The sequence below is a fragment of the Aeromonas sp. s12 genome, assembly GCF_040907925.1.
GTDB lineage: Bacteria > Pseudomonadota > Gammaproteobacteria > Enterobacterales > Aeromonadaceae > Aeromonas > Aeromonas veronii.
The window spans coordinates 1-56,580 of sequence record NZ_JBFOCT010000027.1 but is presented as its reverse complement, the minus strand read 5'-3'; the positions used below and the strand labels follow the sequence as shown (position 1 = coordinate 56,580).

Sequence of the window (56,580 nt, the reverse complement as noted above, 5' to 3'; positions counted from 1 at the left end):
AAAATATAAGCTTTGATTATTTTACTGATTTGGAAAATGTCAGGGACTACATTTCACTCATAAGTGATGATGGATGGGAGGTTCTGAGGTTGACCCCATCTCAATATAAGCGAGAACATCATGAATCATATTCTCACATAGAAAGCAAAACATCACACAAAGTAATTGGTCAAGAGTTTGATAATGTTGCGGTTGTTATAGATAAGCATTTTTATTACCATAAAACAGGTCGACTCCTATACAATTCAAACACCTACTACGACACCGTGAAAATGTTATTCCAGAATATAACCAGAACTCGAAAAAAACTAAAGCTAATTATCATAGATAACAAACAAGTATTGAATAGATGTTTATCCATTCTAAATTAAAATATACAGCCCATAGGTTCGATTAGCGAAGCGTAATCGGACATTCGCGAAAACAATATTTCTTGATAGTACCAGTTGTCTTTGAGACCGACTTTTATACGGTCTCTTTATCCACCTGTAGCTTTGCTGGCGTAAAACATCCAAAGGAGATTTATGAAGCCAGACTTAACCGGTACACGGATTGTACTGCGTACCATTGGCCCGCACGATACTGCCGATCTGTTCGAGATTTATGGCAATCCTCTGACCATGGAGTTTGCCTCTGATCCCTGCTTTACCTCTCCCACCATGATGGCGCAGATGATGGCAAGCGTGGTGCGGCTGGAGCAAACGGGTGAGTCGCTGGAGTGGGCGATTGTCGAACGGGAGGGCAACAAGGTGATCGGCACCTGCGGCCTGCACAGTTTCAGCGAGGCGGGTCGCTGCTGCGAGGTGGGTTGCCTGCTCAATGCGGCCTATTGGCGCAGAGGGTTTATGTCGGAGGCGCTGGGATTGCTGCTCGCCCATGCCAGCACATTGGGGGTCACCTGCCTCACCGCAGATATCGATGCAGATAACGTCCGCTCTATCGCCCTATTTGAAAAGCTGGGCTTCAAGGCCCATGCAGGGCGCTATCAGCGCATGCTCCCCATTATCTGACCCGAAACCAGAGGCATAACCCCCTCGCCTCTCAGGGCGTTGTGGCAAGGCTCAGGCATAAAAAAACCGGAACCCAGGGGTTCCGGTTTTTTTTATTCCAGCCGAGGCTGGCAAACCAGCAAATTAAGCCTGGTTTTTAACTTCTTTCAGACCGCGGAAAGGAGCTTTGGCACCCAGAGCTTCTTCGATACGGATCAGCTGGTTGTACTTGGCAACACGGTCAGAACGGCTCATGGAACCGGTCTTGATCTGGCCAGCAGCGGTACCAACAGCCAGGTCGGCGATGGTCGCGTCTTCGGTCTCACCGGAGCGGTGGGAGATGACGGCAGTGTAGCCAGCGTCTTTGGCCATCTTGATGGCAGCCAGAGTTTCGGTCAGGGAACCGATCTGGTTGAACTTGATCAGGATGGAGTTGGCGATGCCGTTGTCGATACCGCGCTTCAGGATCTTGGTGTTGGTTACGAACAGGTCGTCACCCACGATCTGGATTTTCTTGCCCAGTTCAGCAGTCTGGTAGGCGAAACCTTCCCAGTCAGATTCGTCCAGGCCATCTTCGATGGAGACGATCGGGAACTTGGTGGTCAGGTCAGCCAGGAAGTCGGAGAAACCGTTGGAGGTGAAGACACGACCTTCGCCTTTCAGGTTGTACTCTTTCTTCTCTGCGTCGTAGAACTCGGAAGCAGCGCAGTCCATAGCCAGGGTGATGTCGGTGCCCAGTTTGTAACCGGCAGCGGCAACGGCTTCAGCGATCACTTCCAGCGCTTCGGCGTTGGATTTCAGGTTCGGAGCGAAACCACCTTCGTCACCAACTGCAGTGTTGTAGCCCTTGGACTTCAGCACTTTGGCCAGGTTGTGGAACACTTCTGCGCCCATGCGAACGGCTTCTTTCAGGGTCTTGGCGCCAACCGGCTGGATCATGAACTCCTGGATGTCGACGTTGTTGTCGGCGTGCTCACCACCGTTGATGATGTTCATCATCGGCAGCGGCATGGAGTAAACACCCGGGGTGCCGTTCAGCTCGGCGATGTGGGCGTACAGCGGCATGCCTTTGGCAGCAGCGGCAGCTTTGGCGTTAGCCAGGGAAACAGCCAGGATGGCGTTGGCGCCGAACTTGGATTTGTTCTCGGTACCGTCGAGGTCGATCATGATCTGGTCAACGGTGGCCTGGTCCTTGGCATCTTTACCCAGCAGAGCTTGAGCGATCGGGCCGTTTACGGCTTCGATGGCTTTCAGCACGCCTTTACCCAGGAAACGGCTCTTGTCGCCGTCACGCAGTTCCAGCGCTTCGCGGGAACCGGTGGACGCGCCAGACGGAGCGGCTGCCATACCAACAAAACCACCTTCCAGGTGAACTTCGGCCTCAACGGTCGGGTTACCACGGGAGTCGATGATTTCACGACCGATCACTTTAACGATCTTGGACATGTGTATTTCCTCAGGTTTCGTAAAAAAACAACAAAAATATGCCAAAAAAAGCGGCTGTGGCACAGTGCCCCAACCGCATTTATTTTCAATTACTTCAAATTACGCTTCTGATACTCGCCTGCCGCCTTCACAAAACCGGCGAACAGAGCGTGGCCATCACGAGGAGTAGAGGTGAACTCCGGGTGGAACTGCGCAGCCACGAACCAGGGGTGATCCGGGATCTCGATGATTTCCACCAACTTCTTGTCGGCGGAGAGACCGGTCACTTTCAGACCTGCCGCTTCAATCTGCGGCAGCAGCTTGTTGTTTACTTCGTAACGGTGACGGTGACGCTCGTAAATGGTCGGGCTGCCGTACATCTGACGCACTTTGGAATCTTCGACCAGGTGGCAGAGCTGGGAACCCAGACGCATGGTACCGCCCAAATCGGACTTCTCGGTACGGGTCTCGACGTTGCCCTCTTCATCCACCCACTCGGTGATGAGGCCGACGACCGGGTATGCGCAATCTTTCTTGAATTCGGAGGAGTGAGCCCCTTCCATGCCCGCCACGTTGCGAGCGAATTCGATCATGGCAACCTGCATGCCGAGGCAGATACCCAGGTAGGGGATCTTGTTCTCGCGGGCATACTGGGCAGCCAGAATTTTGCCTTCCACACCGCGCTCACCGAAGCCACCCGGCACCAGGATCGCGTCCAGACCTTCCAGCAGCTCGGCGCCACGGGTCTCGATATCCTGAGAGTCGATGTACTTGATGTTGACGGAGTGACGGGTCTTGAGACCACCGTGCTTGAGCGCCTCGTTGACGGACTTGTAGGCGTCCGGCAGGGAGACGTACTTGCCGACCATACCGATGGTTACTTCACCAGTCGGGTTGGCCTCTTCATAGATAACCTGTTCCCACTCGGACAAATCAGCTTCTTTGCACTCCAGACCGAAACGCTCGGTGAAGTAGGAGTCCAGATTCTGGGATTTCAGCAGTGCCGGGATCTTGTAGATGGAGTCGACGTCTTTCATGGAGATGACGGCGCGCTCCGGCACGTTGCAGAACAGGGCAATTTTGGCACGCTCGTTGGCCGGAATGGCACGGTCGGAGCGGCAGATCAGCACATCCGGCTGGATACCGATGGAGAGCAGCTCTTTAACGGAGTGCTGGGTCGGCTTGGTCTTCACTTCACCGGCCGCAGCCAGGTAAGGAACCAGCGTCAGGTGCATGAACATGGCGTTGTTGCGGCCCACTTCGGCAGCCAGCTGACGAATGGCTTCGAGGAACGGCAGGGACTCGATGTCACCCACGGTACCGCCCACTTCGACGATGGCAACCTGATGGCCTTCGGCACCGGCAATCACCCGCTCTTTGATGGCGTTGGTGATGTGCGGGATAACCTGAATGGTGGCGCCCAGATAGTCACCACGACGCTCTTTACGCAGTACGTCGGCGTAAATACGGCCGGTGGTAAAGTTGTTGCGACGGGTCATCTTGGTGCGGATGAAACGCTCGTAGTGGCCCAAATCCAGATCGGTTTCGGCCCCGTCCTCGGTTACGAACACTTCACCATGCTGGGTCGGGCTCATGGTGCCCGGATCCACGTTGATGTACGGGTCCAGTTTCATGATGGTCACATCCAGACCACGGGCTTCCAGAATGGCTGCCAGAGAAGCTGCGGCAATGCCTTTGCCGAGGGATGAAACAACGCCACCAGTAACAAAAATATATTTGGTCGTCATGCTGAACCTGAAAGAAGTTTAGGGAATTTTAAGGGGTGCTTCGGGGATGAAGCAGGACGGGGAAACAGTATACCAAAAACCCCTCTCCCAAACAATGAGCAAAAATCTATCAGGCTCACCGCCCCCCCATCTTGCGCCAAATCAACTTTGCTCGGTTTCCTTCGCCTTATCCCAGGCGGCATCGAGCTTTTCGAGGGTGCAATCGGTCATTTTCAAGCCTTCTGCGGCGATTATCTGCTCAACCTGACGAAAGCGACGTTCGAACTTGGCGTTGGCACCGCGCAGCACCTGCTCCGGATCCTTGCCCAGATGACGCACCAGATTGACGGTGGCAAACAACAGGTCGCCGAGCTCGTCGCTCACCCGCGCCTCGTCCACATCGGCCATCAATGCCTCTTCCATCACCTCGTCGATCTCCTCGTGGATCTTGTCCACCACAGGCCCCAGCGTCTTCCAGTCAAAACCGACGGTGGCGCAGCGTTTCTGAATTTTGGCGGCGCGAGTCAGGGCAGGCAGCGCCTGCGGGATATCGTCCAGCACGCTTTCTTTGTCGAGGGCCGCCCGCTCTTTGGCCTTTTCCGCCTCCCAGTTCGCTTTTACCGCCTGCTCGTTGGAGAGATCTGCATCGGAAAAAACGTGGGGGTGACGACGAATGAGCTTTTCACTCACCGTATCCACGATATCGGCAAAGTCGAACAAGCCCCGCTCTTTACCCAGCTGGGCGTAGAACACCACCTGAAACAGCAAATCCCCCAGCTCCCCTTTCAGCCCCTGCCAATCTTCGGTCTCGATGGCATCGGCCACCTCGTAGGCCTCTTCCAGGGTGTGCGGCACTATGCTCTGGAAGTCCTGTTTCAGATCCCAGGGGCAGCCGTTTTGCGGGTCACGCAAACGAGCCATGATGTCGAGCAGTTGGGGCAGATCGTAACGTTGGGACATGGGATATTCGCTTTCAATTCGTTCAAAAAGGGTCGTAAATGCTGACCGGCCACTGGGGCCGGTCGGTTCGATATCAAAGCCGCTTGGCGCTGATCACGTCGTTAAGCTGACTGAGCTTGGCCAACGCCCGGTTGAAGGCGTTGATGTTGTAAATCTCCAGCTCCATGTCGATCTCGGCGGTCTGCTCGCGCACGTTGGAGCGCGAACGCACCCCCATCACATTGATCTTCTCGTTGGCCAGCACGGTAGTGATATCGCGCAGCAGGCCGGAGCGATCGTTGGAGATGATCCGGATGGTGAGGCCATAGCCGCCGGAGTAGTTCTCCCCCCACACCGCATCGATCAGCCGCTCGGGGTTGCGACGTGACAACTCCTTGAGCTGCTCGCAATCTTCCCGGTGGATCGAAACGCCACGCCCCATGGTGATAAAGCCCTGAATGGAGTCCCCCGGAATAGGCTGGCAGCAGCGGGCGATATGGGTCATCAGGTTGCCGACCCCTTCCACCACTATGTGGTCTTTGGGCTTGTGGCGCATCGGCGCATTGGCCTTCTGCTCCAGCTTCTCCAGCAGGCGGCGATCTTCCTCTTCCGCCGTCGGCTTGTTGTAGCAGGTGTCGAGATAGTTGAGCACCTGGTTGATGCGGATGTCGCCGCTGCCGATACCGGCCAGCAGATCGTCGGTGCTCTCCAGATTGAAGCGGCGCAGCATGTTGCCCTTGTCGATCTTGGACATGCTGAGGTTGTGGCGATCCAGCTCCTTCTCGAACAGCTCGCGACCGGCCACGATATTCTTGTCCCGATCCAGTTTTCTGAACCAGGTCGCCACCTTGGCCCGCGCCCGGCTGGAGCGCAGGAAGCCGGCGTTGGGGTTCATCCAGTCGCGGCTCGGGTTCGGCTCTTTCTGGGTGATCACCTCCACCTGATCGCCGGTCTGCAGCGCATAGGTAAACGGCACGATGCGGCCGTCAATCTTGGCGCCGATGCAGCGGTGGCCGATCATGCTGTGGACGTGATAGGCAAAATCGAGCGGGGTGGCGCCTGCCGGCAGGTCGATGACATCCCCTTTCGGGGTGAAGACGTAGACCCTGTCCTCGAACACCTGACTGCGCAGATCTTCCAACAGGGAGCCGCTCTCGGAGAGATCTTCCTGCCAGGCGAGCAGCTTGCGCAGCCACTCGATCTTGTCTTCGAAGGTGTTGGCCTTGCCGCCTGCCTGTGCCCCTTCCTTGTAGCGCCAGTGCGCCGCGACGCCGAGTTCGGCATCCTGATGCATCTGGTCGGTACGGATCTGGATCTCTACGGTCTTGCCCTCAGGCCCCACCACTACGGTGTGGATCGACTGATAGCCGTTGGGTTTGGGGTTGGCGACATAGTCGTCAAACTCGCGGGGAATGTGGTGGAACTGGGTATGCACGATACCGAGCGCCGCATAGCAATCCTGCAGCCGCTTGGTCACTACCCGCACCGCGCGCACGTCGAACAACTCGTTAAATTCGAGGTGCTTCTTCTGCATCTTGCGCCAGATGCTGTAGATATGTTTCGGCCGACCGTACACCTCGGCGTCAACTCCCGCCTCTTTCAACCCATTACGCAGGGATTGCACAAACTCGCGGATATAGCGCTCGCGGTCGAGCCGCTTCTCGTCGAGCTGCTTGGCGATCTGTTTGTAGGTATCCGGGTGCAGGTAACGGAAGGCGAGATCTTCCAGCTCCCACTTGAGCTGGCCGATGCCCAGACGGTTGGCGAGCGGCGCATAGATGTTGGTGATCTCCTGGGCCATCAGCACCCGGGTCTCTTCATCTGCCGTCTTCGCTTCCCGCAGGCAGGCGATCCGCTCCGCCAGCTTGATCACCACGGCGCGCACATCCTCAACCATGGCGAGCAACATGCGACGCACGTTGTCGACCTGCTCCGGCGAGGTTTCGCTGCGATGGAGGGTTTGCAGGGAGCGGATGGCCTCCATCTCCAGCACCCCTTCCACCAGCTTGGCGATCTTGGAGCCAAAGTCCTCGTCCATCCGCTCCTGGCTGATGAGACCGGCTTCGACGAAGGGGTAGATGATGGCCGCTTTGAGAGTGCCGATATCCATGCTGAGCATCTGCAGGATGCCCACCATTTCGATGCCGCGCACCAGCAGCTTGCTGGTCAGCGCCTCGTCACCGAGCGTCAGACAATACTGGTAGACGGTTCGCAGCTGATCCTTTTCACTGTCACTCAAGGAGAGCGAGCTGACCCACTCTTCCAGGGTGAAGTTGTCTTTCAAATGAATATCGCGAACCGCAACCATGGTATCAATCCTTTAAATTATCGGGCCGAAAGCTGTCACTTTCCCCCTCATGAGATTGCCTCAAATGGGGATATCCAGCGCACTTTTCAAGGCATATTGTCCAGAAAGACAATAGAGCGCGCCAACAGGCCCTGCCGAACGACAAGGGTCTAGATTACCCCAATCACACCAGCTCAAACAGCCGCAGACATGCCAGATTACATATCCGCATCGCCGAACTGATGAGTCATTTACTCCCGTTCAAACAGCGCCATGGACTCCAGATGACCGGTGTGAGGGAACATGTCGAGCATGCCGAGGCGCACCAGACGGTAACCCCCTTTCACCAGCACCTGACTGTCCCGCGCCAGGGTGACCGGGTTACAGGAGACGTAGACCACCCGCTTGGGTGAAAGTTTCACGACGTGTCCCATCACTTCCAGCGCGCCGGGGCGAGCCGGATCCAGCAGCACCAGATCAAACCCTTCCCGCGCCCAGGACATGCCGACGATGTCATCGCTCAGGTCGGCCTTGTAGAAACGGGCATTGGTGATTCCGTTGCGACGGGCATTCTCTTCGGCCCGCTGCACCATGGCCAGTTCACCTTCCACACCCACCACTTCGCGAGCCTGACGGGCCAGCGGCAGGGTGAAGTTGCCGATACCGCAGAAGAGATCGAGCACCTTGTCATCCTTGCTCGCCCCGAGCCATGTCAGTGCCTGCTCGACCATATTCTGGTTGATGGGGCCGTTGACCTGAATGAAATCACCGGGAGCAAATGCAAGAGACAGGCCATCCAGCGAGTAGGATGGGGAAAATTGTTGCTGCAGCGCTTCGATGCGATCATCGGCCGCCTGCAGATAGAGGTCGATCCCCTGCGCTTTTGCAAACTCCACCAGCAGGGCGCGATCCGCCTCATTGGGGCGGCCGGTGTGGCGCAGCAGCATCATGATCCCCTGCTCGGCCTGGATAAGCTCCGCATGGCCCAGCTCGCGCTGGCTCTTGAGGCGATTGAGGCACTCACGCAGCGGGGCAATCAGCGCAGAGAGCGGCTCGGCCAGGACCGGGCAACCATCGATCTCCACCAGATCGTTGCTGTTGCGGCGGCGGAAACCGACCCGGGTGCAGCGACCGTTCTTGTCAAATTTGATGGCCAGACGACAGACCCGGCGATAGGCGCGATCTTCACCGGTCAGTACCGGCTCCTGCGCAGGCGCCTTGATGTTGCCCAACCGCTCGAACAGGCTGACCAGTCCGGCCGCCTTGGCGGCTTGCTGATCGGCAACCGACATGTGCTGGGCACTGCAACCGCCGCACTCGCGATAGTGGCTGCAGAAGGGGGCGATACGGTTGGCCGCCGGGGTCACCACCTGCTGCAAGGCGGCGTGACCATACTGCTTTTTCTCTTCGGTGATGCGTGCCTTGACGGTCTCGCCGGGCAGAGCCCCTTCGACGAAGATCGCCTTGCCCTGATGGCGACCGATACCGACGCAGTGGTGATCGAGGGTGTCTATCGTAAATTCAATGCGTTGGAGCTGGGTGGACTTCTTTTGGGGCTTGAAAAACTGGGCCATAAAACTTGGTGCCTATAGGTGGCTATGTCATGATTGTGGAATCTGCTGCCGGGTATTGTCCCACAAGAATAATAGTATGACCAAATACGGCCACAGAGCCCGTGTATTGCCATCAACCCTATCGCCAACCCTGTTCACTGGTGGCCTGTTCGTATGACCAAATATGGCCTGAGAGCACGCGTTCTCGCCTTCACCATCCTGCCGACCCTGATCATCGGTGGCCTGATGGCCGGTTACTTCACCTTCCACCGCTACCAGCAGCTGGAAAACAACCTCATTGATCAGGGGATCAACATTATCGAACCGCTGGCGATCGCCAGTGAATACGGGATGACCCAGCACAGTCGCGAATCCCTCAAGCGGCTAATTGGCCTGACCCATCGCAAGAACTCCCCCTTCATCAAGTCCATCGCGGTTTTCACCCAGGACAACCAGCTGTTCGTCACCTCGAACTACCACCGGGATTTCACCCGGCTCAGGCTGCCCGATGGCGAGCCAATTCCGGATCTGACCAGCGTGACGTTTCAGGGGGATGACATCATTTTGCGCACCCCGATCCAGGCTGAAACCAGTCTGGATGGCTTCCCGCTGCCCAGCGATGTGGAGCCCCCGATGATCGGCTACATCTCGATGCAGATGGCGACCGATCGGGCCATGCTGCTGCAGTACCGCGACACCTTCTTTGCGGTGATCATGGTGCTCATCGGGGTCGCCTTCAGTACCCTGTTTGGCTTCCGTCTGGTCAAGAGCGTGACCCAGCCCATCACCAACATGGTGCAGGCGGTGCACAAGATCAGGGAGGGGCGGCTCGATACCCGGGTCAGCGGCCAGCTCACCGGCGAGCTGGATATGCTGAAAAACGGCATCAACGCCATGGCCAAGGCGCTCTCCGAATATCACGAAGAGATGCAGCAGAATATCGATCAGGCCACCTCTGACCTGCGCGAAACTCTGGAGCAGATCGAGATCCAGAACGTCGAACTCGACATGGCCAAGAAACGGGCGCAGGAGGCGGCGCGGGTCAAGTCGGAGTTTCTGGCCAACATGTCCCACGAATTGCGTACCCCACTCAACGGGGTCATCGGCTTTACCCGCCAGCTGCTGAAAACCAGCCTGACCCCGAGCCAAACCGACTACATGCAGACCATCGAGAAGTCGGCGCGCAACCTGCTTGGCATCATCAACGACATCCTCGACTTCTCAAAGCTGGAAGCGGGCAAACTGCAGCTGGAGCATATCCCGTTCAGCCTGCGCGACACCCTCAACGAGACCATGCACCTGCTCGGCCCCAGCGCCCACGACAAGCAGCTGGAGCTCTCCCTGCGGGTAGATGCCGATGTGCCGGACTACCTCACCGGCGACCCCATGCGTCTGCAACAGGTGCTGACCAACCTCACCGGCAACGCCATCAAGTTCACCGAGCAAGGCAACGTGGATGTCCATATCGAGCAGACCGGCAGTGGCAACCACAAGGTGAGGCTCAACGTCCAGATCCGCGATACCGGCATCGGCATCTCCCAAGAGCAGCAACATCAGCTGTTCCAGGCCTTCAATCAGGCCGACTCATCCATCTCCCGCCGTTATGGCGGCACGGGCCTGGGCCTCGTTATCACCCAGAAGCTGGTGCAGCAGATGGGCGGCCAGATCCGCTTTGAATCGGAGCTCGGCAAGGGCTCCATCTTCTCCTTCAGTCTGGATGTGGAGGTCTCGCCCCTGCCCCAGACCGATCAATTGCCGCTGGATCGGATCCGTGGCAAGCGGCTCTGGCTGCTGGAACCGGATCCCTTCGCGCAAGCCTCCCTGCTCGCCCTGTTGGCGGAGTGGCACCTCGACGTGCACCCACTGACCAGCGATGATCCCTGGCCTGAGATGAGCGAGCAGGAGATGGTGATCATCGGCAGCAGCACCCTGCATACGCCGCAGCAGGTGCTCGGCCGTCTCGACAGACTGAACGGCCAGCAGCAGAACACCATAGTGCTGCTCAGCAGCCACGAGCCAGCGCTCTATGAAGCGATGCTGGCCCATGGCGCCCAGCACTGTCTCTCCAAACCGGTCAACCACCGCAAGCTGCTGCACGCCCTGCTCTCGCCGGAATCGAGCCGCCAGAAACTGCCCGCCCAGCCTGCTCCGCGCCAGTTGCAGCCAATCAAGGTGCTGGCGGTGGATGACAACGCCGCCAACCTCAAGCTGATCGCCGCCATGCTCAAGGAGATGGTGAGTCAGGTGGTGGTGTGCAAAAACGGCAAGGAAGCGGTCAAGCAGGCCCAGAGCCAGCCGTTCGACATCATCTTCATGGATATCCAGATGCCGATCATGGATGGCATCAGTGCCACCCAGGCTATCCGCAACCAGTCCCTCAACACCACCACCCCGATCGTGGCGGTGACCGCCCACGCCATCCCCGGAGAACGGGAGCGGCTGATCCGGCAGGGGATGGACGACTATCTGGCCAAGCCCATCGACGAGAGCATGCTGGCCCAGCTCATCACCGACTTTGCCCATCGCCGCCACCAGAATAATGGTGCCCAACAGATCGACTGGGCACTGGCGGTGCGGCAGGCGGCGGGGAAAGAGCATCTCGCCAGAGAGATGCTGACCATGCTGCTGGCCAGTTTCGACGAAGTGGAACCAGTGCTGGATAGCGCGCTGGCTGGCGAAATTGAAGATAGCGAGGTGCTGGCCCAGCTCCATCGCCTCAACGGCGGCTGTGCCTATTCCGGGGTGCCGGGACTGCAACGGCTGCTCTCCCAGCTGGAGCAACAGCTGCGTGACGGTATGCCGGTAAGCGAGCTGGAACCCGAGCTGCTGGAGCTGCAAGATGCGCTGGAACTGGTGCGCCAGGAGGCGCCCCGCTATCTCGGCAAGGCTTGATGAGCTTGACCTGAACTGTAGCGGCCCCGCTTTTTCTGACGCGAGGGCCGCCAGATGGTAAAGTTGCGCCGTTTACACAGGAGTCAGCATGACCAACAACGATATTCTGCGCCGTCTGCGCTACGCCCTCACCATCAGCAACGACCAGATGGTCGAGATGTTTGCCAAGGGCAACCTGACGGTCACTCACGCCCAGTTGCACAGCTGGTTGATGAAAGAGGCGGCGGAAGGTGAAGAGCAAGAGGCAGGCTATGTCGCCTGTCCCGACTCGGCTCTGAGCCAGTTCCTCGACGGTTTCATCATCGCCCGCCGCGGCGTGCGCGAAGATGCACCGGCCCAGGTGATCCCGAACCGGATCAACAACAACATGATCTTGCGCAAGCTGCGCATCGGTCTCAACTTCAAGGAAGAGGATATGCTCGGCACCCTCAAGCTCGCCGACTTCAACCTCTCCAAGTCCGAGCTCAGTGCCCTGTTCCGCTCCAAGGATCACAAGCACTATCAGGATTGCGGGGATCAGATCCTGCGCAACTTCCTGATCGGTCTCACGGCCAAATACCGCGGCTAACCAGCCGCGCGACTGACCAGACAGGGCCTTCGACATGTGCCAGCGACTCACTCCTCCCACGCTCAGCAGACTGGCTGTGGCAGGGGGATGGCGCTGGCGCTGTCTTCTTCCCCTCTTCTTGCTGCCACTGGTTCTGCTGCTGGGTGGTTGTACTCCGTCCGAATATCAGCTCTCAACCCGTTATCAGAGCGCCAACCAGAACGAGCGGATCGCCTTTCTGATCCTCCACTACACCGATGAAGATGATGCCAACTCCTTGCGCCTGCTGACCGAGCCGGAGCACAAGGTGAGCGCCCACTACCTGATCCCCCGCGACAGCCACGAAACACCGCTCACCGTCTATCAGCTGGTGCCGGACAACGCGCGCGCCTGGCATGCGGGACGCAGCCGCTGGCACCAATATGCCGGGCTCAATGCAAGCTCCCTTGGCATCGAGATCGTCAACCTCGGCTATCCAGCAGAAGATGAGCCGCTGGCCCCCGATGCCCGCCGCTGGCAACCCTATACCCCGCAGCAGATTGCCGCCGTCGGCGCACTCAGCCGGGAGCTGGTCGCCCGCTACCAGATTCCACCGACCCAGGTACTGGGCCACAGCGATGTCGCCCCCGAGCGCAAGCAGGATCCCGGCCCCCACTTCCCCTGGCGCCAGCTCTATCTGACGTACGGAGTCGGCGCCTGGCAAGATGAAGGTCGGGTGGCTGAGTTGCTGGCCAGCCCCTTGCCCGATTGGGATGCGGCCATGTGGCAGCAGCAGCTGGCCCGCTATGGCTATGGCCTGCCCCAGACTGGCCAGTGGGATGAGCAGAGCCGCGCCGTCATGGGCGCCTTTCAGCTCCACTTTCGCGCCAGCAAGGTCGATAGCAAACCGGACCGCGAGTGTCAGGCCATCCTGATGGCGCTTCTGGAAAAATACTTCCCCTAATCCTCATCCATTGCCCCCGTTGCTGCGTACTGTTTGATAGCCGTTAGCTATCAAACAGTTAGGCACAAGCAATTGTCCCTGCATTTTGCAAGGCGTTATTCTGACTGCGTTCCGAAAGAGAATTTCAAACCGATTTCCAAATCTGGAGGTGAATGATGAAAAGCCCGATTGGTCTTGATACTGCTCAATCACAAGCCCTGGCAGCCGAGTTGAACAAATTGCTGGCCAGCTACCAGATCCTCTACATGAACGTGCGCGGCTTCCACTGGAATATCCGTGGCAACCAGTTCTTCGAGCTGCACCTGAAATTTGAAGAGATTTACAACGACCTGCTGCTGAAAGTCGATGCACTGGCCGAGCGGATCCTGACCCTGGATGGCGTGCCCATGCACAGCTTCAGCGACTATCTGAAAGTCTCTGCCATCACCGAGCAAAAAGGGCTGCACGATGGCCGCGCCTGTGTCGAATCCCTGCTGGATAGCTTCCGTGAACTGCTGGTCGCCCAGCGCCGTATTCTGGGTCAAGCCGCCGAAGCCGGTGATGAGGGCACAGCCTCCATCCTCTCCGACTATGTGCAGCAGCAGGAAAAACTGGTCTGGATGCTGCGCGCTTATCTGGCCTGATAGTGAACCAAGCCGACTACAGCGTACGTATGCTGGCTTGAGTAAGTACCGGGCCGAAAGCTCCTGACCAGACCACGGCCCAATCCGTCTGATTGTTATGTTCTGTTGCAAACCTGAGTTGTCTCTCCTTTTATCCACCCGCTTGCCGCCCTGTTTGGGCGGCTTTTTTTGTTTTTGATCTGCATCAAGGGAATCTTAATTGGCAAATTGAATGCCTATTAAGTTTTTCGCGAGAGGAATAGAATCGCCACAAAACAGACAACTGAAATGTCCAATTAGGAGAGGCATGATGTTTTGTGTGCAATGTGAACAGACAATTCGTACCCCGGCTGGCAACGGCTGTGCCTACGCACAAGGTATGTGCGGCAAGACGGCTGAAACCTCGGATCTGCAGGATGTGCTGATCTACACCCTGCAGGGGCTCAGCGCCTGGGCGCTGGCTGCCCGCGAGCAGGGCATCATGGATCGCGAGATCGATGCCTTCGTACCCAAGGCCTTCTTCGCCACCCTCACCAACGTCAACTTCGACTCCGCCCGCATCGTGGCTTACGTCAATCAGGCCCTCGCCTATCGCCAGCAGCTGGCCGATCGTCTGACCGCCATGGCGGTGCAGGTCAACGACTTGCCACAGTCCGCTTACTTCGAACCCGGTGCCGAGCTGCGGGAACAACTTGCCCATGCCGCGCCAGCCGCCCCCAATCGGGGCAAGAACGAGGTGAACGAGGACATCATGGGGCTGCGCCTGCTCTGCCTCTACGGCCTCAAGGGCGCCGCCGCCTACATGGAGCACGCCCGGGTGCTGGATCAGCAGAGTGACGAGGTGGCCGCCGAATTCCACCGCATCATGAGCTGGCTCAGCACAGACCCGAGCGAAATGGGTCGCCTGTTCAACTGCGCCATGGAGATCGGTCAACTCAACTTCAAAATCATGGAGATGCTGGATCTGGGTGAAACCAGCGCCTTCGGCCATCCGGAACCCACCCAGGTACGCGTCACACCTATCCCCGGCAAGTGCATTCTGGTCTCCGGCCACGACATGATGGATCTCAAGCTCATTCTGGAGCAGACCAAAGGGACCGGCATTCATGTCTACACCCACGGCGAGATGCTGCCCGCACTGGCCTATCCCTTCTTCAAGCAGTACCCCCATCTGGTGGGCAACTACGGCTCCGCCTGGCAGAACCAGCAGAAGGAGTTTGCCAACTTCCCGGGCGCCGTGGTGATGACCTCCAACTGCATCATCGACCCGAACGTGGGCAACTACTCGGACCGCATCTTCACCCGCTCCATCGTCGGCTGGCCGGGCGTAACCCATCTTGAGGGGGATGATTTCTCCGCCGTGATCGCCAAGGCCCAAGCGCTTGAAGGCTTCAAACACACCGAACTCGAACACTTCATCACCATCGGCTTTGCCCGCAACGCTCTGATGCAGGCAGCACCCGCGGTGATCGAGAAGGTCAAAGCCGGAGAGATCAGCCACTTCTTCCTAGTAGGTGGCTGTGACGGCGACAAGGCCGAGCGCGCCTACTTCACCGAATTTGCCAAGGCGGCGCCGCGCGACAGCCTGCTGCTCACCCTGGGCTGCGGCAAGTACAAGTTCAACAAGCTCGACTTTGGCGACATCGGCGGCATTCCGCGCCTGCTGGACGTGGGCCAGTGCAACGATGCCTACTCCGCCATCCAGTTGGCGCTGGCACTCTCCGAGGCGTTCGAGTGCGGGGTCAACGATCTGCCGCTGACGCTGGTGCTCTCCTGGTTCGAGCAAAAAGCCATCGTTATTCTGCTCACCCTGCTCTCCCTCGGGGTGAAAGACATTCGTACCGGCCCGACCGCCCCCGCCTTCCTCACTCCGGCCCTGCTCAAGGTGCTGGAGGAGCAATTCGGCCTGAAAGGGACCACCACGGCCGAAGCTGACTTGACCGAGATCCTGGCGGCCTGATCGGCACCTCATGTTGTAAGCGTTTGGCGAGCCGCCCGGCTCGCCTTTTTTCTGGATCCGGCTTTTTCACAAGACGTTTTTCAAACCGTTTCAAACCTTATCAAACCCAAGGAGCCTTGTGATGACCTTCCTCACGCTCACCTGCATTGGCCGCCAACAGAACACCCACGACGTAGTGAGCTGGCAGCTGGCGCCGCTTTCTGGCTGCCTCCCTCCCGTGCTGGCGGGCCAGTGCATCACCCTGCATACCGAGATTGATGGCCAGCCGGAGTGCCGCGCCTATACCCTCTCCTCCAGCCCGCAGGATGCATGCTGGCAGGTCACCATCAAGGATGTGGGACGGGTCTCTCGCCATCTGCACCAGACCCTGCAAGTGGGCGACGAGATCCGGGTGGATGGCCCGTTCGGCGATTTCAACCTGACCGCCTTGCCTTGCGAACGGCCACTGCTCTTGAGCGCTGGTTCCGGCATCACCCCCATGTGGGCCATGTTGCGGGACGAGCTGGCCAAACGGCCGGATGCCGATATCCGCTTTATCCATAGCGCCCGCTCGCCAGCAGATGTGATCTTCGCAGATGACTTGGCTGCACTGGCTGAGGCCCATGCCGGTGTACACCATGCCCTGATTATGGAAGAGGCCCCTGCAGATCACCCCTGGATTGGCCGACTCACCCCCGCCATGCTGGCCGAACTGGCCCCGGATCTGCGCGAACGCCATGTCTATCTCTGTGGCCCGGCCCCCTATATGGCGGCGGTCAGGACCATGCTGACGGAGCTGGGACTGCCGCCGGAGCAGCTGCATCAGGAGTCTTTTGGCCTTCCTCCAGCAGAGCCTGCCACCACCACCAGCGACCACTTCTGGCTGACCCTGAAAAAGAGCGGCAAAAAGGTGAAGATCCTGCCGGGTCAGACCCTGCTGGCGGCGCTGGAAGCGGCGGGCGAAACCATAATGGCCGCTTGTCGCGCCGGGGTATGTGGCAGCTGTCGTTGCACCACCACAGGTGACATCGAGCGCCAGAGCGTGATGACCCTAAGTGCTCAGGATCTGGAGAGCGGCGTTGCTCTGGCCTGCTCCTGCACCGCGAAAGGGGATATCAGTCTCGATTATTGAGATACGCAAAGGGCTTCATTGGTATCTCAACCTTTTCCCGAGCGGGCAGGACGGGTAGACTCTGCCCCAGTTTCACCAGAACACGGGATAAAAAAATGACAATACTGGTCACAGGGGGAGCCGGCTATATCGGCTCCCACACCCTGGTTGAGCTGCTGGGCGCGGGGCAGCAGGTCGTGGTACTCGACAACCTCTCCAACTCCTCACCGGAGTCACTCAAGCGGGTCGAGCAGATCACCGGCAAGCCGGTCACCTTCGTCGAAGGGGATGTGCTGGACAGAACCTGCCTGCAGCAGCTGTTCGCCAACCACCAGATCGAATCGGTGATCCACTTCGCCGGTCTCAAGGCGGTCGGGGAGTCGAGCCAGATCCCGCTCACCTACTACCAGAACAACATCAGCGGCACTCTGGTGCTGTGCGAGGAGATGGCCAAGGCCGGGGTTTTCCGGCTGGTATTCAGCTCCTCGGCCACCGTCTATGGCGATCCCGCTTCGGTACCGCTGCGGGAAGATTTCCCCACCAGCGCCACCAACCCCTATGGTCGCTCCAAGCTGATGGTGGAGGAGATCCTGCGCGATCTCGCCAAATCCGATCCCCGCTGGGCTATCGTGCTGCTGCGTTACTTCAACCCGGTCGGCGCCCACGAGAGCGGCCTGATTGGTGAAGATCCCAACGGCATCCCCAACAACCTGCTGCCCTATATTAGCCAGGTGGGTGTCGGCAAGCTCAAGGAGCTGGGGGTATTTGGCAACGACTACCCGACCCCGGATGGCACCGGCGTGCGCGACTACATCCATGTGGTGGATCTCGCCATCGGCCACCTGAAAGCACTGGCGCGCATCAAGAGCGACACCGGCGTCTTCACCTACAACCTGGGCACAGGTCAGGGCTACTCGGTACTGGAGATGGTCAAGGCGTTTGAAGCGGCCAGCGGCCGACCCATTCCCTACCAGATCAAACCCCGTCGCCCGGGCGACATCGCCGAGTGCTGGGCAGAGCCGACGCTGGCCCGTGCCGAGCTGGGCTGGCAGGCAGAGCGCGGTCTGGAGCAGATGATGGTCGATACCTGGCGCTGGCAAAGCAACAACCCGAACGGCTATCAAGGCTGATGATCTAGCGGGTGGATAACAAAACGCCCCGACATTTTCATGTCGGGGCGTTTTATTTTGCGACGTTCAATCAGTGGGTCTGACTGCGCAGCAGCGGCACACGGGCCAATCGGGGGGCGATGCGCTCTATCAGCCGATCCGCCAGCGGGGTCAGCAGCAACCAGGGCAGACAGAGGGTCGCCAGCCCCAGTGCGCCGACGTAGACATCGGTAAACCAGTGAGCCCCAGCCAGAATGCGCGGCGCGGAAAAGATCGGCACCATCAGCAATGCGGTGACTCCCGCCCAGCGCGGTAGATAGCGCAAGGCGTAGCCGGCGAAGATCATCAGGAACAGGGCGTGATCCCCGGGGAAGCTGTCACCGGAAGAGTCCTTGGTCGGAATAGCGCTGATCTGGGTCACCCGCAGCGCATCGGCTACCATCAGGGTCGGGCTGGGTCGCTCCACCGGCAATCGGTGACCAAGCTGGTTGATCACCAGTGCACTCAGCAGCATCACTATGCCCATCGCCACCAGCTGGCGACGACCCGCCAAATCCCGGGCGAAGAAGCAGCGGGCCAGGATCAGCCCCATACAGGCCAGCACCGCCAGATCGAACAGCCGGTTATTGGTGATGGCCACCAGATCGGCCCACAGAGCCGACTGGCCGAGCCAGCCGTTGACGGTATGAAAAATCGCGAGGTCCCACTGATCCCAGGGACCGTGAGCGGGCAGCGCAGCCCAACTGATGGCCACCAGACCACCGACCAGATAGCAAAGCAGGAACTTGCCCATGGGGACTCTCCTTTGGAAAAGGGCGATATCGTAAAACTGTAGAGTGCGTCACAAAACCGAAGAATTGTAAGAAAGTGCGACACAATATCAAGCCTCAAATAAAGCCCATCAGCCCATTCCAATCTCGCATATCCCAACAGCGCCAAGATTTCTGCCTCCGGTGCTGCATCTGTGGGCCTCTCACCATGAGTGCGGCTTGTGCCACCACCGCAACACCCCCTAGAATGCGCACTTCCCTTTACTGCGAAAGGAAGCGGTATGCATATTCACATTCTCGGGATCTGCGGCACCTTTATGGGTGGTCTGGCGGTGTTGGCAAAACAGCTTGGTTACCGGGTAACCGGTTCGGATGCCAATGTCTATCCCCCCATGAGTACCCAGCTCGAGCAACAGGGCATCGAACTGACCGAAGGCTATGACCCCTCCCAACTCGATCCGGCGCCGGATCTGGTGGTGATTGGCAACGCCATGAGCCGCGGCAACCCCTGTGTTGAATATGTGCTGGACCGCAATCTGCCCTACATCTCCGGCCCCCAGTGGCTGCTGGAGCACGTGCTGCAAGATCGCTGGGTACTGGCCGTTGCCGGCACCCACGGCAAGACCACCACCGCCAGCATGCTGGCCTGGGTGCTGGAGTACGCCAAACTGGAACCCGGTTTCCTTATTGGCGGCGTGCCGGGCAACTTCCCGGTCTCCGCCCGCTTGGGCTCTGCCCCCTTCTTCGTCATCGAAGCGGACGAGTATGACTGCGCCTTCTTCGACAAACGCTCCAAGTTCGTCCACTACCATCCGCGCACCCTAGTGATGAACAATCTGGAGTTCGACCATGCGGACATCTTCCCGGATCTCGCCGCGATCCAGCGCCAGTTCCACCACCTGATGCGCACCGTGCCGAGCAACGGCCGGGTGCTGTTCCCGCAAGCCGATGACAACCTCACCGCCGTGCGCAAGATGGGCTGCTGGAGCGAAGTTGAGCTGGTGGGTCAGGATGACGCCAAGTGGAAGGCGGTCAAGCTGGCCGATGACGGCTCCGCCTTCGAGGTGTGGCTGGATGGCGAAAAGCAGGGTGAGGTGCACTGGGAGTGCATCGGCGAGCACAACGTCAACAACGGTCTGATGGCCATCGCTGCCGCCCGTCATGCTGGCGTGATGGTGGAGCATGGCATCGCCGCCCTCTGCCAGTTCAAATCCCCCAAGCGGCGGATGGAGCTCAAGGGCGAAGTGGCGGGTATCAGCGTCTATGACGACTTTGCCCACCACCCCACCGCCATCGAGACCACCCTCGGCGGCCTGCGCGCCAAGGTAGGCAGCTCACGTATTCTGGCGGTGCTGGAGCCTCGCTCCAACACCATGAAGCTGGGGGTTCACAAGGAGGAGCTGGCTGGCTGCTTCGATGGCGCCGACGAAGTGTTCTTCTTCCAGCCGCCCAACATCGGCTGGGATCTCGGCGAGGTGACCGCCCATATGACCCGACCGGCCAAGGTATTCAACGATCTGGAGACCCTGATCAACCGGTTGGTGGCCGAGAGCCGCGATGGCGACCATATTCTGGTCATGAGCAACGGCGGCTTCGGCGGCATTCATGACAAGCTGATCGCCCGCCTCAAAGATTACCACGGCGAACTATGAACAAAGCGATCACCCTGGCGCTGACCGGCGCCTCCGGCGCCCCCTACGCCCTGCGCCTGCTCCAGTGTCTGGTGCAGGCGGACTATCGGGTCTACCTGCTCGCCTCATCGGCGGCTCGTGTGGTACTCAAGACCGAGCAGCAACAGGATTGGCCCGGCTCGCCGAAAGAGCTCTCTGCCTATCTTTGTCGCCAATATGGCGCCAAGGAGGGGCAGATTGTCGCCTGCGGCAAGGAGGAGTGGTTCTCGCCGGTGGCCTCCGGTTCGGCCGCGCCCAAACAGATGGTGGTCTGCCCCTGCTCCATGGGCACCGTCTCGGCCATTGCCAACGGCACCTCGGACAACCTGCTGGAGCGGGCAGCGGATGTGGTGATCAAGGAGCGCGGCCAGCTGATCCTGGTGCCCCGCGAAACCCCCTTCTCGGCGATCCATCTGGAGAACATGCTGAAACTGGCACGGCTCGGAGTGACCATCATGCCCGCTGCGCCCGGTTTCTATCATGAGCCGAAAAGCATCGAGGATCTGGTGGACTTTATGGTCGCCCGCATCCTCGATCATCTGGGTGTCGAGCATGAGCTGACCCACCGCTGGGGCTATGGCCACCATTGAGGTGACCGCCACATTCGGGCATAAAAAAACGGCGCCACTCAATGAGTGACGCCGTTTTTTCGTTAAGCCGTGTTAGCGAGCCTGAATTGGCGCCGTCACGTACTTGAACAGGAAATCAGTCACCTCTTGGCGCGCCGGGCGCTGAGGTTGATTGATCATCTGCATCATCACATAGCCAAAACCGGTCAAAGAGCGGGCCAGATCCTGTGCTGACAGCACGCTGGTGATCTCCCCTGCATCCATGGCGGTTTGCAGCTCGCTGGCGATCAGCTCAAGGCAGTGATCGAGCAGCCTAGTATAGCGGGGCCATACCTCTTCCCGAACCGATGAGCTCCACTCCAGCCAGATACCGGCATAATCCGGTTGATCGTAGGCGGCATCGACAGAGAGGCGTACATGACGCTGGATCTTGTCGAAAATGGCGCCCTGGTCACCGTATGCCTGCGACAGCATCTGGTTCACAAAGCGTTCGATCTCGGCCAGCACCTCATCTACCAACTCCTCGCGGGTGTTGAAATAGTTGAAGACGGTAGCCACAGAGACCTTGGCCTGTTCGGCTATCTCGGCGTGACCTGCACGGCCAATGCCGCGACGGGAGAACACCTCGATGGCACATTCCATCAATTGGGAGCGACGAGCTTCCGGCGACAGCCGGGTACGACGTCTTATTTCTGCGCGTGGTTCCATAGTTTTTATCATCTAATAGTTATTGATTATGGTGTTTATAGTATTTTAACTAATCATGCCTGAGTGCCTGCTAACTCTATCAATTAAAATAAGCCGATAAAAGCACCACGTATCTCTAGCACCCTTCAACATGAGTGGTAGAATCATCGGTTTTGATATTCATGAACGGCCAAATCCCCTTTGGCCTTATGGGAGTAAGTGATGAAACACACCGTCGAGGTGATGATCTCCGAGGCTGAAGTAGCCGCCCGGATCGCCAAATTGGGTGAAGAGATCACCGCCCGCTATCAGGGTTCTGACGAAGTCGTGATGATTGCGCTGCTGCGCGGTTCCTGCATCTTCCTGGCCGACCTCTGCCGCCAGTGCCAGCTGCCCATCACCCTGGACTTCATGACTGCCTCCAGCTACGGCTCCGGCATGCACAGCACCCGTGACGTCCGCATCCTCAAAGACCTGGACGACGACATCAAGGGCAAGGATGTGGTGATCGTGGAAGACATCATCGACACCGGTTACACCCTCAACAAGGTGCGCGAGATCCTCTCCCTGCGCGAGCCAAAATCCCTGGCCATCTGCACCCTGCTGGACAAACCCTCCCGCCGCGAAGTGCAGGTGCCGGTCGACTGGATTGGCTTCGCCATCCCGGACGAATTCGTGGTCGGCTGTGGCATCGACTACGCCCAGAAGTACCGCAACCTGCCATTTATCGGCAAAGTGGTACCTCAGGAGTAAGCCAGGTTCAGGACTATCACGGGTGAAGCGGCCTTGCGCCCTTTACTCTGTGCAGGCGGCCTTGGCCGCCTTTTCTGTATCGAGCCGGATTCAACCATCACAGAGGTTGCAATGAACGCACTGGAAATCAGCGGCCTGAAAAAGACCTATCAGGGGGGCGTTGAAGCCCTTAAAGGCATCGATCTTACCGTCAGGCAGGGGGATTTCTTCGCCCTGCTCGGCCCGAACGGCGCGGGCAAGTCCACCACCATCGGCGTCATCAGCTCGCTGGTGAACAAGAGCGCCGGCAAGGTGAAGGTGTTTGGCTACGACATCGACAGCGATCTCGAACAGGCCAAGGCCCAGCTCGGGCTGGTGCCGCAGGAGTTCAACTTCAGCCAGTTCGAGAAGGTGATCCAGATTGTCACCCATCAGGCCGGCTTCTACGGCGTGCCCAAGGCAGAAGCCAAGATCCGCGCCGAGAAGTACCTGCGCCAGCTCGATCTGTGGGAGAAGCGCGACATGCCTGCCCGCACTCTCTCCGGCGGCATGAAGCGCCGCCTGATGATCGCCCGCGCCCTGATGCACGAACCCAAGCTGCTGATCCTCGATGAACCGACCGCCGGGGTCGATATCGAGATCCGTCGCTCCATGTGGAGTTTCCTCAAGGATCTCAACGAACAGGGTGTCACCATTATCCTCACCACCCACTATCTGGAAGAGGCCGAGATGCTCTGCCGCAACATCGGCATCATCGACAAGGGGCGTCTGATCGAGAACACCAGCATGAAGAATCTGCTGGGCAAGCTGGGTCGCGAGACCTTCCTGCTCGACCTTGCGCCAGGTTCTGCCGTACCTGAGGTGCCAGAGTTCAACGGCCGCATGCAGGATGAGCGCACCCTCGAGGTGGATCTCGACAAGAGCCAGTCACTCAACAGCCTATTCGAGCAGCTGTCGAACCAGCAGGTGCAGGTCGTGAGCATGCGCAACAAGGCCAACCGGCTGGAAGAGCTGTTCGTCAATCTGGTCGAAGAGGGGAGAAAAGCATGAATCTGGCCATCTACTACATCGCCTTCAAGAGCATTCTGGCCAAGGAGGTGAGCCGCTTTACCCGCATCTGGATCCAGACCCTGGTGCCACCGGCCATCACCATGAGCCTCTACTTCGTCATCTTCGGCAACCTGATCGGTTCGCGCATCGGTGACATGGGCGGTTTCACCTACATGGAGTTCATCGTACCCGGCCTCATCATGATGTCGGTGATCACCAACTCCTACTCCAACGTTGCCTCCTCCTTCTTCAGCGCCAAGTTCCAGCGCAATATCGAGGAGATGCTGGTGGCACCGGTGCCCAACTACGTCATCATCGCCGGTTACGTGGGCGGTGGCGTGGCGCGCGGCCTCTGCGTCGGCCTTATCGTCACCCTGGTGTCGCTCTTCTTCGTGCCGCTGCAGATCCACCATCTGTTCAGCGTCTGCGTGACCGTGCTGCTGACCGCCATCCTCTTCTCGCTGGGTGGCCTTATCAACGCGGTGTTTGCCAAGACATTCGACGACATCAGCATCATACCCACCTTCGTGCTGACGCCGCTCACCTATCTGGGCGGGGTGTTCTACTCCATCAGCCTGCTGCCCCCCTTCTGGCAGGGTGTCTCCCAGGTGAACCCCATCATCTACATGGTGAACGCGTTCCGTTACGGTTTCCTCGGTATCTCCGACGTGCCGCTCGGCACCGCCTACCTCATCATCATCGGCTTTATCGTGGCCCTCTACGGTATCGCCTGGTGGCTTATCTCCCGGGGTACCGGACTGCGCCACTGATTGCCAAAACGGGCACCTCACGGTGCCCGTTTTTTATTCCCCCTGTAGCCCCTTCAACCTGCCAGACCCCTTCGCAATAACCTGCCTGTTATTAAGGCTTTACCTGACACCTTGTGATCCACCGCAATTTTCGAATTACCCCCAAAGGTATAATTCTCGCGGTTGGATGTGCCGTCATTGATGGAGCATCTTGTCTCTTCATTTCTCTCATCAGGGCAGGATCGCCTATGTCACTTATCACCGAGTTGCCAGCCATTTTCGATAGTTTTTCAGATGCCCGTCGTCAGGGCTTTCTGGCTGTGATGGCACTCAAGGAGCGACAGATTCCCCTGGTCGGCACCTACTGCACCTTCATGCCACAGGAGGTGGCGATGGCGGCCGGCGCCGTGGTGGTATCGCTCTGCTCCACCAGCGACGAGACCATCGAGGAGGCCGAGAAAGATCTGCCCCGCAACCTCTGCCCGCTGATCAAGAGCAGCTACGGGTTCGGCAAGACCGACAAGTGCCCCTACTTCTACTTCTCCGATCTGGTGGTGGGGGAAACCACCTGCGACGGCAAGAAGAAGATGTACGAGTACATGGCCGAGTTCAAACCGGTGCATGTGATGCAGTTGCCCAACCGCGCCGATGACGAGGCCTCCCGCACCCTGTGGCGCAGCGAAATAGTCCGCTTCAAGGAGTTGCTGGAGCAGCAGTTTGGCCAACCCATCAGCGAGCACGCGCTGCGCGACGCCATCGTGCTGAAGAACCGCGAGCGCCGCGCGCTGGCCGACTTCTACCGGCTGGGTCAGCTCAACCCGCCGGCGCTGAGCGGCACCGACATCCTCAAGGTGGTCTATGGCGCCACCTTCCGCTTCGACAAGGAGCAGCTCATCGGCGAGCTGCAGGAGATGACCCGTCACATCAAGGCCGAGTATGCCGAGGGCAAGCGGCTCGATGCCCGCCCGCGCATCCTCATCACCGGCTGCCCCATCGGCGGCGCAGCTGACAAGGTGGTGCGCCTCATCGAGGAGCACGGTGGCTGGGTGGTGGGTTACGAGAATTGCACCGGCGCCAAGGCGACCGAGCAGTGCGTCAGCGAGGAGGGTGACCTGTTCGATGCGCTGACCGACAAGTATCTGGCCATCGGCTGCTCCTGCATCTCCCCCAATCACCAGCGCATGAATCTGCTGAGCCAGATGGTGGAGGAGTATCAGGCAGACGGGGTGATCGACGTGATCCTGCAGGCCTGTCACACCTATGCGGTGGAGTCGCTCGCCATCAAGCGCCATGTGCGCGATCGCCACGGCATCCCCTACATGGCGGTGGAGACCGACTACTCCAGCGCCGACAAGGGACAGCTGGCCACCCGGCTGGCCGCCTTTATCGAGATGCTGTAAGGAGGCGCCGTGTCACTCTCCATCGGGATTGACTCGGGCTCCACCGCGACCAAGGGGATCCTGTTCGACAGCCGGGATGGCGGACGTATCGTCCGCCGTTTTCTGGTGCCGACCCCCTTTCGTCCGCTGGCTGCCATCGAGCAAGGCTGGGAGGAGCTCTCGGCCGATTTGCCAGAGCGCCCCCACCTGACCCTGACCGGCTATGGCCGGGATCTGGCGTCGTTCGCCGATCGCCGGGTTACCGAGATCTCCTGCCATGGGCTGGGGGCTCGCCTGCTCTGCTCGTCGGTACACACCGTCATCGACATCGGCGGGCAGGACAGCAAGGTGATCCAGCTCGATAGCGACGGCAACCTCACCGATTTTCTGATGAACGACAAGTGCGCCGCCGGCACCGGTCGCTTTCTCGAGGTGATCACCCGCACTCTGGGAGCTCGGGTCGAGCAGCTTGACGAACTGCTGCAAGAGGCCGAGCCCCACGACATCAGCAGCATGTGTACCGTGTTTGCCGAATCGGAGGCTATCAGCCTGCGCTCGGCGGGCATTCCGGCCGAGTCAATCCTGGCCGGTATCGTCCGCTCCATGGCCCGGCGCAGCGCCAACTTTATCGACCGCCTCGGCGCCCGACCGAGCGTACTCTTTACCGGCGGTGTCAGCCACTGCGCCACCTTCCGCCACTATCTGGCCGAAGGGTTGGGCTGCGAAGTGGCCACCCACCCGGATGCCCAGTTTGCCGGTGCGCTGGGTGCCGCCCTGTTCGGCGCGCGCGCCAGCACGGGAGGCAAATCATGAATCAGGAGTTTCTCTACCTGTTCCACTCTACCCTCGGCACGGTCAGACTACGCAAGCGGCTGGAGCAGCACGACCAGTCGTTTCGGGTCTGCGACGTGCCGCGCCTGCTCAGTGCTGGCTGTGGCCTCGCCATTCGCCTCCACTGCCCGCCAGACGAGTGGTCACAGTGGTGCCAAAGCGGTGAAACCGCCGCCGTCTTTCGCTGCGAAGCGGACGGCGACTATCAGGAGCTGGCCCGCTATCCGGCCGATAGCCCGGACATGGCGAAGCAAACGCCTGTGGCTGGCAGTCGGAGTCATGGATGATAAAGAGCTATCCCATGGTTGTTTATCTGCGCATGCTGGCCAATCTGGCTCTGGGAGGATTCTTCCTCGCCTCCGCCGGGTTCAAGCTGGTCTCCCCCGCCCTGTTTGTCGAACAGATCGCGGCCTTCGGGCTGATCTGGCCGTCACTGATCCCGCCAGTGGCCTGGGGGCTGATCGCCCTTGAGCTCTGTGCTGGGCTTGCGGTCATCGCCAACCGGCGCTGGGGACTCTGGCTGGTGATCGGGCTACTCGCCCTGTTTATTCCGGTGTTGGGCTATGGCGTTGCCATCGGGCTCGACATCTCTTGCGGCTGTCTTGGCAGGGCTGATCTCAGCTCGTTGCCGGAGGCCATTGTGCGGGATCTGCTGCTACTGACGCTTGCGGGCGCCCTGCTGCGAACTTCCCGCCCCGTTTTTTCCGTTCTAAAGGAGTAGTGACATGATGACATTGCGATCCCGCACTCTGCTGGCCTCGCTGATCGCCGCCAGCTTTGCCCTCGGTGGCTGTGGCGACAACCAGTTCGAGCAGGAGGTGAAGCTGGAGCAGTCGGCGGTGCAGCTGGCGCAAGAGACGCAGCAGGGGGGCTATCAGCTGCTGACCGTGGCCGAGCTGAAGACCCGGATGGACAAGGGCGAGGAGCTGGTGATCATCGACACCATGCCCTATGAGGACTCCTACAAGAAAGAGCACATTCCGGGGGCCAAAAACTTTGTCTTCGTGAAGGAGGCCAAGGCCGGTGACAACTGGAGCGAGATTGTCGAGGGGAGCGGCACGGCGGAGCAGTTCCAGGCGCTGTTGGGTGAAGACAAGTCCCGTCCTGTGGTGATCTACTGTGGCTTCGTCAAGTGCGGCCGCAGCCACAATGCCGCCGCCTGGGCGGTGACTCAGGGCTATCAGCAGGTCTATCGGGTGCCGGGCGGCATCTTCGCCTGGAAAGGCGCCGGTTACCCCGTCTCTGCCGAGTAACCGCGTCTGCCCACAAGGCAACACAGTCGATATGAAAGAAGCCCGCAACTGCGGGCTTCTTTCATATTGGGCAACACTCGGAGTTAACTGGCGGCCTGCGTCTGCACCGTCTCCACGTTGGCCAGCTGCTGTTTGCCCAGCAGGCGCTTGGTGATCATCGCCGCCATGATGGCGCCGTTGACGTTGAGAGCGGTACGGCCCATATCCACCAGCGGCTCGATGGCGATCATCACCCCCACCAGCGCGATGGGGAAGTTGAGAGTGGAGAGCACGATCAGCGCGGCGAAGGTGCCGCCACCGCCGACGCCAGCCACCCCGATGGAACCCAGCGCAATCACCGGCAGCAGAGTCAGCAGGAACAGCGGATCGAACGGATTAATGCCGAGCATGGGGGCAATCATCGCCACCATCATGGCCGGGTAGATGCCGGCGCAGCCGTTCTGACCCAGATTGGCACCGAATGAGGCGGCGAAATTGGCGATGCTGGCGGGCACGCCAAGGCGCTGCTGGGTCTCGATACTGAGCGGAATGGAGGCGGCGCTGCTGCGGGAGATAAAAGCGAAAGTGAGCACGCCCCATACTTCCCGCAGATAGTGCAGCGGGTTCTGGCCGATCAGCAGCAGGATCACCATGTGTACCGCAAACATCGCCAGAATGGCGACATAGCAGACCAGAATAAAACCGAGCAGGCTGAGGATCTCGCTCAGCGGATAGTGGGCCACCACCCGGGCGATCAGCGCCATCACCCCATAGGGGGTGAGTGCAATCACCACCCGCACCATCTTCATCACCCACAGTTGCAGGGTGTCGATGGCGACGGCGGCGCGAGCACCAGCCTGTGGATGCTCCGCCTTCAACTGCAGCAGGGCAACCCCCGCCAGCACGGTGAAGATCACCACCCCGATCACCGAGAGACCGCGGCTACCCGCCATATCGGCGGCAAAGTTGGTGGGCACCAGCGAGAGCAGCAGGGCAGGCAGGGTCTGGGCACTGTCGATGGTACTCATGCTCTGTTGCAGGGCTGCCGTGTCGCTGCCGTGACTCAACAACCCGGCTGCGGTGAGACCGCTCAGGTGGGTGATGGTCATCCCCACCACACCGGCGATCATCACCAACGTCAGCATGGAACCGATCAGCACGGCGCTGATCTTGCCGAGGGACTGGGCCTGCTCCAGCTTGTTGATGGCGGAGAGGATGGAGGTGAACACCAGCGGCATCATCACCACCTTGAGCAGGCTGACATAGCCACCGCCGACGATATTGACCCACTCCAGGGTCTGCTGAACGCCGGCATCATCGGCGCCCCAACCCAGTTGCAGCGCCAGCCCGAACAGGGCGCCAAGCAGCAGACCCGCAAGTACCTTGCGCGAGAGCGGCACCGAAGCGGGTAGCCGGGTCAGGGCAAAACAGAGCAGACAGAAGAGCAACGAAGCAAACAAGGTAAACAAGGTAAACATAAATAAACACCTGTAGCGGCCATCAGGGCCGATTGTGGAGAGAGAAAACAGCGGGTGCGAGCAGAGTCGCGAGGGAAAACGCCAAATGGCAGGCGTGAAAAAGCAGCGGACGCCCGAGGGGGCGTCCGCTGACAATCGGGGAAATTACTTCTTTACGGGGGCGTCGTACTGTTCGGGTTCATCGCTATAGACGCAGACATTCCACTTCGCGGCCAAACCATCTTCCGCCAGACAGTAACGCTCGAAGAAAGCCTTGATCTCCGCGCGCTGGCAGTGCGCCTCGAAAGAAGCCATATCTTGCCAAATCTCGTTGAACACGATGGGGAAACTCTCCCCCTCGGCAAAGGGGCTCGCGATATGGCGGGTTACCCGATATTGCAGGCAACCATCCTCACGCAGGGTGTTGGGCTCGAGCGCCTGCAGCACCTGAAACAGGGCCTGCTCCTACCGGGTTTGGGCAGGAATTGGGCAATGCAGTAAACCTTCTTGGACATGGGGTCCTCCTGGTTGTCGCGGGCTCAGGCTTGCTGCAGCGTGACCACTTGATTGTCGATAAGGCGGGCCTTGCCAAGATAAGCAGCCATCAGGATCACCAGCTGCGCGCTCTCGTCAGTGGCGGATTCGAGGGTGGCGGCATCGACGATGTCGATGGCATCGGTACGAAAACCTGCGTTGTCGAGGCGCTGGCTGGCCTGCGCCACCAAGGAGGGCAGGTGGTGGTCACCCGCTTCAATCTGCTCGGCGATCCAGTTCATGGTGCGCGCCAGCTCGGGAGCGATGGCACGCTCGGCCGCAGTCAGGTAGCCGTTGCGTGAAGAGAGCGCCAGCCCGTCTTCGGCCCGCACGGTGGGCACACCGACGATCTCTATGGGCATCGCCATGTCGGCCACCATCTTGCGAATAAGCGCCAGCTGCTGGTAATCCTTCTGGCCAAAGCAGGCCACATCAGGCTGCACCAGATTGAACAGCTTGGTGACGACGGTACTGACCCCGCGGAAGTGACCCGGACGCAGCGCCCCCTCCAGCAGATTGGAGAGACCCGGCACCTCGACGAAGGTCTGGCTGGCCAGCCCCTGCGGATACATGATCTCCGGGGTCGGGGTGAACACCATATCGACACCGGCCGCTTCCAGCGCAGCGCAATCCTGCTCCAGGGTGCGCGGGTAGTTGGCAAGATCCTCGGCCTTGTCGAACTGCATCGGGTTGACGAAGATGCTGACCACCACCTTCTCGGCGTGGCTGTGCGCCTCTTTCACCAGCGTCAGGTGGCCCTGATGCAGATTGCCCATGGTGGGCACGAATGCGATGGCACGCCCTTCACGGCGCCATTGGCTGATCTGCTCACGCAGAACGACGGGATTATTTACGACCAACATCAGCAGTTCACCTTCCGATAAATCAAAAAGAGAGACGGGTTGCATCTACCGATAGCGCTCGGGCGGGATGGGGCACGAACATGGCTATCAGCAGTTCACCTTTAGATGAATCAATAAGATACGGATTAGCTATACGGATTAACGTTACAAGGCTGAGAAGCAGAGACGGGGGCCGCAGCCCCCATCATGCAACTGCCAGGATCAGTTGAAGCAGTGCTCCGGGCCGGGGAAGCTCCCCTCGCTCACCTGCTGCACATAGAGGCGGATGGCGGCACGCACATCGCCGGTCTCGGCCAGGAAGTTCTTGGTGAACTTGGGCACATAGCCGGAGGTGACGCCAAAGGCATCGTGCATCACCAGAATCTGACCATCGGTCGCGGGGCCGGCACCAATGCCGATCACCGGGATGCGAAGCGCCTTGGTGATGCGCTCGGCCAGCGCAGTGGGCACACACTCGAGCACCAGCAGCTGGATACCGGCCGCTTGCAGTTCGAGGGCCTGACGGTAGATCTCCTGCGCCTGAAACTCATCGCGCCCCTGCACCTTGAAGCCGCCAAAGACATGAACGGATTGCGGAGTGAGGCCGAGGTGACCGCACACCGGCACCCCGTTGCGGGTGAGGTGGCGGATGGAGTCACAGAGCCAGTCGCCCCCTTCCATCTTCACCATGCGGGCACCGGCCGCCATCAGGCGGGCAGCGTTCTGGTAAGTCTGCTCGGGGGTGGCGTAGCTCATGAAAGGCATGTCGGCGACCACCAGTGCCTTGCTGGCACCACGCGCCACACAGCGGGTGTGATAGACCATCTCATCCATGTTGACCGCCAGGGTATCCTGCCCCCCTTGCAGCACCATGCCCAGTGAATCGCCGATAAGCAGCACGTGGGCCCCCTCGTCGTCGAACAGCTTGGCAAAGGTGGCATCATAGGCGGTGATGGCGGTGAACTTTTGACCTTCCTGCTTCATCTTCAGCAGGCTGGCGGTGGTGATCTTGCTCATAGAGGCTCCTGTACGTCTGCACACGGGGCAATGATGGCCAAATCATTGTGCGGGCAGCGGGCAACCAGTCGGGCGAGCGGGGTGCCGCAGGGCAGCACCAGAGCAGGCGCAATTTCGGCAAGGGGCAGCAGCACGAACTCCCGCTCCTTCATGCCGTAGTGGGGTACGATCAGGCGCTCATGGTTGATCACCTGATCCCCATAGAGCAGCAGATCGAGATCCAAGGTTCTGGGTCCCCACCGCTCCTCTTTGCGCACACGTCCCTGTTCCAGCTCGATTTTTTGTAATTGATCCAGCAGCGCAAGGGGCGCGAGCCGGGTATTGAGCCGGGCCACGGCATTGACGTAGTCCGGCTGGTCAGCAGGCCCCATGGGGCGGCTGCTGTAAAACGACGAGGCCTCCACCAGCACAGATTCCGGCAACCTTGCCAAGGCAGCAACGGCGCGACGAGCCTGACCCAGCGGATCAGACAGGTTGGAACCAATGGCGATGAAGACCTCGGTCATCACGTCTGTTGTCACTCGGCCACTTTCGGTTTGCGGCGACGGGGGCGACGACGGTTGCGGCTGTTGCTGCTGCGCTTCTCGCCATCGTGGCTACGGGCCTCGCCGCGCTCACCGCTGGCCGGGCGACGGGTCGCTTCACGCTGCAATTGCGGGCGCACATCCGGATTGGAGGCAACATAGCGCTCCCACCAGCTGGCCAGCTCGCCGAGACCGCGCTCGACCCGGTTGCGCAGCAACAGGAAGTCGAACGCCGCGCGGAACTTGGGATGCTCCATGGCGCGCTCGGGGTGCTTGCCCTGACGACGGGTCAGCCGCTGTTGCAGTGCCCAGATGTCGCGGACATCTGTGGTGAAACGGCGGGGAACGGCGATGATCCGCACCTGATTGTCCAGCACCTCGTTGATCGCCAGCATGAAGGCGTCATACCAGGGCAGGCCGCTCTCGTTCTCCAGCACCCGACCACGGGCCTCGACGCAGCCCCACAGCAGGGTGGCGTAGAGGAAGGCGGGGGTGACGCGCTTATCTTCGCGGACGCGGGTGTCGGTATCGATCAGCGCCTGCTCGATAAACTGCTCGTAGGGCGAGTTGCCGTGCGGGGTAAACAGCGCCGCCACTTGCGGGAAGAGCTGCTGGAACAGGCCATACTCGCGCAGCAGTTTGTAGGTCGCCAGACCGTCGCCAGCCAGGAACAGCTTGAGGGTCTCCTCAAACAGGCGGGCCGCAGGGATGTCTTGCAGCAGTGGCGCCAGCTCCTTGATGGGGGCGGCGGTACGCGGGCTGATGGTCATATCCAGCTTGGCGGCAAAGCGCACGGCGCGCAGCATCCGCACCGGATCTTCACGATAACGGGTCTCGGGATCGCCGATCAGCTCAAGCTTGCGCTCGGCCAGATCTTCCAGACCCCCTTCGAAATCGTGCAGGGTGAAATCTTTGGCGCTGTAGTAGAGGGCGTTGACGGTAAAGTCGCGGCGCTCGGCATCCTCTTCGATGGTGCCGTAGACGTTGTCGCGCAGCAGCATGCCTTCATCAGACTGGGCCGACACATGTTTGCTGGTATTGACCTGATGGTGGTGACCCCGGAAGGTGGCCACTTCGATCACGTCACGACCAAAGACAATGTGGGCCAGGCGGAAACGACGGCCAATCAGGCGGCAGTTGCTGAACAGCGCCTTGATCTGCTCCGGCGTCGCATCGGTTGCGATGTCGAAATCCTTGGGCGTCTTCCCGAGCAGCAGATCCCGGACTCCGCCGCCGACCAGGTAGGCCTCATAGCCCCCTTTGTTCAGGCGATAGAGCACCTTGAGTGCATTCTCGCTGATCTCTTTGCGCGAAATAGGGTGCTGATCACGGCTTAAGGTACGACGTTGACCGGCGACACGGGCTGGAATGGGGGATTCCACCGACTGCTCGCCGTCTTCCTTGCCGAGCACCTTGCGGCAAAAGTTTGCGATCTGGGAAAAAATGGTACACCTCTTCATGACTTCTAAATTGACGGGAGGCCAAAAAATAGCGGCCTATCATAGCTCACGCCTAACCAAATGAAAAACCGTGCTGACAATTGATCCCGTTTGAAACGGATCATCCCGGTAAAATCACAATCAACAGCGGCAATTTACGCTCAATCAAACAAAAATCACCTGGTCGACTCAGCAATCCGCGAGCGGGATTTTCTCGCTGGCGGGCACCCGTTCGAGCTGCCAGTTAGCGATACCCCACCGGATGATCTCGTCAATCCGGCTCGCCATCAGCTCGGGCGGCGGGCACTGGCCGAGGAAGTGCAGCGCCTGCCACAGGGCCGGTCGCACCTCATCGAGCGCCAGGGCCGGCGCATGGTTCTGCTTGGAGAGCTTGTTGCCATCGGCCAGTACCGCCAGCGGCAGGTGCACCCAGTCGGGCACCGGCGCCCCCAGGGTCTGGTAGAGGGCAATCTGGCGCACCGTGGGCTCCAGCAGATCGGCACCGCGCACTATCTCGGTGATGCCGCTGTCCATATCATCCACCACCACTGCCAGGTTGTAGGCGTAAAGCCCGTCGCGGCGGCGGATAATAAAATCCTCCTCGGCAAGCGCCGCCGGGACCGCGATATGGCCCTGCAAGCGATCGTCGAAGTGGTAGACCGGATGGTGCTGGCGCAGCCGGGCGGCGCAACCTTCGGCCGCAAGCCCGAGGGTGCGGCAGTGGCCGCTGTAGAGACCGCCCGCGGCCATGATTTCGCGCCGGGTGCAACGGCACCAGTAGAGATCCCCCGCCCGATAGAGCTGGTCGATGATCTCGTCATAACGACTATGGCGCGCGCTCTGGAACATCACCTCCCCATCCCACTCGAGGCCATATGCCTCAAGGGTTTTGAGGATCAGGTGCGCTGCCCCCGCCATTTCCCGCGGCGGATCGATATCTTCGATGCGAACCAGCCAGCGCCCCTGCTGCGCTCTGGCCTGCAAAAAGCTGCCGAGGGCGGCGATCAGCGAACCGAAATGAAGCGGGCCTGAGGGTGAGGGGGCAAAGCGGCCGACATAGGGGCGCACAAGGGGTGAGGACGGGAAATTCACTGGCATGACTATTCGGGTAAGCGATTCATTGAGGCTGCATTCTGGGGCGCGACCGCCAAAAGCTCAATAAAAAAGGGAGCCCGCGAGCTCCCTTTTTCATATACCAGAGGGTCGGGATCAACCGGCCATCTGTTTTTCCTTGATCTCGGCCAGCGTCTTGCAATCGACACAGAGGTCGGCAGTCGGACGGGCTTCCAGACGACGGATACCGATCTCGATACCGCAGTGTTCGCAGTAACCGAAATCATCGTCTTCAAGCAGCTGCAAGGTCTTCTCGATCTTCTTGATCAGCTTGCGTTCACGGTCGCGGGTACGCAGTTCAAGAGCGAACTCTTCTTCTTGCGCGGCACGATCCACGGGATCCGGGAAGTTGGCAGCCTCGTCTTTCATATGGTCGACGGTACGATCAACTTCCTGCATCAGTTGGTTGCGCCAGGCACCCAGGATCTTGCGAAAATGCGCCTTTTGTTGGTCATTCATGTACTCCTCACCCGGCTTTTCCTGGTAAGGCGCGACACCCGCAATGGCCAGGGGGCCCAGAGATTTCCTGTTTTCGCCTGTTGGCATGCCCTGTCTCCTAATTCAGCACGCTACCCGTGCCATCCATAAATTGAGGGCGACATCTATAGCAGAAGGGTAACGGGTAAGCAAACGAGCCGTACCAATAATGTTACCCACTCCAATATTTATGCACTCCCCTCGGGTAACAGGTGACCAGATTCAAACGGGATAAACCCTTGAGCCACCATGCCTTGCACCCCAACATGGGGCCGATAGCATAAAATTTCAACCCCCGCCGCGATTGCCTGCTCAATTAGCAGACTATAGTGCGGATCTATATGGGTTGCAGGGCGCATCCGGCTTATTCCGGAGTGCAGCACCATAAAGAGCAGTACGGCCCTGTGGCCCGCCGCTTTCATCGCCATCAACTCGCGCAAATGCTTGGCACCACGGGCGGTGACCGCATCGGGGAAGTAGCCCATACCCGGATGTTCACGTTCGTCGAGCAGGGTGACCGATTTTACCTCGATGTAACAATTGCCCTTCTCGTCATCTTCCAGCAGCAGATCGATGCGACTGTTCTCTTCGCCATACTTCACCTCGGTGCGCAACCGGCTGTAACCCGCCAGCGGAGCAATAGCCTCCTGCTCGATCAACTCCCGGGCGATCTGGTTGGCGCGCGCCGTGTTGACGCAGATAAAGTGGCCCGCCGGGCTCTCGGCGATCTCCCAGCTGTTGGGCAGCTTGCGCTTGGGGTTATCGGAGGTGGAGTACCAGACCCGGGTGCCCGGATCGGCACAACCGGTCATGGCACCGGTGTTGGCGCAGTGGATGGTAATGACCTCGCCGTTATCGAGTTGCACATCGGTCAGAAAGCGCTTGTAGCGGGCCACCAGCTGGCCCGATTGCAGGGGGGGATCAAAAATCACGGGTTAGCCCTCCGCGCGTCTTCTTTTACCCGGGCGCGCAGCGGCCAGCAGGCAAGCGGCTCGTAGCGCACCCCGTCCGGGGTCGAGATGGATTGATAGAGGCAGAACTCATCGGCCTGCAGCAGAAAATTTGGGGCAGGCAGGATGGCCGGAGCCTCATCCGCCTTGCGCGACAGGGTGACATGGGGGCGATAACCCTGCTCGCCATTGCCAAGGCGCAACTTCTCGCCGTGGCGGCGCAGCGCCTTCGCCAGCACGGTCAGCTCGTTGGGCCACTCCTTCGGGCCAATCCAGGCGGCCTTGGCCCGGCTGAACCAGCCGGTCTCATCCAGCCTGATGGAGAGCGGCGGACAGTGCTGACGCTCTACGGCGGCGATCAGGCGGTGGGTGGTCAACTCGTCAGCCTCACCCAGAAATGCCAGGGTCAGGTGGAGGTTGGCTTGCGGCACCGGCTGACCGGGCCAGGGCTGCTGATCGCGCCAGGCGATGAGCTCGGGGGCGAGCTCCTTGACGGGCAGGGCAAAGAAGAGTTTGGCCATGTGGTGATAATGCCTTTTTCACGCTCATTGGATGGGCCCATTCTATGGCAGCCATCCGGCCATGTCTCGCCACCCTCCTACCCGAGTGGCCATATCCGCACATCCACTCACGGTGGCGTGGGTGGCTGTGGCAGAATAGGCGCCGTTTTACCGGTTGCTACAGAAGGTGCTCATCGCTTTGTCCCAGCTCCCCATCGTTTCGGTATTGCCCGAACTCTTTGCCGCCCTCGACAGCCACACCAGCGTGATCCTGCAGGCGCCCCCCGGCGCGGGCAAATCGACCCTGCTGCCGCTGGAGCTGGTGCGCCAGAACCGGCTTCCCGGCCGCATCATCATGCTGGAACCAAGGCGCCTGGCTGCGCGCAATATCGCCACTTTTCTGGCCCGTCAGCTGGGGGAGAAGGTGGGCGAGCGCATCGGCCTGCGGGTACGCGGTGAGAGCCGCACCAGCCCAGCGACCCGGCTCGAGATCGTCACCGAAGGGGTGCTGACCCGGATGTTGCAGCAAGACCCTGAGCTGACTGGCGTCTCACTGGTGATCTTCGACGAGTTCCACGAACGCAGTCTGCACGCCGATACCGCGCTGGCCTTCGCCATCGAGAGCCAGCAGGGATTGCGCGATGACCTCAAGCTCCTGGTGATGTCCGCTACCCTGGATGGCATGGCACTCGAGACCTTGCTGCCGGATGCCCCTGTGGTTCGCTCCGAGGGGCGCGGCTTTCCCATCGACTACCACTACCGCCCCGCCAATCGCCAGCAGTGGCTGGAGCCGCAGGTCGGCGCCGTGGTACTCGAAGCGCTGGCCGCTCAAGATGGCAGCCTGCTGGTCTTTCTGCCGGGACAGGGTGAGATCGAGCGGTTGGCGCAGTGGTTGGCAGACAAACTGCCGGACGACGTGACCCTCGCCCCCCTCTACGGCCGCCTCGACATGGCGGCCCAGCAGGCAGCCATCGAACCGGCGCCTGCCGGCCGCCGTAAGCTGGTGCTCACCACCAATGTGGCGGAGACCTCCCTCACCATCGAGGGGGTCTCTGTCGTTATCGACAGCGGGCTGGAACGACGAGCCTCCTATGATCTGAAAAGCGGCGTCACCCGGCTGGAGACACGCCAGATAGCCAAATCCTCCGCCACCCAGCGGGCAGGCCGTGCTGGCCGTCTCGGCCCCGGCGTCTGCTACCGGCTCTGGAGCAGCGAGGTGCAGGAGCGGCTCGCCGAGCAGAGCCCGCCAGACATCCTCACTCAGGAGTTGACCGGCCTGCTGATAGATGCCGCCCAGTGGGGCGCCAAGGTAGAAGATCTGCCGCTGCTGGACATGCCGCCGGCTGCGGCCGTCGCCAGCGCCCAGCGGCTGCTGGTGGCCCTTGGCGCCATGAAGCCGGAGGGTGAGCAACAACTCACTCCCGCTGGCCGTGCCATGGCGGCTTTCGGTACCCACCCTCGCCTCGCTCGCATGCTGCTGCGCGCCCGCGAGCTGGAGTCCGAGGGTCTGACAGGGATTGTCGCCGATGCCGCTTATCTGCTGGCGTTGCAGGAAGAAGATCTGCGAGGATCGGAGCGCCTCTCTGTGCTGTTCCACCGCCGTCAAAGTGCCCTGCGCCAGAGCGCTGCCCGCTGGTTTGAACGGCTTGGCGGACGCCCTGCCAGTGCGCAGGGTCAGTGGCTGGGGCTACTCTGCGCCCTCGCCTGGCCGGATCGCATCGGCAAGCTGCGAAGCGGCAGTCGCTATCAACTCAGTGGTGGGGTGAGCTGCGATCTGGTAGAAGGTCATCCCTGTCAGGGACAAGGGGCCATAATCGCCATCGAGATGGGGCAGAACGATCGCGGCAGCCGTATCTTTATCGCCGAACCGATAGAGCTGGATGAGCTGGCGCGTCTGCTGCCGGAGCTGGTGAGCGAGCGCCAGTGGTTCGACTGGGACGAGCGGGAGGAGCGGGTGCGCGCCGAACGCCAGCAGGTGATCGGCGAGCTGGTGCTGAGCCAGCGACCGCTGACCGAACTCTCTGACGAGCAGAAAGGGCGCTGCCTGCTGCAAGGCATTCGCCGCAAAGGGCTGCATGTGCTGCCGTGGGACGAGAGTAGCGAAGGGCTGCTGGCTCGTCTGCGCTGTGCCCGCGACTGGCTGCCTGATGAGGGGTGGCCCGCGATGGATGACGACAGCCTGCTGGCCACGCTGGAGCAGTGGCTGCTGCCAGTGGTGAGCGGTATGACCCGGCTGGAGCAGCTGAAGAGGCTCAATATGAGCGACATCCTGCGCCAATCCCTGCCCTGGCCACTGCCCAAACGGCTGGACGAGGCACTGCCGAGCCACTTTGCTGCGCCCACCGGCAGCCGGGTGCGGATCCGCTATCAGCCGGGGCAGGCACCGGTGATCCCGGTACGCATTCAGGAGATGTTCGGGCAAGGCTCGACTCCCTGCGTGGCCGATGGCCGAGTACCGCTGGTGGTGGAGTTGCTCTCCCCCGCCCAGCGACCGCTGCAGATCACCGCCGATCTGGCCGCTTTCTGGGCAGGATCCTACGAACAGGTGAAGAAAGAGATGAAGGGACGCTATCCCCGCCACTACTGGCCGGATAATCCGCTGGAGGCGATGCCGACCAAAGTCACCAAAAAGAAGATGGGTATCTAGGTTCGATGGGTTAATCCCGCTCGGACGTTCGCGAATGCGACATAACAAGTAGAAAGGAAAGCAAAGAGGATTTATGGCAACCCAACGACGCAAGCGAGCCCCCAAGAAGGCAGCGCCCAAACGCACCATCTGGCGCAAGCTGTTCTGGCTTGGCTTCAAGCTCTCCCTGGTGGTGGCGGCCTTTATGGTGGTGTTTGGCATCTACCTCGATACCAAGGTGCGCGAGCGCTTCGATGGCGAGAAGTGGCAGCTGCCGGTGATGGTCTACAGCCGCCCGCTGGAGCTCTACCCCAGCCAGCGCCTGTCGCGGGACCAGATGCTGCGCGAGCTCAACATGCTGAGCTACAAGCAGGTGCGCCAGCCTCACACGCCGGGTGAATACACCATCAACGGCAACCGCATCGAGCTGATTCGCCGTCCGTTCGAGTTCTATGACGGCGCCGATGGGGCCCGTGGCCTGCGCCTCACCTTCAACGGCCCGCGCCTTGAGGGGATCCAGTCGCTGGAGAACCAGCGCCAGCTCGGTTACGCCCAGATGGACCCTGTGCTGCTCGATCGCCTCAATACCGAGGATCGGGAAGATCGCCTGCTGGTGCGTATCGCCGAAGTGCCCGACAGCCTGCTGGTGACCCTGCTCACCACCGAAGATCGCGACTTCTACCAGCATGGCGGCGTCTCGCCGGTGGCTATCATGCGGGCCATGTTCGCCAACCTGATCGCGGGTCGTACCGTGCAGGGGGGCAGTACCCTAACCCAGCAGCTGGCCAAAAACTTCTTCCTGACCCGTGAGCGCAGCCTGTGGCGAAAACTGCAGGAAGCCTATATGGCGGTGCTGATCGACTATCGCTACAGCAAGGACGAGATCCTGGAATCCTACCTCAACGAGGTCTATCTGGGGCAGAACTTCTCGCAAGGGGTCTATGGTTTCGGCCTCGCCTCCTACTTCTACTTCGGCATTCCGGTCAACGAGCTGGATATCGATCAGGTCGCCCTGCTGGTCGGTCTGGTGAAAGGCCCCTCCTATTACGACCCATGGCGCTTCCCGGAGCGGGCCAAGACCCGCCGTGATCTGGTGCTGAAGCTGCTGATGGATCACGGCAGCCTGACTCAGGCCGAATATGAGCTGGCCAGCCGCCAGCCCCTCGGCATCATCGCCCGTGGCCAGATGAGCTATGGCCGCACACCGGCCTTTATGGGACTGCTCAAGCGGGAGATCCAGAGCCGCTTCGGCGCCGATCTGCTCAAGCAGTCCGGCCTCAAGATCTTCACCAGCCTCGACCCCATCGCCCAGCATGCGGCCGAGCGGGCGGTCGAATCGGGCCTCGCCGATATCGAGAAGCTGCGCGGCAAGAAGAAGCTGGAGGCGGCCATGGTGGTCTCCGACTGGCATAAGGGCGAAGTCGTCGCGCTGGTGGGTGGCCGCGATCCCCGCTACGCCGGGTTCAACCGGGCGCTGGATGCCCGCCGCCAGATCGGTTCGCTGGTGAAGCCGGCGGTCTACCTCACCGGCCTCTCCAACGGCCTGACGCTCGCGACCCCGCTCAAAGATCAGCCGATCCGCATTCGCGGTCAGGATGGTCAGGTCTGGACGCCGCAAAACTACGATCGCAAGTTCCGCCAGAGCGTGCCGCTGATGGATGCGCTGGCCAGCTCCCTCAACGTGCCGACCGTCAATCTCGGTCTGCAGGTGGGGCTGGAAAAAGTGGTCGATACCCTGCACAAGCTGGGAGTCCAGCAGGAGATCCAGCCCTATCCGTCGCTGGTGCTGGGGGCGGTGGCCCTCTCCCCGCTGGAGGTGAACCAGATGTATCTGCCCATCGCCAATCAGGGACTGACCCAGCCGCTGTCGGCCATTCGCGCCGTAGTCAACGGGGATGGCAGCCTGCTCTATCAGCATGATCAGACCGCCAAGCGGGTCACCGACCAGCAAGCAAGCTGGCTGACCCTGTTCGCCATGACCAAGACGGTGAGTCAGGGCACGGCCCGCGCGCTCAGTGCCAAGTTCCCAGGCGCCACCATGGCGGCCAAGACAGGCACCACCAACGAGCTGCGCGACTCCTGGTTTGCCGGGATGGACAACAACGAGCTGGTCAGTATCTGGGTCGGTCGCGACGACAACACCCCGGCGGGTTTGACCGGTGCCAGCGGTGCCCTGCAGCTCTTTAGCGGCTACATGAGCCAGCGCGGCGTCAACAGTCTGGGATTGAAGATGCCGGAAGGGGTCACCTGGGCCAACTTCTCCCGCGCCAGCGGCACCCGCGTCACCAGCGACTGCCCGGGCAGCCTGCAGGTGCCGGCCAAAGCATCCACCATGGGCTCCCCGGCCGGTTGCGCCAGCAGTGCGACGCCACGCAGTGCGCTGGATGACTGGTTCGGCGGTTTCTTCAACTAGATCAACGACACGGGCAGCGCAGGCTGCCCGTTCACTATGCTGCTGACAAGGAAACACCATGACCTTTCCGCTGTTTGACGCCATCCACCATGTGGCCATCATCGCCAGCGATTACCCACGCTCGCGCCACTTCTACCACGAGGTGCTGGGGCTGCCCATCATCGCCGAGACCCTGCGCGAAGCGCGCCAGTCGTGGAAACTGGATCTGGCCCTGCCGGACGGCAGCCAGCTGGAGCTGTTCAGCTTCCCCTCGCCTCCCGAGCGCCCCTCCAGGCCCGAGGCGTGCGGCCTGCGCCATCTCGCCTTTCGGGTCAGCGATCTTGACCGGGTCATCGCCCACCTGCTGGCCCATCGGGTCGAGGTAGAGCCGGTGCGGGTGGACGAGCTGACCGGCAAGCGCTTTACCTTCTTCGCCGACCCCGACGGCCTGCCGCTGGAGCTCTACGAAGCGCCGCGCTGAGGCTGAGTCGGTCAAACAGTCGGCCAAGCAAAAAGCCGCCCGGCGAAACCGGGCGGCTTTTGTTATTGCTTCAGATTATCAGGCGGTAGTCAGCATAACGACTGCCAGCGCCATCACCATCATGCCAGCCCAGCCGATGGGCTTGAGCCGCTCACCGAAGAAGAGCAAACCGCCCAGCGCCGTACCGACGATGCCGATAGCCCCCCAGGTGGCGTAGGCAACAGCCAGGTCAATCTGGCCGCCACTTACCGCTTCCGAGAGCAGGGTAAAGGCGCCGAGTACCAGCATGATCCCCAGGAATCCCCACCCCTTGTAACGAAAACCCTTGGAGCGGTTGATGGCCATATTGGCGCCGATATCGATCAGTGCGGCACCCAGTACAATCACAAACGGACTCATGCTGTGGCCTCCGCTTCTACTGACTTGTCTGCGGGCTCATCATGGGTCTCCCCCATGGTCACCATAACAATCCCCACTATCGCGAGAGCCAGGCCAATCAGCTCCTGAACGGTCACATCGTAACCAAGGAACATGACCGACACTATGGTGATCAAGGTGATCCCGAGCCCCTCCCAGAGCGCAAACGCAATACCAATGGAGATTGTTTTGGCGGCTTTCGCCAGCAACCAGTACGAGAAACCGATCAACAGCCACATCGGGATGTAATTCATCCAGCCTGCCCCCTGCTCGGGGATCATGGCCATGCTGGAGGTACCGGCGACCTCGGTCACGATGGCGCCGGTCAAAAACAGTCGGGCCAGAAACATACGACTTAATAACATATAAGATGCCTTTGTTGCTTCGACGGGAGAGATGTTAAACGGGGAGAAGCAACTCGCGACAATCGCTCAGCGTCGACTATTCCGACGCTAAAGATTTGCCTTGCCTTGGTTCGGCACGCTAAGGTGATGGTGAAAAAATCCGTCATGGCCTGTAAAAGATGAAGCTATATCAGATAGAACTCTTTGTAGAGTCAGCTAATAGCGGCTCAATTGCCAACACCGCCCGTCGCCTCGGCAAAAGCCGCAGCGCCGTCAGCACCGCCATCGCGGCGCTGGAAGTTGAGCTTGGCGTCGAACTTTTTGAACGAGGCGCCAATCAGAGTCGGCTGACCGAGATCGGCGAGCTGGTGCTTGATGATTGCACTCGCCTGCTGCAGGCGGCCAACAGCTTGCAGCAGAAATGCAAACATTACGCCTCGGGGGCCGAAGTGGCGCTGCGAGTCGCCCGTGATGACGCCATTCCCGAGCCGGTGTGGCGCGAGATGCTGGCCAGCCTGCACAACCAGTTTCCCGGCACCAGTATCTCGCTGGTGCTCGCCTCTCCGCCTGAACTGCCAGCGCTGGTGGAAGAGGGGTTCGTCGATGCCGCCTTTGGCCTCATTACCGAAGATCAGGAGCGCAGCGGCCTCAATATCGACGTGCTCAACCCGATCCGCACCCTGATGGTGGTGGCGCCAAGCCATCCGCTGGCCGGACTGAAGCGGGTCAAACAGCAGGATCTGACCGATCACACCCAGGTCACCCTCTCGTATGTAGATGAATTTTCGGTAAAAAGCCTGTTGCCAGTAGGGGGCCAGCATATCGGCCTCTCCAGCTTCGAGTTGATGCGCAATGCGGTGCTGGACGGGCTGGGCTGGGCAGTGCTCCCCTCGCCACTGATCCAGAGCCAGCTGCGACAAGGCTCCCTGCTGACTCTGAAACACAAGTTCAGCCTGCAGTGGCGGGATTACGGGGTCTATCTGGCGGAAAACGCCTATCACGGCAAGGTGTTGGCCTGGTTGAAGAAGTCGATCCAGGGGTATCTGGAACCTTTCGAGTAGCGATAAAGAGGCGGAGCCAGCTCACGATATCTACTTATCCTGATGATCCGAGCGGATGTGATCGTGCATACTGTTCACATACTCATTGAGCGCCGGAGGCGTAACCGATATGAGCAGTGCCCAAGACAAGGACGATATCTTGCTGGACGACGACATCATCGAACTCGATGATGAGGAGGTCGTGGTCCCCAAGGCACTCAACCCATGGCAAGTGCTGATCGTGGATGATGAGCCGGATATCCATCATGCCACCCGCCTGGCCCTCTCCAACATTCACTACAAATCCCGTCCGCTGGAGCTGCTCAATGCCTACAGCGGCGCCGAAGCTGGCCGCATGCTGGAGGCCAATCCCAGGATTGCACTGATCCTGCTCGATGTGGTGATGGAGACCGAAGATGCAGGTCTGCGGCTGGTGCACCGGATCCGCAACGAAATGCACAACTCGCTGGTGCGGATCGTGCTGCGTACCGGCCAACCCGGCCAAGCCCCCGAGCAGCGGGTGATCCTCGATTACGACATCAACGACTACAAGACAAAGACCGAGCTGACGGTACAAAAGCTCTATACCACCGTCATCGCATCCCTGCGTTCATACGAAACTCTCAGCGCCATCGACAAGAGTCGCCAAGGGCTCGGCAAAATTCTGGAAGGGGCGGGCGATCTCTACCATCTTCATTCACTCAAGGAGTTTGCCTCCGGCGTGCTGAAACAGATCAGCGCCATTCTCGATGTGGGCACCGAAGGGGCTATCTGCGCCGAGCGCCGTCCCGGCGAACAGGGGCTGGAGATCCTCGCCGCCACCGGCGACTACGAGACTCTGCTGGATGATGGCAAGATCACCGACTTTCCCACCCTCAATGACTCGGTTCTGAAGGCACTGGCGACGCGCTGCAACCGCTTTGAACACCCGCAGGACTCCCTCTATATCGCCGCCCAGAATGGTCGCGAGTTCGTGTTGAGTTTTACCCCGACCCAGCCTCTCGATCCCCTCGAATGCGATCTGCTGGATGTCTTCTGCCAGCGCATCTCGGCGGCCTACGACAACCTCTATCTCTACAACCAGTTGCTGCGCGCCCAAGAGGCCACCGTGGTGGCACTGGCGGCGCTGGCGGAGTTTCGCGACTCCGATACCGGCGAGCATGTCTTGCGGGTACAGAAGCTCTCGGATGCCATCGTGGCCGAATTGAAGAAGATGGCGGCCTATCCTGAGCAGCTGACCCCGGAGTTTGTCGAGATGATCGGCATGGCTTCCATCCTGCACGATGTGGGCAAGGTGGGCACCCCGGATCATATCCTGCACAAGCCCGGCCGTTTCGACCCGGAAGAGCGGGCCATCATGGAGCAGCACGCAGGTATCGGCGCCAATATCCTGCACAAGGCGGGCGAAATGGTGGAGGGAACCAGCTACCTCTCGCTGGGGGCAGAGATCGCCCGGGGCCACCATGAGCACTTCGATGGTAAAGGCTACCCGCAGCAGCTGGCAGGCCAGCAGATCCCGCTGTCGGCGCGGATTGTGGCGGTAGTCGATGTATTCGATGCCCTGCTCAGCAAGCGCCCCTACAAGGAGCCCTGGACGCTGGCGCAGACCATGGAGTATATCCAGTCCCGCTCCGGCACCCAGTTTGACCCTCATGTAGTGACAGCCCTGTCGCGACTGGTCAACGAATCGAGACTCCCCTACTCGCTCTGACCGCCTTTGCTCGCACTTCACATGCCCTGCCGGTGACCAAGGTCAGCGGCAGGGCATCAAAACAGCCGTTTTGTTGCATCCTGCACACATCAACGCGCCGCAAACAGGAAACATCCCCCTTCTTTGTTAGCGATAGCCGCTGAAATATGGTCATTTAACATCACATCGCTATAATATCGGCCTGCAAACCTGATACTAACAACGAAGGAATTATCATGAGCCTGAACCTGGTACCGGCCGGCAAGAGCCTGCCCGACGATATCTATGTCATCATCGAAATCCCGCAGAATGCCGACCCGATCAAATACGAAGTCGACAAGGACAGCGGTGCTATTTTCGTCGATCGCTTCATGTCTACCCCGATGTTCTATCCGTGCAACTACGGCTACGTGAACGCGACCCTCTCTCTGGATGGTGACCCCGTCGACGTACTGGTTCCGACCCCCTACCCGCTGCTGGCCGGTTCCGTCATTCGCTGCCGTCCAGTTGGCGTGCTGAAGATGACCGATGAATCTGGCGAAGATGCCAAGATCGTCGCTGTACCGCACTCCAAGCTGACCAAGCAGTACGACCACATCCAGGATGTGAACGATCTGCCGGAACTGCTGAAAGCCCAGATCCAGCACTTCTTCGAGCGCTACAAAGAGCTGGAAGCGGGCAAATGGGTCAAGGTGGAAGGTTGGGGCGACAAGGCCGCTGCCGAAGCCGAGATCAAGACCTCTGCCGAGCGTTACGCTGCCAAGTAAGCGTCACCCGGAATGAAAAAGGCGCCTTATGGCGCCTTTTTTGTCGGTGTTTGCGGCAGCTGACCGGCCGCATCTCCGGCAGGATTGCCCTGAATGTATATTTCACGACCATCTTTCTGGTAGGGACGATAGTAATCACCGCCACAGCGATAGCCGCCGCCGGGCTGGCTCATCAGCTCGCAGTTGACCGGCAACACCTCCAGCCACTTGATGGCCTGCTGGTAGCGCAGCCACTTCTGCCATTCGTGCTCGCGTGCCAGCTGATCACGCAGGGCAAAGGTATCCGCAATGGACATCCCCTTGTTGACGATCACCTGACCCGCCATGGCTGGCAGGCTGAGCAGCCCAAACAGCACTATGATCCAAGGCTTCATAACCCCTCCAGAGTGACTTAATTTCACAATTAAATTAAAAGTCACATCAATCTGTTATCCAGATCACAAAACGAAACATCACCAAAGTGGTGCCGGCTCACCTAGTTGTTAATTATCGTCCACGGCAGGAAGCACCACCATGAAGCTGACCCCCGCGCTGTTGCTCAGCCTCACTCTCTGCACCACTCTTGGTGCTACAAGCAACGCCAGCGAAATCAACATGAGCTGGCAGTGGCAATCCACCGATGGCCAGCGCAAGCACTTCCAGCTGACCACCGACGATCAGGTGATGGCCGCCAGTCGCCACGAGATGAGCCTGCTGAAAGCTTCCCTCACCAATCCGCTGGAGACCCTTTACGCCTATATCAGCCCGCGGCTCTACAACAGCATCAACCTGATCAATCAGAGCAGCCCCGAGACCGCTACCAAATTTCGCAATCTGGAGCAGGCCTTCACCCTGCGGGACGACAGCATGGAGTCGCTGCTGTTCTGGCAAGCCTACCAGCAGTATCAGGAGGATGCCTTCTACCAGATGAGGGTGATCCCCTGCGTCCATCCGGCCAATCGCAAACTGCCTTGCGTGCGACCCGATTACTCCCAGCTCTTCTACCACTTCAAAGGGCACCTCAAGCCACTGGCGCAGCAGTTTGCGGCCAAGGACCTCGCCACCAGCGTCAGCCTGCTGCAGGAGTGGCTGAACGCCATCCCCACCCAGCCGGAGCAGCTGGATCACTTCGCACCGCCGCTGCAGGCACTGCAAGATAACAAGGCCGACAGCGATGAGAAGGCGCTGCTGATGGCCAGTCTGCTGGCGGAGCTGGCCCCGCAATATGTGCTCAGCATCATCTACCCGGATATCAGCATCGGCAGCGTCTCCCCTGCCTGGCTGGCCATTACGGCAGACAGTGGCGTACCCGGTGATGTGGTGGTGATCAACAATCAGCGCCATGTGCTGCTGACCGGCTCGTCCCTGCTGGCCCAGCAGATGACCATGGCCAAGATCCCCCTCATCAGCGAATCGCTCTACTGACACAGAGAGCTCAGACCAGCAGCCAATTCATTGATTTTTATCGATGTCATGCCATCCTAGCCGCCCTTGCCAGCCAACCACCTGACTGGCGTGGCGCTGACGCTTCTGAATTGCGATCTAATTTAACACTTTTTAAACAGATCCGATCAGTTTAGGATGAAGCTCGCCCATTCCCTCAATCCGAAACTCGTTATAACATAACAAATGGAGTGTCATCAGGATGAAACATCTCGTACTTACTTTGGCGCTGCTGCCATCTCTGGTCTTTGCTCACAACTTCAAGGATGGCAACCCGGTGCCGCTGGTCAATGTCAGCGACAAGGGCGAGCTGGTACTGAACGGCAAGGATATCGGTTACCAGCCGTGGCAGAGCACCTCGCTCACCGGCAAGGTGTTTCTGATCCAGCATATTGCCGGTCGCTCCAGTGCCAAGGAGCTGAACGCCCCGATGATCGAGGCGATCAAGGCCGCCAAACTGCCGCAAGACAAGTACCAGACCGTTACCGTCATCAACAGCAATGACGCCATCTGGGGCACCTCCGGCTTCGTGAAGAGCAGTGCCGAGGACAGCAAGAAAGAGTTCCCCTGGTCCGCCATGGTGCTGGATGCCAAGGGCATGGCGCGCAACGCTTGGGATCTGACGCCGGAAAGCTCGGCGATCATCCTGCTGGATAAAGAGGGCAAGGTGCTGTTTGCCAAAGATGGCCAGCTCGATGCCAACAACATTGCTACCGTGATGGGGCTCATCAAGTCCCATCTCTAAGTCAGAGAGAAAGGGCGCTGATGGCGCCCTTTCCATAAGGGTCTATGGGTCGTATCAAGCTGAAAATCTGGATCTTGCTGCTGGGCTGGTTATGGCTGCAGCCTGCCCTTGCCCGGCACCAGTTTGAATCTGCCCTGCCCGGCCACGACGACCATCACTGCCTGGTCTGCGCCCTCCATCTGGATGGCAAACAGGTCATCACCGCTACCCCCTATTGTTTCCCCGGTTCGACCTCTGTTCTGCCCGCAGTTGCAACCATGCAACGCTCGGCAGATACCGCCACGCTTCACAGCTATGCCATCCGTGCGCCGCCCGCCTCTGTTTTTATCTATCCCTTTGTTTAAGTTCACTATTTTTTTGAAAAAAGGATTAAAGATGAAAGCAGTTACTCTGTTGCTGGCCGCAGCGGCCTTTGGCGCACACGCCAATCACGACGAACACGAGAGCCACAGCCACGGCGCCCACGAGCATGGCCACGGCCACCTCAATCTGGTGGTCGATGGCGACCAATTGATGATCGAGCTGCAGGCCCCTGCTGCCGATCTGGTGGGCTTCGAGCACGCCGCCAAGAGCGATGAAGAGAAGGCGCAATATGCCAAAGCGGTCGCCCGCCTCCAGCAGCCTGACACCCTGTTCCGCTTCGACCCGGCCGCTGGCTGCAAACTGACCCAGCAGGAGCTGCAAGCCGCCAAAGAAGAGCACGACCATGACCATGACCATGACCATGACCATGACCATGACAAGGCTACCAGCGACAAACATGAAAACCACCATGATCATGACGAAGCGGGTCACGCCGATATGGGCGCCATGTACACCTACACCTGCGCCACCCCGGCCAAACTGACTGGCCTTGAGGCAACCCTGTTTAGCGTCTATCCGAGCCTTGAGAAGCTGAGCGTGCAGGGGATCCTGCCCACTGGCCAGACCGCTGGCGAGCTGACCCCGTCCGCCAACAAGCTGAGCTGGTAACGCCATGAAAAAAGCCGTGGTTGAGATCCGCGATCTGGCCTTTGCCTGGCCAGGTGGCGACGCTGTACTCGATCTGCCCGCCCTCACCATCCGCGAGGGTGAGCGGGTCTTTATCAAGGGCCCGTCGGGCTCTGGCAAGTCGACCCTGCTCGGGTTGCTGGCCGGGATCCAGACCGCCAACCACGGCACCCTGGAGGTGCTGGGCCAACCATTGGCCCGGCTCTCTGGCCGTGCCCGTGACCACTTCCGGGCGGCCAATCTGGGTTATATCTTCCAGCAGTTCAATCTGCTGCCCTTTCTCTCGGTGCAGGACAACGTGACCGCTGCCCTCACCTTTTCGCCCGCCAAACGGGCCCGCCTGCAAGGGAGCCCGGAGCAGGAGGCGCGCCGTCTGCTGGCGGAGCTGCAACTGCCGGATGAGGCTCTGCATCGCCCCGTCCATGCCCTCAGCATTGGCCAGCAGCAGCGGGTTGCTGCCGCACGGGCGCTGATCGGCTCGCCGCCACTGGTGATCGCCGACGAGCCCACCTCGGCCCTCGACACCGACAACCGGGCCGCCTTTATCAAGCTGTTGTTCGAGGAGTGCGACAAGCAGGGCTCGACCCTGATCTTCGTCAGTCACGACCCTTATCTCGAACCCCTGTTCCCGCGAGTCGAAAACCTGCAACAGCTCAACCGGAGGGCATCATGCTAAAGCTCGCCCTGCAAAGTCTCTGGGCCCGCCGCCTTACCGCCGGGCTCACCCTGCTGGCCGTCGCCATCAGCGTCACCCTGCTGCTCGGGGTGGAGCGGGTGCGCACCCAGGCCCGCGAAAGTTTCTCCAACACCGTCTCGGGGACCGACCTCATCGTCGGCGCCCGCTCCGGTCAGGTGAATCTGCTGCTCTACTCGGTGTTTCGCATCGGCAACCCCACCAACAACGTGGGGTGGGACTCCTATCAGGCCATCAAGCAGAAACCCGGCGTCGCCTGGACCATCCCGCTCTCCCTTGGCGACTCCCACAAGGGATTTCGGGTGCTCGGCACCAATGGCGACTACTTCACCCACCTGAAGTACGGTCAGCAGCAGTCGCTGCAACTGCGGGAAGGGCGGCCGTTCGAGACGCCGTTTGAAGCGGTACTCGGCGCCCAGGTGGCCGAGAAGCTCGGCTATCATCTCGACCAATCCATCGTCATCGCCCACGGTGCTGGCAACACCTCCTTCAGCCAGCACGACAACCTGCCGTTCAAGGTGGTGGGTATTCTGGCGCCGACCGGTACGCCCATCGATCGCACCATCCATGTGCCGCTGGCGGGGATAGAGGCGATCCATCTTGGTTGGGATACCGGCCGCCACAGCAAGAACGTGACGCCGGAGCAGGCGCTGGCGCAAGACCTCACCCCGAAAACCATCACCGCCTTTATGGTGGGGCTGAGCAACCGCATTCTGGCGTTCCAGCTGCAACGCAGCGTCAACACCTATCCCAAGGAGCCATTGATGGCGATCCTGCCGGGGGCCGCCCTGCAGGAGCTGTGGAGCCTGATGAGCGTGGCGGAAACCGCCCTCTCGGTCATCGCCGGTTTCGTGGTGGTGGCGGGCCTTATCGGCATGCTGACCACCCTGCTGGCGGGGCTTAACGAGCGGCGTCGGGAGCTCGCCATTTTGCGATCCCTCGGCGCGGGCCCTGCCCACCTGTTCCTGCTGCTGGCGCTGGAGGCCATGGCGCTGACCACGGTCGGCATCGCTCTCGGGGCCGCCGTGCTCTATCTGGGGCAGGGGCTTGCCTCGCCCTGGCTGCTCAGCCACTATGGCCTGCAACTGAGTCTGGGGCTGCCGAGCACCTATGAGTGGCAGTTGCTGGGGGTAGTGTGGCTGGCGGGCATGGTGATTGGCCTGCTTCCTGCTGCCCGCGCTTACCGCTACAGCCTGAGCGATGGCATGAGCATTCGCGTCTAGCGAGACGCCCAAAATCGAAACAGAAGGACAGATGATGAAGTGGAAAATTGTGGCGCTGCTCGCCAGCCTGCTGGTGCTGCCCGCCCTGGCCGCCGATTACAAGACCATCGACTGGGATGTGCTCATCCCGGAAGGGGAAAAACTGCTGCCACCACCCCAGGTCAATCACGAAGATCCCATGTCGGTGCCGCAACCGGTGGGCGGGGTAAACAAGAAGCTGGACAACCAGGATGTGCGCATTCCGGGCTTCGTGGTGCCGCTGGAAGGAGATGCCAAGAAGATCACCGCCTTCCTGCTGGTGCCCTACTTCGGCGCCTGCATCCATGTGCCGCCGCCCCCCACCAATCAGGTGATCTATGTGAGCTACCCCAAGGGTGCACCGGTGGATGATCTGTGGGATGCCATCTGGGTGAAGGGCAAGATGCGCACGGTCAGCTCCAGCCACGAGATGGCCACCGCCTCCTACTCGATGGAAGCGGTCGAGGTGAGTGTCTACGAGGAGTAATCCTCACGTTGCAAAAAAAGCGGCCTCCACGGAGGCCGCTTTGTTATCTTGGCATCCCGGTTGGAGTAACATTCAGCTCCAGAACCTGTGCGAATGGAGTCAGCATGGCAGACCTCCCCCCCCCGAAAAAAGAGAGTTCGATCCTGAGCAGCCAGGAGCAGACCCTGCGTCTGGCCCGCAGTCGCGGTATCGACGGCATGCTCACCCGCAACACCGACAGCACCTTCGAACAGCGCGCCAACTTTCGCCATCTGGCGGATCAGGCCGCCCGCCAGCGCAATCTGGAAGCCATCATGGTGATGGCCTCCCGCCACTGCGAAGAGACCGCGGCCGGCGGCGAGATGGACAGCGACTGGCTGACCCGCTTCCTGCAACTGGCGGAAGATATCAGCATGGTGCCGATGCAGCAGCTGTGGGGGCGGATCTTCGCGCTGGAAGTAGCCACCCCGGGCCGCTTCTCCATTCGGGCGCTCGCCACCCTCAAAGAGATGACCCAGCGCGAGGCCCAGCTGTTTCAGCGCATCTGTTCACTGACTTGCCACTACACCGGCAGCGACGAGCAGCGACTGCTGCTGGGGCTGCACAAGGGGGCCACCCTGCTGAGTCGCGCCAAGGCGACGCGCCTCGGCCTTGGCAAATACCGGCTGCCCTACAACGCCCTGCTGCAGCTGTTCGAGCTCGGGCTGCTGCATCGCGCGGAGCTGGAATCCGGCCCGCTGCCCGCCGATGGGGTCGAGCTGGAGTTTGGCAACCAGCGCTGGCGGCTGCAGTGCAAGCAGAACAACATCACCCTGCTCTACTACCGGCTCACCCCGGTGGGCAACGAGCTCGCCCAACTGCTGCAAGAGTCGCCGCTGGAGGAGTACCTGCAGGATCTGAAAACCGTGCTGGTGCAGGGTATCCAGATTGAAGTGATGCAGCTCGTCAGCACCCCCTCCTCACCCGCTCCCGACCCTCTCCCCTGAGCTCTGGCGGGGCAGCTGATGCCCCGTCGGTTCGTGGTTCTTTCGCATCAAGCTGCTGGCTCCAAGCTTGTGGGCTTGTCCAGAATAGGTTGCAAATTGCAGATGCCGCAGAGGCACACCCCGTCAGACCCGTTGCATATTGCAAACAGCAACGATCTTTTCCTGCCAAAACGGCACTAATAACACATCAGTCATTAGCTTTTGCCAGCTGGCCCGCCCTTTGCAGATGTCTTGATGCAGATCAAAATTTAACCATCACAGCTCGGGAGCAAGGCCATGAGAATCAATCAACCGGTTACCCAAAGAGAACGTCTCTATCCAGACCACCAGAGCCTGATTTCCACCACGGATCTGGAGAGCCGCATCACCTACGCCAACGAGGAGTTCTGCGAGATAGCAGGCTTCCAGCTCGACGAGCTGGTGGGGGAACACCACAATCTGGTGCGCCATCCTGACATGCCGAAACAGGCCTTTGCCGATCTGTGGAACCATATCCGCGAAGGCAAGAGCTGGATGGGGCCGGTGAAAAATCGCTGCAAGAGTGGCGACCACTACTGGGTCAGCGCCTTTGTCACCCCCATCAAGGATGCCAGCGGCCGGGTGGTGGAGTATCAGTCGGTGCGCACTGCCCCAAGCGAAGAGATCAAACAGCGGGCCGAGAAGGTCTATGCCGACCTTCGCAACAACAAGCTACCGCTGGCGCTTAAGCTGCCCACCTTCTCCCATACCCTGGCCATCAACCTCTGTCTGCTGCTGAGCCTGCTCGCCATGTTTGCGCTTGGCTACAACCACGACATGAACTGGCAACTGGCGCTGGTCGCCCTGCCGCTGGCGATAGCGGCCATCACCCTGAATGCCCTCTCCCGCCGCCTCGGCAAGCTCAACAAGATGGCCCGCAGCCGCTTTGACAACCCGCTGATGCAACTGCTCTACACCAACAAGGTGGACAACATCGCCGCCATCGAACTCTCGATGGTGATGAATCAGGCCGAGTTCAACGCCGTGCTGGCCCGCACCCAACAGACCTGCAGCAAGATCCTGCAAGCCGCCGAGGGGGATCTGCGCAACGCCGAATCCATCACCGACAACCTGCAACAGCAGCAGGCCGAAACCAATCAGGTAGCGACCGCCGTGACCGAGATGTCGGAATCCATTCGCGAGGTGTCGCAAAGCTCGACTGACTCCTCCAGCCTGCTGGATGAAACAGCCGTGCTGTTCAAGAGCGGCAACAGTAGCGTGGCCGAAACCGTGGCTGCCGTGGCAGGCATGAACAGCGAGCTGACCACCTCCAAGAGCGTGATCAGTGCGCTGGTCGGCCATTGCCGCGATATCGATGGCATCCTCGATGTGATCAACAACATCGCCAACCAGACCAACCTGCTGGCCCTCAACGCCGCCATTGAAGCGGCCCGGGCTGGCGAAGCGGGCCGCGGTTTCTCGGTAGTTGCTGACGAGATCCGCACCCTCGCCATCAAGACCCAATCCTCGACCAGCGAGATCCAGAAGATGATCACCGAGCTGCAAACCAGCGCCGGGGATGCAGAGCAGGCGATGGAGAAGGGCTGCCAACTCTCCGAAAGCTGCCAGCAAAAAGCCTCGGCGACCGGCACCATACTCCAGCAGATCAACGATATGCTGCAGCAGGTGGCCTCCGGCAGCGGCCAGATTGCCCAGGCGGTGCAGGAGCAGTTCCACGTCACCGCCGAGATCAACCGCAACGTTCTCAGCATCAAGACCCTGGCCGATGACTCCAGCGTCGGCAGCCAGCACGCCGTGCACGGCATCACCCAGCTGGTCAACCAGTTAAGCGATCTCGACCGGCTGGTACGCCAGTTCCAGAAGGGCGCTCCGGCAACCCAAAGCCGCTACGAAGTGGCCACCACCCGCGCCGTGCCAGTTCGCCAAGCCAGATAACCACTACCCAAACAATCACCGCAGCAAAACCCTATGGGCCCGCAGGCCCATAGGTTTTTTAATGCCCGCCAGCAAAAGGCGACACTGCCGTTTCACTGTCCGATTTCCCTCTGCCCTGATGGGCCCAAGCGGTTGAGCGACCACATTTAAACCCATTAATGATTAATTTATTGATCTTGCTCAGGAAACGGCCCGCTTGCGCTTTTCACCCAAGCCCCGTTCGGTAACATAGCCGCTTGGCAACCTCTCGCAGGAGTCAGCCATGAACCAAACCAGTGCCAAAACGCAGGTAACAAGCAGCAGACTGGAGGCTGGAATTCAGGGGCGGTAGCTTTACCCTATAAGATTTACGCATGAAAATCTGCTAAAGGTAAGTTACAACCTTAATTTATTGACCGCCTCTGTTACCAAAAACAAACGGAATAGTTACTCCGATAATAAATTCATCTAGGATGTAGTGATAGGAACTATTTAATGGATGTTCAGCAAAAATTAGATATACGTAAAGCTTTTAAATTGCGCATTCATGAATCAAATGGAAATGCATTCGAAGATCTTTTTTGCAATGTAATGCGTTCATCAAACAAGGATTTTAAAAAAGTAAAACCACAAGGACGTATTGGTGATAGAAAAAATGATGGATTTATCAAATCCGAAGGAAAGTATTATCAAGTGTATGCCCCCCAATCTCCAATTGGCAATCCTACCGCTGCGACATCAAAGCTTGAAGAAGATTTAGATGGTTTGATTTCATATTGGAGATGTGAAAATGACTTCATAATTAGAGAATTCTACTTCGTGTTCAATGATAAATACCATGGTGCCTATCCTGAGATATACACAACACTAAATAGACTTCGGACACAGTACAATCTTGATGTTTGTGATGTATTTCTTTCATCAGAGTTAGAAGATGTCTTCATGGAATTACCTGAGGATAATATTGCAGAAATATGTGGCTATTACCCCAAACCAGAAGATATTGGTTTCATAGATAACTCAATAGTTGCAGAAATAGTAGGATACGTATCTAATAACTATTCTGGATTCTCGGAGTCTCAATATAATGACCCTCCCGACTTTCATAAAAAAATTCATTTTAATAACCTTGGCAAAGGCACAGCAAGGCATCTAAACGTAGGGGCCTATCAAGTCGGTTATGTTGAAGACTATTTCAAAACAAATAGTAATTTTTCTCGCCAACAAGCTAAATAACTGATCCCAATAGTGCTACACCTTCGCTGTGCCATAGCCATTCCCCGGGAAAGGAGACACGGTATCCATGAAGTGTTTCACTCGGGCCAGCAGGTTTGCCATCCCTCTGCATTGATGATTGCGCGTGATGGTTTCATGTAACTTGTGCCACAGCCGTTCGATGTGATTAACCCAAGGACTGTAAACTGGCTGGAATACCAGGCAGAACTTGGGATTCTTCTTCAACCATCGCTCGGTCTGTTTGCTTTTGTGAATGATGTAGTTATCGAGGATCAACGTGATGGTTTTGGCTCGTCGGTAGTGGTGGCGCAGCTTTTCCAGCATGGCAATAAACAGCGATGAGTTTTTCTTGATCCCGCTGACGTAAAGTACCCTTCCGTTGCCTGCGTGGAGAACGCCTGCCAGATAATGCTTGGCATTCTGCCCCGGTGTGACAACCCGCTTTTGCTGCGCTCTGAACATCCAGTCGGCTCCTAATTTGGGATTGAGGTCTATATCGACTTCATCCTCATAAAACACCGGATTATCGGCATCACAGCGGGCCAGCGCGGCGTCGATATTCGCC

54 protein-coding genes and 2 pseudogenes (1 of these 56 only partly in view) are annotated in these 56,580 nt (G+C 59.6%); 35 read left to right on the top strand and 21 right to left on the bottom strand.

Annotation, left to right across the window (positions count from 1 at the left end):
- Together AB5Y67_RS13550 and AB5Y67_RS13545 are read left to right on the top strand one after the other, a co-directional pair.
- Positions 1-371, top strand: the final stretch of a protein-coding gene (locus AB5Y67_RS13550) for a DNA/RNA helicase domain-containing protein (RefSeq protein WP_325794062.1). It extends 1,099 nt beyond the left edge of the window; only the last 371 of its 1,470 coding nucleotides appear in the window; its start codon lies off the left edge, out of view; it ends in the stop codon at positions 369-371.
- A gap of 153 nt (positions 372-524) precedes the next feature.
- Positions 525-1,010 carry a GNAT family N-acetyltransferase gene (locus tag AB5Y67_RS13545; RefSeq protein ID WP_325794063.1) on the top strand — a complete coding sequence of 162 codons (486 nt, stop codon included), beginning with the start codon at positions 525-527 and terminating at the stop codon, positions 1,008-1,010.
- A gap of 123 nt (positions 1,011-1,133) precedes the next feature.
- Here the strand turns inward: AB5Y67_RS13545 and eno are convergent, their stop codons facing one another.
- The 5 genes from eno to rlmD form a co-directional block, all read right to left on the bottom strand.
- Positions 1,134-2,435 (bottom strand): phosphopyruvate hydratase, encoded by a 1,302-nt coding sequence (eno, locus tag AB5Y67_RS13540; protein ID WP_005335583.1) that lies wholly within the window; start codon positions 2,433-2,435, stop codon positions 1,134-1,136.
- Between the two features lie 89 nt (positions 2,436-2,524).
- The gene (gene pyrG / locus AB5Y67_RS13535) at positions 2,525-4,162 is read right to left on the bottom strand and encodes a glutamine hydrolyzing CTP synthase (protein WP_005335584.1); all 1,638 of its coding nucleotides are present in this window, start codon (positions 4,160-4,162) and stop codon (positions 2,525-2,527) included.
- 141 nt (positions 4,163-4,303) lie between these two features.
- Positions 4,304-5,101: a nucleoside triphosphate pyrophosphohydrolase gene (mazG, locus tag AB5Y67_RS13530; RefSeq protein ID WP_021229536.1), complete on the bottom strand. Its 798-nt coding sequence runs from the start codon at positions 5,099-5,101 to the stop codon at positions 4,304-4,306.
- Positions 5,102-5,174: 73 nt separating this feature from the next.
- Positions 5,175-7,388, bottom strand: a complete 2,214-nt coding sequence (gene relA, locus AB5Y67_RS13525; protein WP_005335588.1) for a GTP diphosphokinase — start codon at positions 7,386-7,388, stop codon at positions 5,175-5,177.
- A gap of 230 nt (positions 7,389-7,618) precedes the next feature.
- A complete protein-coding gene (rlmD, locus tag AB5Y67_RS13520; protein ID WP_199427632.1) occupies positions 7,619-8,941 on the bottom strand; it encodes a 23S rRNA (uracil(1939)-C(5))-methyltransferase RlmD in 1,323 nt (440 codons plus the stop codon).
- Between the two features lie 153 nt (positions 8,942-9,094).
- Between rlmD and barA the strand changes: the two genes are divergently transcribed.
- From barA to galE, 7 genes are all read left to right on the top strand, one after another.
- Entirely contained in the window at positions 9,095-11,812 is a 2,718-nt protein-coding gene (barA, locus tag AB5Y67_RS13515; RefSeq protein ID WP_368207846.1) for a two-component sensor histidine kinase BarA, read from the top strand.
- A gap of 88 nt (positions 11,813-11,900) precedes the next feature.
- On the top strand, positions 11,901-12,380 hold the full coding sequence (locus tag AB5Y67_RS13510; protein WP_005335594.1) for a DUF1456 family protein: 480 nt from the start codon (positions 11,901-11,903) through the stop codon (positions 12,378-12,380).
- A 34-nt stretch (positions 12,381-12,414) separates the two neighbouring features.
- A complete protein-coding gene (locus AB5Y67_RS13505; protein ID WP_279501009.1) occupies positions 12,415-13,302 on the top strand; it encodes an N-acetylmuramoyl-L-alanine amidase in 888 nt (295 codons plus the stop codon).
- 155 nt (positions 13,303-13,457) lie between these two features.
- Positions 13,458-13,925, top strand: coding sequence for a Dps family protein (locus tag AB5Y67_RS13500; RefSeq protein ID WP_194494680.1), 468 nt, complete (start codon positions 13,458-13,460; stop codon positions 13,923-13,925).
- A 289-nt stretch (positions 13,926-14,214) separates the two neighbouring features.
- Positions 14,215-15,864, top strand: coding sequence for a hydroxylamine reductase (gene hcp, locus AB5Y67_RS13495; RefSeq protein ID WP_368207857.1), 1,650 nt, complete (start codon positions 14,215-14,217; stop codon positions 15,862-15,864).
- Between the two features lie 121 nt (positions 15,865-15,985).
- The gene (locus tag AB5Y67_RS13490) at positions 15,986-16,975 is read left to right on the top strand and encodes a hybrid-cluster NAD(P)-dependent oxidoreductase (RefSeq protein ID WP_199427630.1); all 990 of its coding nucleotides are present in this window, start codon (positions 15,986-15,988) and stop codon (positions 16,973-16,975) included.
- 95 nt (positions 16,976-17,070) lie between these two features.
- Positions 17,071-18,084: a UDP-glucose 4-epimerase GalE gene (gene galE, locus AB5Y67_RS13485; RefSeq protein WP_199427629.1), complete on the top strand. Its 1,014-nt coding sequence runs from the start codon at positions 17,071-17,073 to the stop codon at positions 18,082-18,084.
- A gap of 70 nt (positions 18,085-18,154) precedes the next feature.
- Here galE and AB5Y67_RS13480 read toward each other — a convergent pair whose 3' ends face one another.
- Positions 18,155-18,856 carry a phosphatase PAP2 family protein gene (locus tag AB5Y67_RS13480; RefSeq protein WP_107682722.1) on the bottom strand — a complete coding sequence of 234 codons (702 nt, stop codon included), beginning with the start codon at positions 18,854-18,856 and terminating at the stop codon, positions 18,155-18,157.
- Positions 18,857-19,114: 258 nt separating this feature from the next.
- On the opposite strand from AB5Y67_RS13480, the gene mpl reads away from it, so the two are divergent.
- Both mpl and AB5Y67_RS13470 read left to right on the top strand, forming a co-directional pair.
- The gene (gene mpl, locus AB5Y67_RS13475) at positions 19,115-20,485 is read left to right on the top strand and encodes a UDP-N-acetylmuramate:L-alanyl-gamma-D-glutamyl-meso-diaminopimelate ligase (protein WP_368207844.1); all 1,371 of its coding nucleotides are present in this window, start codon (positions 19,115-19,117) and stop codon (positions 20,483-20,485) included.
- Positions 20,482-21,093, top strand: a complete 612-nt coding sequence (locus AB5Y67_RS13470) for a flavin prenyltransferase UbiX (RefSeq protein WP_047437825.1) — start codon at positions 20,482-20,484, stop codon at positions 21,091-21,093. The genes mpl and AB5Y67_RS13470 overlap by 4 nt, the downstream gene beginning before the upstream one ends.
- A gap of 72 nt (positions 21,094-21,165) precedes the next feature.
- On the opposite strand, the gene AB5Y67_RS13465 is transcribed toward AB5Y67_RS13470, so the two are convergent.
- Positions 21,166-21,780 carry a TetR/AcrR family transcriptional regulator gene (locus AB5Y67_RS13465; protein WP_368207843.1) on the bottom strand — a complete coding sequence of 205 codons (615 nt, stop codon included), beginning with the start codon at positions 21,778-21,780 and terminating at the stop codon, positions 21,166-21,168.
- A 201-nt stretch (positions 21,781-21,981) separates the two neighbouring features.
- Here AB5Y67_RS13465 and hpt point away from each other — a divergent pair, with 201 nt between their 5' ends.
- The 8 genes from hpt to AB5Y67_RS13425 all read left to right on the top strand — a co-directional run bounded on the left by hpt (position 21,982) and on the right by AB5Y67_RS13425 (position 27,753).
- A complete protein-coding gene (hpt, locus tag AB5Y67_RS13460) occupies positions 21,982-22,512 on the top strand; it encodes a hypoxanthine phosphoribosyltransferase (protein ID WP_005335618.1) in 531 nt (176 codons plus the stop codon).
- 111 nt (positions 22,513-22,623) lie between these two features.
- A complete protein-coding gene (locus tag AB5Y67_RS13455; protein WP_201933394.1) occupies positions 22,624-23,541 on the top strand; it encodes an ABC transporter ATP-binding protein in 918 nt (305 codons plus the stop codon).
- Positions 23,538-24,311 carry an ABC transporter permease gene (locus AB5Y67_RS13450; RefSeq protein ID WP_005362866.1) on the top strand — a complete coding sequence of 258 codons (774 nt, stop codon included), beginning with the start codon at positions 23,538-23,540 and terminating at the stop codon, positions 24,309-24,311. The genes AB5Y67_RS13455 and AB5Y67_RS13450 overlap by 4 nt, the downstream gene beginning before the upstream one ends.
- A gap of 227 nt (positions 24,312-24,538) precedes the next feature.
- Complete coding sequence (locus AB5Y67_RS13445) at positions 24,539-25,690, top strand: double-cubane-cluster-containing anaerobic reductase (protein ID WP_368207841.1); 1,152 nt, start codon at positions 24,539-24,541, stop codon at positions 25,688-25,690.
- A 9-nt stretch (positions 25,691-25,699) separates the two neighbouring features.
- Complete coding sequence (locus AB5Y67_RS13440) at positions 25,700-26,482, top strand: acyl-CoA dehydratase activase (RefSeq protein ID WP_064341709.1); 783 nt, start codon at positions 25,700-25,702, stop codon at positions 26,480-26,482.
- The gene (locus AB5Y67_RS13435; RefSeq protein WP_064341708.1) at positions 26,479-26,787 is read left to right on the top strand and encodes a DUF3343 domain-containing protein; all 309 of its coding nucleotides are present in this window, start codon (positions 26,479-26,481) and stop codon (positions 26,785-26,787) included. Before AB5Y67_RS13440 ends, AB5Y67_RS13435 begins: the two co-directional genes overlap by 4 nt.
- Before the next feature lie 14 nt (positions 26,788-26,801).
- Entirely contained in the window at positions 26,802-27,221 is a 420-nt protein-coding gene (locus AB5Y67_RS13430) for a MauE/DoxX family redox-associated membrane protein (RefSeq protein ID WP_234915154.1), read from the top strand.
- 4 nt (positions 27,222-27,225) lie between these two features.
- Positions 27,226-27,753 (top strand): rhodanese-like domain-containing protein, encoded by a 528-nt coding sequence (locus AB5Y67_RS13425; RefSeq protein WP_101315599.1) that lies wholly within the window; start codon positions 27,226-27,228, stop codon positions 27,751-27,753.
- An 83-nt stretch (positions 27,754-27,836) separates the two neighbouring features.
- On the opposite strand, the gene AB5Y67_RS13420 is transcribed toward AB5Y67_RS13425, so the two are convergent.
- The 10 genes and pseudogenes from AB5Y67_RS13420 to thpR form a co-directional block, all read right to left on the bottom strand.
- Positions 27,837-29,201 carry a cation:dicarboxylase symporter family transporter gene (locus tag AB5Y67_RS13420; protein ID WP_320628425.1) on the bottom strand — a complete coding sequence of 455 codons (1,365 nt, stop codon included), beginning with the start codon at positions 29,199-29,201 and terminating at the stop codon, positions 27,837-27,839.
- 153 nt (positions 29,202-29,354) lie between these two features.
- A pseudogene (locus AB5Y67_RS13415) lies at positions 29,355-29,704 on the bottom strand (putative quinol monooxygenase).
- Positions 29,705-29,728: 24 nt separating this feature from the next.
- Positions 29,729-30,586 (bottom strand): pantoate--beta-alanine ligase, encoded by an 858-nt coding sequence (gene panC, locus AB5Y67_RS13410; RefSeq protein WP_005335639.1) that lies wholly within the window; start codon positions 30,584-30,586, stop codon positions 29,729-29,731.
- A gap of 201 nt (positions 30,587-30,787) precedes the next feature.
- On the bottom strand, positions 30,788-31,582 hold the full coding sequence (gene panB / locus AB5Y67_RS13405; RefSeq protein ID WP_005335640.1) for a 3-methyl-2-oxobutanoate hydroxymethyltransferase: 795 nt from the start codon (positions 31,580-31,582) through the stop codon (positions 30,788-30,790).
- Positions 31,579-32,088 carry a 2-amino-4-hydroxy-6-hydroxymethyldihydropteridine diphosphokinase gene (folK, locus tag AB5Y67_RS13400; RefSeq protein ID WP_199427663.1) on the bottom strand — a complete coding sequence of 170 codons (510 nt, stop codon included), beginning with the start codon at positions 32,086-32,088 and terminating at the stop codon, positions 31,579-31,581. The genes panB and folK overlap by 4 nt, the downstream gene beginning before the upstream one ends.
- Before the next feature lie 11 nt (positions 32,089-32,099).
- Positions 32,100-33,566, bottom strand: coding sequence for a polynucleotide adenylyltransferase PcnB (gene pcnB / locus AB5Y67_RS13395; RefSeq protein WP_005335642.1), 1,467 nt, complete (start codon positions 33,564-33,566; stop codon positions 32,100-32,102).
- A 168-nt stretch (positions 33,567-33,734) separates the two neighbouring features.
- Positions 33,735-34,643, bottom strand: a complete 909-nt coding sequence (gene gluQRS, locus AB5Y67_RS13390) for a tRNA glutamyl-Q(34) synthetase GluQRS (RefSeq protein ID WP_199427623.1) — start codon at positions 34,641-34,643, stop codon at positions 33,735-33,737.
- A 111-nt stretch (positions 34,644-34,754) separates the two neighbouring features.
- A complete protein-coding gene (gene dksA, locus AB5Y67_RS13385) occupies positions 34,755-35,204 on the bottom strand; it encodes an RNA polymerase-binding protein DksA (RefSeq protein ID WP_005335644.1) in 450 nt (149 codons plus the stop codon).
- A 119-nt stretch (positions 35,205-35,323) separates the two neighbouring features.
- Entirely contained in the window at positions 35,324-36,067 is a 744-nt protein-coding gene (sfsA, locus tag AB5Y67_RS13380; protein WP_047437797.1) for a DNA/RNA nuclease SfsA, read from the bottom strand.
- Positions 36,064-36,606 carry an RNA 2',3'-cyclic phosphodiesterase gene (gene thpR / locus AB5Y67_RS13375; protein ID WP_150389612.1) on the bottom strand — a complete coding sequence of 181 codons (543 nt, stop codon included), beginning with the start codon at positions 36,604-36,606 and terminating at the stop codon, positions 36,064-36,066. The genes sfsA and thpR overlap by 4 nt, the downstream gene beginning before the upstream one ends.
- 178 nt (positions 36,607-36,784) lie before the next feature.
- Between thpR and hrpB the strand changes: the two genes are divergently transcribed.
- The 3 genes from hrpB (at position 36,785) to AB5Y67_RS13360 (ending at position 42,084) form a co-directional block, all read left to right on the top strand.
- On the top strand, positions 36,785-39,232 hold the full coding sequence (gene hrpB, locus AB5Y67_RS13370; protein ID WP_199427622.1) for an ATP-dependent helicase HrpB: 2,448 nt from the start codon (positions 36,785-36,787) through the stop codon (positions 39,230-39,232).
- Between the two features lie 73 nt (positions 39,233-39,305).
- Positions 39,306-41,624 (top strand): penicillin-binding protein 1B, encoded by a 2,319-nt coding sequence (mrcB, locus tag AB5Y67_RS13365; RefSeq protein ID WP_042052390.1) that lies wholly within the window; start codon positions 39,306-39,308, stop codon positions 41,622-41,624.
- Between the two features lie 58 nt (positions 41,625-41,682).
- Positions 41,683-42,084, top strand: coding sequence for a VOC family protein (locus AB5Y67_RS13360; protein WP_005362902.1), 402 nt, complete (start codon positions 41,683-41,685; stop codon positions 42,082-42,084).
- Positions 42,085-42,162: 78 nt separating this feature from the next.
- On the opposite strand, the gene AB5Y67_RS13355 is transcribed toward AB5Y67_RS13360, so the two are convergent.
- Positions 42,163-42,483 carry an SMR family transporter gene (locus AB5Y67_RS13355; protein ID WP_005335659.1) on the bottom strand — a complete coding sequence of 107 codons (321 nt, stop codon included), beginning with the start codon at positions 42,481-42,483 and terminating at the stop codon, positions 42,163-42,165.
- The gene (locus tag AB5Y67_RS13350; RefSeq protein WP_005335660.1) at positions 42,480-42,866 is read right to left on the bottom strand and encodes a multidrug efflux SMR transporter; all 387 of its coding nucleotides are present in this window, start codon (positions 42,864-42,866) and stop codon (positions 42,480-42,482) included. The genes AB5Y67_RS13355 and AB5Y67_RS13350 overlap by 4 nt, the downstream gene beginning before the upstream one ends.
- Positions 42,867-43,024: 158 nt before the next feature.
- Here AB5Y67_RS13350 and AB5Y67_RS13345 point away from each other — a divergent pair, with 158 nt between their 5' ends.
- The 3 genes from AB5Y67_RS13345 to ppa all read left to right on the top strand — a co-directional run bounded on the left by AB5Y67_RS13345 (position 43,025) and on the right by ppa (position 46,342).
- Positions 43,025-43,906 (top strand): LysR family transcriptional regulator, encoded by an 882-nt coding sequence (locus AB5Y67_RS13345; RefSeq protein ID WP_005354677.1) that lies wholly within the window; start codon positions 43,025-43,027, stop codon positions 43,904-43,906.
- A gap of 109 nt (positions 43,907-44,015) precedes the next feature.
- Positions 44,016-45,596 carry a DUF3369 domain-containing protein gene (locus tag AB5Y67_RS13340; protein ID WP_150389615.1) on the top strand — a complete coding sequence of 527 codons (1,581 nt, stop codon included), beginning with the start codon at positions 44,016-44,018 and terminating at the stop codon, positions 45,594-45,596.
- A gap of 215 nt (positions 45,597-45,811) precedes the next feature.
- A complete protein-coding gene (gene ppa, locus AB5Y67_RS13335; RefSeq protein ID WP_005335667.1) occupies positions 45,812-46,342 on the top strand; it encodes an inorganic diphosphatase in 531 nt (176 codons plus the stop codon).
- A gap of 26 nt (positions 46,343-46,368) precedes the next feature.
- Here ppa and AB5Y67_RS13330 read toward each other — a convergent pair whose 3' ends face one another.
- Complete coding sequence (locus tag AB5Y67_RS13330) at positions 46,369-46,716, bottom strand: hypothetical protein (protein WP_101529635.1); 348 nt, start codon at positions 46,714-46,716, stop codon at positions 46,369-46,371.
- A 139-nt stretch (positions 46,717-46,855) separates the two neighbouring features.
- Between AB5Y67_RS13330 and AB5Y67_RS13325 the strand changes: the two genes are divergently transcribed.
- From AB5Y67_RS13325 to AB5Y67_RS13280, 10 genes are all read left to right on the top strand, one after another.
- Positions 46,856-47,746 (top strand): hypothetical protein, encoded by an 891-nt coding sequence (locus AB5Y67_RS13325; protein ID WP_005335678.1) that lies wholly within the window; start codon positions 46,856-46,858, stop codon positions 47,744-47,746.
- Positions 47,747-47,966: 220 nt separating this feature from the next.
- Positions 47,967-48,509: a YtfJ family protein gene (locus AB5Y67_RS13320; protein WP_005343253.1), complete on the top strand. Its 543-nt coding sequence runs from the start codon at positions 47,967-47,969 to the stop codon at positions 48,507-48,509.
- A 44-nt stretch (positions 48,510-48,553) separates the two neighbouring features.
- On the top strand, positions 48,554-48,853 hold the full coding sequence (locus tag AB5Y67_RS13315) for a DUF2607 family protein (RefSeq protein WP_199427620.1): 300 nt from the start codon (positions 48,554-48,556) through the stop codon (positions 48,851-48,853).
- A 31-nt stretch (positions 48,854-48,884) separates the two neighbouring features.
- Complete coding sequence (locus AB5Y67_RS13310; RefSeq protein ID WP_325794065.1) at positions 48,885-49,481, top strand: DUF2796 domain-containing protein; 597 nt, start codon at positions 48,885-48,887, stop codon at positions 49,479-49,481.
- Positions 49,482-49,485: 4 nt separating this feature from the next.
- Positions 49,486-50,175: an ABC transporter ATP-binding protein gene (locus AB5Y67_RS13305; RefSeq protein WP_005362918.1), complete on the top strand. Its 690-nt coding sequence runs from the start codon at positions 49,486-49,488 to the stop codon at positions 50,173-50,175.
- A complete protein-coding gene (locus tag AB5Y67_RS13300; protein WP_199427619.1) occupies positions 50,169-51,416 on the top strand; it encodes an ABC transporter permease in 1,248 nt (415 codons plus the stop codon). Before AB5Y67_RS13305 ends, AB5Y67_RS13300 begins: the two co-directional genes overlap by 7 nt.
- Positions 51,417-51,447: 31 nt before the next feature.
- On the top strand, positions 51,448-51,921 hold the full coding sequence (locus AB5Y67_RS13295; protein WP_026034852.1) for a DUF3299 domain-containing protein: 474 nt from the start codon (positions 51,448-51,450) through the stop codon (positions 51,919-51,921).
- 104 nt (positions 51,922-52,025) lie between these two features.
- Positions 52,026-52,886 carry a TIGR03899 family protein gene (locus AB5Y67_RS13290; protein ID WP_199427618.1) on the top strand — a complete coding sequence of 287 codons (861 nt, stop codon included), beginning with the start codon at positions 52,026-52,028 and terminating at the stop codon, positions 52,884-52,886.
- 276 nt (positions 52,887-53,162) lie between these two features.
- The gene (locus AB5Y67_RS13285) at positions 53,163-54,800 is read left to right on the top strand and encodes a PAS domain-containing methyl-accepting chemotaxis protein (RefSeq protein ID WP_101529639.1); all 1,638 of its coding nucleotides are present in this window, start codon (positions 53,163-53,165) and stop codon (positions 54,798-54,800) included.
- Positions 54,801-55,274: 474 nt separating this feature from the next.
- Positions 55,275-56,015: an ABC-three component system protein gene (locus tag AB5Y67_RS13280; RefSeq protein WP_368207838.1), complete on the top strand. Its 741-nt coding sequence runs from the start codon at positions 55,275-55,277 to the stop codon at positions 56,013-56,015.
- Positions 56,016-56,030: 15 nt separating this feature from the next.
- On the opposite strand, the pseudogene AB5Y67_RS13275 reads toward AB5Y67_RS13280, so the two are convergent.
- Positions 56,031-56,580, bottom strand: a pseudogene (locus AB5Y67_RS13275) (IS630-like element ISAhy2 family transposase); the annotation flags it as partial.

Bases quoted from the DNA above. Each gene is read 5' to 3' on its own strand.
- AB5Y67_RS13490 (WP_199427630.1), top strand. From the start codon at position 15,986: ATGACCTTCCTCACGCTCACCTGCATTGGCCGCCAACAGAACACCCAC.
- AB5Y67_RS13435 (WP_064341708.1), top strand. From the start codon at position 26,479: ATGAATCAGGAGTTTCTCTACCTGTTCCACTCTACCCTCGGCACGGTC.
- panC (WP_005335639.1), bottom strand. From the start codon at position 30,586: ATGTTGGTCGTAAATAATCCCGTCGTTCTGCGTGAGCAGATCAGCCAA.
- AB5Y67_RS13285 (WP_101529639.1), top strand. From the start codon at position 53,163: ATGAGAATCAATCAACCGGTTACCCAAAGAGAACGTCTCTATCCAGAC.
- AB5Y67_RS13345 (WP_005354677.1), top strand. From the start codon at position 43,025: ATGAAGCTATATCAGATAGAACTCTTTGTAGAGTCAGCTAATAGCGGC.
- AB5Y67_RS13340 (WP_150389615.1), top strand. From the start codon at position 44,016: ATGAGCAGTGCCCAAGACAAGGACGATATCTTGCTGGACGACGACATC.
- AB5Y67_RS13510 (WP_005335594.1), top strand. From the start codon at position 11,901: ATGACCAACAACGATATTCTGCGCCGTCTGCGCTACGCCCTCACCATC.
- hcp (WP_368207857.1), top strand. From the start codon at position 14,215: ATGTTTTGTGTGCAATGTGAACAGACAATTCGTACCCCGGCTGGCAAC.
- AB5Y67_RS13300 (WP_199427619.1), top strand. From the start codon at position 50,169: ATGCTAAAGCTCGCCCTGCAAAGTCTCTGGGCCCGCCGCCTTACCGCC.
- AB5Y67_RS13280 (WP_368207838.1), top strand. From the start codon at position 55,275: ATGGATGTTCAGCAAAAATTAGATATACGTAAAGCTTTTAAATTGCGC.
- AB5Y67_RS13455 (WP_201933394.1), top strand. From the start codon at position 22,624: ATGAACGCACTGGAAATCAGCGGCCTGAAAAAGACCTATCAGGGGGGC.
- AB5Y67_RS13295 (WP_026034852.1), top strand. From the start codon at position 51,448: ATGATGAAGTGGAAAATTGTGGCGCTGCTCGCCAGCCTGCTGGTGCTG.
- AB5Y67_RS13330 (WP_101529635.1), bottom strand. From the start codon at position 46,716: ATGAAGCCTTGGATCATAGTGCTGTTTGGGCTGCTCAGCCTGCCAGCC.
- AB5Y67_RS13450 (WP_005362866.1), top strand. From the start codon at position 23,538: ATGAATCTGGCCATCTACTACATCGCCTTCAAGAGCATTCTGGCCAAG.
- thpR (WP_150389612.1), bottom strand. From the start codon at position 36,606: ATGGCCAAACTCTTCTTTGCCCTGCCCGTCAAGGAGCTCGCCCCCGAG.
- AB5Y67_RS13350 (WP_005335660.1), bottom strand. From the start codon at position 42,866: ATGTTATTAAGTCGTATGTTTCTGGCCCGACTGTTTTTGACCGGCGCC.
- panB (WP_005335640.1), bottom strand. From the start codon at position 31,582: ATGAGCAAGATCACCACCGCCAGCCTGCTGAAGATGAAGCAGGAAGGT.
- rlmD (WP_199427632.1), bottom strand. From the start codon at position 8,941: ATGGCCCAGTTTTTCAAGCCCCAAAAGAAGTCCACCCAGCTCCAACGC.
- mrcB (WP_042052390.1), top strand. From the start codon at position 39,306: ATGGCAACCCAACGACGCAAGCGAGCCCCCAAGAAGGCAGCGCCCAAA.
- pcnB (WP_005335642.1), bottom strand. From the start codon at position 33,566: ATGAAGAGGTGTACCATTTTTTCCCAGATCGCAAACTTTTGCCGCAAG.
- mazG (WP_021229536.1), bottom strand. From the start codon at position 5,101: ATGTCCCAACGTTACGATCTGCCCCAACTGCTCGACATCATGGCTCGT.
- AB5Y67_RS13305 (WP_005362918.1), top strand. From the start codon at position 49,486: ATGAAAAAAGCCGTGGTTGAGATCCGCGATCTGGCCTTTGCCTGGCCA.
- AB5Y67_RS13315 (WP_199427620.1), top strand. From the start codon at position 48,554: ATGGGTCGTATCAAGCTGAAAATCTGGATCTTGCTGCTGGGCTGGTTA.
- AB5Y67_RS13320 (WP_005343253.1), top strand. From the start codon at position 47,967: ATGAAACATCTCGTACTTACTTTGGCGCTGCTGCCATCTCTGGTCTTT.
- eno (WP_005335583.1), bottom strand. From the start codon at position 2,435: ATGTCCAAGATCGTTAAAGTGATCGGTCGTGAAATCATCGACTCCCGT.
- AB5Y67_RS13470 (WP_047437825.1), top strand. From the start codon at position 20,482: ATGAACAAAGCGATCACCCTGGCGCTGACCGGCGCCTCCGGCGCCCCC.
- AB5Y67_RS13500 (WP_194494680.1), top strand. From the start codon at position 13,458: ATGAAAAGCCCGATTGGTCTTGATACTGCTCAATCACAAGCCCTGGCA.
- relA (WP_005335588.1), bottom strand. From the start codon at position 7,388: ATGGTTGCGGTTCGCGATATTCATTTGAAAGACAACTTCACCCTGGAA.
- AB5Y67_RS13430 (WP_234915154.1), top strand. From the start codon at position 26,802: ATGGTTGTTTATCTGCGCATGCTGGCCAATCTGGCTCTGGGAGGATTC.
- AB5Y67_RS13425 (WP_101315599.1), top strand. From the start codon at position 27,226: ATGATGACATTGCGATCCCGCACTCTGCTGGCCTCGCTGATCGCCGCC.
- pyrG (WP_005335584.1), bottom strand. From the start codon at position 4,162: ATGACGACCAAATATATTTTTGTTACTGGTGGCGTTGTTTCATCCCTC.
- AB5Y67_RS13310 (WP_325794065.1), top strand. From the start codon at position 48,885: ATGAAAGCAGTTACTCTGTTGCTGGCCGCAGCGGCCTTTGGCGCACAC.
- AB5Y67_RS13505 (WP_279501009.1), top strand. From the start codon at position 12,415: ATGTGCCAGCGACTCACTCCTCCCACGCTCAGCAGACTGGCTGTGGCA.
- gluQRS (WP_199427623.1), bottom strand. From the start codon at position 34,643: ATGCCAGTGAATTTCCCGTCCTCACCCCTTGTGCGCCCCTATGTCGGC.
- AB5Y67_RS13290 (WP_199427618.1), top strand. From the start codon at position 52,026: ATGGCAGACCTCCCCCCCCCGAAAAAAGAGAGTTCGATCCTGAGCAGC.
- AB5Y67_RS13325 (WP_005335678.1), top strand. From the start codon at position 46,856: ATGAAGCTGACCCCCGCGCTGTTGCTCAGCCTCACTCTCTGCACCACT.
- AB5Y67_RS13545 (WP_325794063.1), top strand. From the start codon at position 525: ATGAAGCCAGACTTAACCGGTACACGGATTGTACTGCGTACCATTGGC.
- galE (WP_199427629.1), top strand. From the start codon at position 17,071: ATGACAATACTGGTCACAGGGGGAGCCGGCTATATCGGCTCCCACACC.
- dksA (WP_005335644.1), bottom strand. From the start codon at position 35,204: ATGCCAACAGGCGAAAACAGGAAATCTCTGGGCCCCCTGGCCATTGCG.
- AB5Y67_RS13445 (WP_368207841.1), top strand. From the start codon at position 24,539: ATGTCACTTATCACCGAGTTGCCAGCCATTTTCGATAGTTTTTCAGAT.
- AB5Y67_RS13360 (WP_005362902.1), top strand. From the start codon at position 41,683: ATGACCTTTCCGCTGTTTGACGCCATCCACCATGTGGCCATCATCGCC.
- barA (WP_368207846.1), top strand. From the start codon at position 9,095: ATGACCAAATATGGCCTGAGAGCACGCGTTCTCGCCTTCACCATCCTG.
- AB5Y67_RS13355 (WP_005335659.1), bottom strand. From the start codon at position 42,483: ATGAGTCCGTTTGTGATTGTACTGGGTGCCGCACTGATCGATATCGGC.
- AB5Y67_RS13480 (WP_107682722.1), bottom strand. From the start codon at position 18,856: ATGGGCAAGTTCCTGCTTTGCTATCTGGTCGGTGGTCTGGTGGCCATC.
- folK (WP_199427663.1), bottom strand. From the start codon at position 32,088: ATGACCGAGGTCTTCATCGCCATTGGTTCCAACCTGTCTGATCCGCTG.
- mpl (WP_368207844.1), top strand. From the start codon at position 19,115: ATGCATATTCACATTCTCGGGATCTGCGGCACCTTTATGGGTGGTCTG.
- ppa (WP_005335667.1), top strand. From the start codon at position 45,812: ATGAGCCTGAACCTGGTACCGGCCGGCAAGAGCCTGCCCGACGATATC.
- AB5Y67_RS13465 (WP_368207843.1), bottom strand. From the start codon at position 21,780: ATGGAACCACGCGCAGAAATAAGACGTCGTACCCGGCTGTCGCCGGAA.
- hpt (WP_005335618.1), top strand. From the start codon at position 21,982: ATGAAACACACCGTCGAGGTGATGATCTCCGAGGCTGAAGTAGCCGCC.